Annotated in this window: 44 protein-coding genes (1 of these 44 running past the window's edge); 16 read left to right on the forward strand and 28 right to left on the reverse strand. The window is 67.1% G+C overall.

The window, feature by feature from the left end; genetic code table 11:
• Positions 1-448: 448 nt before the first annotated feature.
• Both DFR29_RS17135 and DFR29_RS17140 read right to left on the reverse strand, forming a co-directional pair.
• The gene (locus DFR29_RS17135; RefSeq protein ID WP_133819849.1) at positions 449-727 is read right to left on the reverse strand and encodes a hypothetical protein; all 279 of its coding nucleotides are present in this window, start codon (positions 725-727) and stop codon (positions 449-451) included.
• 276 nt (positions 728-1,003) lie between these two features.
• A complete protein-coding gene (locus DFR29_RS17140) occupies positions 1,004-1,510 on the reverse strand; it encodes a hypothetical protein (RefSeq protein WP_133819850.1) in 507 nt (168 codons plus the stop codon).
• Between the two features lie 846 nt (positions 1,511-2,356).
• Between DFR29_RS17140 and DFR29_RS17145 the strand changes: the two genes are divergently transcribed.
• Positions 2,357-2,851 carry a hypothetical protein gene (locus DFR29_RS17145; protein WP_133819851.1) on the forward strand — a complete coding sequence of 165 codons (495 nt, stop codon included), beginning with the start codon at positions 2,357-2,359 and terminating at the stop codon, positions 2,849-2,851.
• Between the two features lie 700 nt (positions 2,852-3,551).
• On the opposite strand, the gene DFR29_RS17150 is transcribed toward DFR29_RS17145, so the two are convergent.
• Positions 3,552-3,827, reverse strand: a complete 276-nt coding sequence (locus DFR29_RS17150) for a hypothetical protein (protein ID WP_133819852.1) — start codon at positions 3,825-3,827, stop codon at positions 3,552-3,554.
• Between the two features lie 209 nt (positions 3,828-4,036).
• On the opposite strand from DFR29_RS17150, the gene DFR29_RS17155 reads away from it, so the two are divergent.
• Positions 4,037-4,258: a helix-turn-helix domain-containing protein gene (locus DFR29_RS17155; protein WP_133819853.1), complete on the forward strand. Its 222-nt coding sequence runs from the start codon at positions 4,037-4,039 to the stop codon at positions 4,256-4,258.
• 20 nt (positions 4,259-4,278) lie between these two features.
• On the opposite strand, the gene DFR29_RS17160 is transcribed toward DFR29_RS17155, so the two are convergent.
• A complete protein-coding gene (locus DFR29_RS17160; protein ID WP_133819854.1) occupies positions 4,279-5,301 on the reverse strand; it encodes a hypothetical protein in 1,023 nt (340 codons plus the stop codon).
• A 921-nt stretch (positions 5,302-6,222) separates the two neighbouring features.
• Positions 6,223-6,801, reverse strand: coding sequence for a DUF5675 family protein (locus DFR29_RS17165; RefSeq protein ID WP_279571522.1), 579 nt, complete (start codon positions 6,799-6,801; stop codon positions 6,223-6,225).
• Between the two features lie 351 nt (positions 6,802-7,152).
• On the opposite strand from DFR29_RS17165, the gene DFR29_RS17170 reads away from it, so the two are divergent.
• From DFR29_RS17170 to DFR29_RS17180, 3 genes are all read left to right on the forward strand, one after another.
• On the forward strand, positions 7,153-7,449 hold the full coding sequence (locus tag DFR29_RS17170) for a hypothetical protein (RefSeq protein WP_133819856.1): 297 nt from the start codon (positions 7,153-7,155) through the stop codon (positions 7,447-7,449).
• Positions 7,446-7,706 (forward strand): hypothetical protein, encoded by a 261-nt coding sequence (locus DFR29_RS17175; protein ID WP_133819857.1) that lies wholly within the window; start codon positions 7,446-7,448, stop codon positions 7,704-7,706. The genes DFR29_RS17170 and DFR29_RS17175 overlap by 4 nt, the downstream gene beginning before the upstream one ends.
• Positions 7,707-8,291: 585 nt before the next feature.
• Positions 8,292-10,886, forward strand: coding sequence for a M14 family zinc carboxypeptidase (locus DFR29_RS17180; protein WP_133819858.1), 2,595 nt, complete (start codon positions 8,292-8,294; stop codon positions 10,884-10,886).
• 295 nt (positions 10,887-11,181) lie between these two features.
• On the opposite strand, the gene DFR29_RS17185 is transcribed toward DFR29_RS17180, so the two are convergent.
• The 5 genes from DFR29_RS17185 to DFR29_RS17205 form a co-directional block, all read right to left on the reverse strand.
• A complete protein-coding gene (locus DFR29_RS17185; RefSeq protein ID WP_133819859.1) occupies positions 11,182-13,362 on the reverse strand; it encodes a prolyl oligopeptidase family serine peptidase in 2,181 nt (726 codons plus the stop codon).
• 212 nt (positions 13,363-13,574) lie between these two features.
• Positions 13,575-15,833 carry a M4 family metallopeptidase gene (locus tag DFR29_RS17190; RefSeq protein ID WP_166654162.1) on the reverse strand — a complete coding sequence of 753 codons (2,259 nt, stop codon included), beginning with the start codon at positions 15,831-15,833 and terminating at the stop codon, positions 13,575-13,577.
• A 198-nt stretch (positions 15,834-16,031) separates the two neighbouring features.
• Positions 16,032-18,833 carry a winged helix-turn-helix domain-containing protein gene (locus tag DFR29_RS17195; protein ID WP_166654163.1) on the reverse strand — a complete coding sequence of 934 codons (2,802 nt, stop codon included), beginning with the start codon at positions 18,831-18,833 and terminating at the stop codon, positions 16,032-16,034.
• 411 nt (positions 18,834-19,244) lie between these two features.
• Positions 19,245-19,556, reverse strand: a complete 312-nt coding sequence (locus tag DFR29_RS17200; RefSeq protein WP_133819862.1) for a hypothetical protein — start codon at positions 19,554-19,556, stop codon at positions 19,245-19,247.
• 393 nt (positions 19,557-19,949) lie between these two features.
• Positions 19,950-21,773: a DegV family protein gene (locus DFR29_RS17205; protein WP_133819863.1), complete on the reverse strand. Its 1,824-nt coding sequence runs from the start codon at positions 21,771-21,773 to the stop codon at positions 19,950-19,952.
• Between the two features lie 360 nt (positions 21,774-22,133).
• On the opposite strand from DFR29_RS17205, the gene DFR29_RS17210 reads away from it, so the two are divergent.
• The 4 genes from DFR29_RS17210 (at position 22,134) to DFR29_RS17225 (ending at position 26,989) form a co-directional block, all read left to right on the forward strand.
• Positions 22,134-22,511 (forward strand): hypothetical protein, encoded by a 378-nt coding sequence (locus DFR29_RS17210; protein ID WP_133819864.1) that lies wholly within the window; start codon positions 22,134-22,136, stop codon positions 22,509-22,511.
• A gap of 93 nt (positions 22,512-22,604) precedes the next feature.
• Positions 22,605-23,381: a M90 family metallopeptidase gene (locus DFR29_RS17215; protein ID WP_133819865.1), complete on the forward strand. Its 777-nt coding sequence runs from the start codon at positions 22,605-22,607 to the stop codon at positions 23,379-23,381.
• A 97-nt stretch (positions 23,382-23,478) separates the two neighbouring features.
• Complete coding sequence (locus DFR29_RS17220) at positions 23,479-24,144, forward strand: proprotein convertase P-domain-containing protein (protein WP_166654164.1); 666 nt, start codon at positions 23,479-23,481, stop codon at positions 24,142-24,144.
• A gap of 136 nt (positions 24,145-24,280) precedes the next feature.
• Positions 24,281-26,989, forward strand: a complete 2,709-nt coding sequence (locus DFR29_RS17225; RefSeq protein WP_133819867.1) for a C25 family cysteine peptidase — start codon at positions 24,281-24,283, stop codon at positions 26,987-26,989.
• Positions 26,990-27,008: 19 nt separating this feature from the next.
• On the opposite strand, the gene DFR29_RS17230 is transcribed toward DFR29_RS17225, so the two are convergent.
• From DFR29_RS17230 to DFR29_RS17260, 7 genes are read right to left on the reverse strand one after another with little or no spacing between them, the layout of a single operon-like run.
• Positions 27,009-29,246 (reverse strand): glycosyltransferase, encoded by a 2,238-nt coding sequence (locus DFR29_RS17230; RefSeq protein WP_133819868.1) that lies wholly within the window; start codon positions 29,244-29,246, stop codon positions 27,009-27,011.
• A complete protein-coding gene (locus DFR29_RS17235; protein WP_133819869.1) occupies positions 29,243-30,277 on the reverse strand; it encodes a GDP-mannose 4,6-dehydratase in 1,035 nt (344 codons plus the stop codon). Before DFR29_RS17235 ends, DFR29_RS17230 begins: the two co-directional genes overlap by 4 nt.
• Positions 30,274-31,770: a glycosyltransferase gene (locus DFR29_RS17240; protein ID WP_133819870.1), complete on the reverse strand. Its 1,497-nt coding sequence runs from the start codon at positions 31,768-31,770 to the stop codon at positions 30,274-30,276. Before DFR29_RS17240 ends, DFR29_RS17235 begins: the two co-directional genes overlap by 4 nt.
• Complete coding sequence (locus tag DFR29_RS17245) at positions 31,770-34,445, reverse strand: glycosyltransferase (RefSeq protein ID WP_133819871.1); 2,676 nt, start codon at positions 34,443-34,445, stop codon at positions 31,770-31,772. Before DFR29_RS17245 ends, DFR29_RS17240 begins: the two co-directional genes overlap by 1 nt.
• Positions 34,442-34,819, reverse strand: a complete 378-nt coding sequence (locus tag DFR29_RS17250; RefSeq protein ID WP_133819872.1) for a hypothetical protein — start codon at positions 34,817-34,819, stop codon at positions 34,442-34,444. Before DFR29_RS17250 ends, DFR29_RS17245 begins: the two co-directional genes overlap by 4 nt.
• A complete protein-coding gene (locus DFR29_RS17255) occupies positions 34,816-36,180 on the reverse strand; it encodes a glycosyltransferase family 39 protein (RefSeq protein WP_133819873.1) in 1,365 nt (454 codons plus the stop codon). Before DFR29_RS17255 ends, DFR29_RS17250 begins: the two co-directional genes overlap by 4 nt.
• 3 nt (positions 36,181-36,183) lie before the next feature.
• Positions 36,184-36,726 (reverse strand): hypothetical protein, encoded by a 543-nt coding sequence (locus tag DFR29_RS17260; RefSeq protein ID WP_133819874.1) that lies wholly within the window; start codon positions 36,724-36,726, stop codon positions 36,184-36,186.
• Positions 36,727-36,818: 92 nt separating this feature from the next.
• Between DFR29_RS17260 and DFR29_RS29255 the strand changes: the two genes are divergently transcribed.
• From DFR29_RS29255 to DFR29_RS17275, 4 genes are read left to right on the forward strand one after another with little or no spacing between them, the layout of a single operon-like run.
• Positions 36,819-37,991: a hypothetical protein gene (locus DFR29_RS29255; protein WP_208113626.1), complete on the forward strand. Its 1,173-nt coding sequence runs from the start codon at positions 36,819-36,821 to the stop codon at positions 37,989-37,991.
• A 25-nt stretch (positions 37,992-38,016) separates the two neighbouring features.
• Entirely contained in the window at positions 38,017-38,622 is a 606-nt protein-coding gene (locus DFR29_RS17265; RefSeq protein ID WP_166654166.1) for a DUF4214 domain-containing protein, read from the forward strand.
• 5 nt (positions 38,623-38,627) lie between these two features.
• Positions 38,628-39,710 (forward strand): glycosyltransferase family 4 protein, encoded by a 1,083-nt coding sequence (locus tag DFR29_RS17270; RefSeq protein WP_166654167.1) that lies wholly within the window; start codon positions 38,628-38,630, stop codon positions 39,708-39,710.
• Positions 39,707-40,894: a glycosyltransferase family 4 protein gene (locus tag DFR29_RS17275; protein WP_133819877.1), complete on the forward strand. Its 1,188-nt coding sequence runs from the start codon at positions 39,707-39,709 to the stop codon at positions 40,892-40,894. Before DFR29_RS17270 ends, DFR29_RS17275 begins: the two co-directional genes overlap by 4 nt.
• Positions 40,895-40,915: 21 nt before the next feature.
• Here DFR29_RS17275 and DFR29_RS17280 read toward each other — a convergent pair whose 3' ends face one another.
• The 7 genes from DFR29_RS17280 to soxR form a co-directional block, all read right to left on the reverse strand.
• Entirely contained in the window at positions 40,916-42,298 is a 1,383-nt protein-coding gene (locus DFR29_RS17280; RefSeq protein ID WP_133819878.1) for an ATP-binding protein, read from the reverse strand.
• A 5-nt stretch (positions 42,299-42,303) separates the two neighbouring features.
• Positions 42,304-42,996, reverse strand: a complete 693-nt coding sequence (locus tag DFR29_RS17285) for a response regulator transcription factor (RefSeq protein ID WP_133819879.1) — start codon at positions 42,994-42,996, stop codon at positions 42,304-42,306.
• Positions 42,996-43,250 (reverse strand): PepSY domain-containing protein, encoded by a 255-nt coding sequence (locus DFR29_RS17290; RefSeq protein ID WP_133819880.1) that lies wholly within the window; start codon positions 43,248-43,250, stop codon positions 42,996-42,998. Before DFR29_RS17290 ends, DFR29_RS17285 begins: the two co-directional genes overlap by 1 nt.
• 303 nt (positions 43,251-43,553) lie before the next feature.
• Positions 43,554-44,462, reverse strand: a complete 909-nt coding sequence (locus tag DFR29_RS17295; RefSeq protein WP_133819881.1) for an arginine deiminase-related protein — start codon at positions 44,460-44,462, stop codon at positions 43,554-43,556.
• Between the two features lie 34 nt (positions 44,463-44,496).
• Positions 44,497-47,523 carry a ligand-binding sensor domain-containing diguanylate cyclase gene (locus DFR29_RS17300; protein ID WP_166654168.1) on the reverse strand — a complete coding sequence of 1,009 codons (3,027 nt, stop codon included), beginning with the start codon at positions 47,521-47,523 and terminating at the stop codon, positions 44,497-44,499.
• Positions 47,524-47,551: 28 nt separating this feature from the next.
• Positions 47,552-48,532, reverse strand: coding sequence for a tRNA dihydrouridine(20/20a) synthase DusA (dusA, locus tag DFR29_RS17305; protein WP_133819883.1), 981 nt, complete (start codon positions 48,530-48,532; stop codon positions 47,552-47,554).
• A 436-nt stretch (positions 48,533-48,968) separates the two neighbouring features.
• Positions 48,969-49,403, reverse strand: coding sequence for a redox-sensitive transcriptional activator SoxR (soxR, locus tag DFR29_RS17310; RefSeq protein ID WP_133820049.1), 435 nt, complete (start codon positions 49,401-49,403; stop codon positions 48,969-48,971).
• 187 nt (positions 49,404-49,590) lie between these two features.
• Here soxR and DFR29_RS17315 point away from each other — a divergent pair, with 187 nt between their 5' ends.
• Entirely contained in the window at positions 49,591-51,009 is a 1,419-nt protein-coding gene (locus DFR29_RS17315) for an MFS transporter (protein ID WP_133819884.1), read from the forward strand.
• Positions 51,010-51,024: 15 nt separating this feature from the next.
• On the opposite strand, the gene DFR29_RS17320 is transcribed toward DFR29_RS17315, so the two are convergent.
• On the reverse strand, positions 51,025-51,609 hold the full coding sequence (locus DFR29_RS17320; protein WP_133819885.1) for a hypothetical protein: 585 nt from the start codon (positions 51,607-51,609) through the stop codon (positions 51,025-51,027).
• A gap of 274 nt (positions 51,610-51,883) precedes the next feature.
• Here DFR29_RS17320 and DFR29_RS17325 point away from each other — a divergent pair, with 274 nt between their 5' ends.
• Both DFR29_RS17325 and DFR29_RS17330 read left to right on the forward strand, forming a co-directional pair.
• Positions 51,884-53,377 carry a serine hydrolase domain-containing protein gene (locus tag DFR29_RS17325; RefSeq protein ID WP_133819886.1) on the forward strand — a complete coding sequence of 498 codons (1,494 nt, stop codon included), beginning with the start codon at positions 51,884-51,886 and terminating at the stop codon, positions 53,375-53,377.
• A gap of 122 nt (positions 53,378-53,499) precedes the next feature.
• Positions 53,500-54,912 (forward strand): NHL repeat-containing protein, encoded by a 1,413-nt coding sequence (locus tag DFR29_RS17330; protein WP_133819887.1) that lies wholly within the window; start codon positions 53,500-53,502, stop codon positions 54,910-54,912.
• A gap of 39 nt (positions 54,913-54,951) precedes the next feature.
• Here DFR29_RS17330 and DFR29_RS17335 read toward each other — a convergent pair whose 3' ends face one another.
• The 3 genes from DFR29_RS17335 to DFR29_RS17345 form a co-directional block, all read right to left on the reverse strand.
• Complete coding sequence (locus DFR29_RS17335) at positions 54,952-56,043, reverse strand: S41 family peptidase (protein ID WP_166654169.1); 1,092 nt, start codon at positions 56,041-56,043, stop codon at positions 54,952-54,954.
• Positions 56,044-56,149: 106 nt separating this feature from the next.
• Positions 56,150-56,815, reverse strand: a complete 666-nt coding sequence (locus DFR29_RS17340) for a response regulator (protein ID WP_133819889.1) — start codon at positions 56,813-56,815, stop codon at positions 56,150-56,152.
• Positions 56,812-57,671, reverse strand: partial view of an ATP-binding protein gene (locus DFR29_RS17345; protein ID WP_133819890.1) — the 3' portion only. The gene runs 538 nt beyond the window's last position; 860 of the gene's 1,398 nt are visible here — the last part of the coding sequence; its start codon lies off the right edge, out of view; its stop codon occupies positions 56,812-56,814. Before DFR29_RS17345 ends, DFR29_RS17340 begins: the two co-directional genes overlap by 4 nt.

Consider the following 57,671-nt stretch of genomic DNA (forward strand, 5'->3'; position numbering starts at 1 on the left):
TAGCAAGCCGCTACAGCGACGAGAACACAAGCAGCGGTGCGATTGATCGGCTCAATCGGGGCTGAGAGAAAGAGGTGATTCTCAACAGCCTGCTAGACGTGGCGGTTTCTCTTCGCCTAGGACGTAACTCTTTTCACTTAACGCTCGCGTCTGAAATTCCGCCATGGCAGACGAACTCGCGAGCAGAAGCACTGCGAACAGCCGGATCAGCATGTCTCCCCCTGGAGTGCTGGTTGCGCGACAAAAGTATAGAACACAACAGACGCTGTGCAGGTAGTGAAAAGGGCCCTAATTTGAGGGCGCAAGTCGATGCTGCACCGCGGAATGAGCAGGCCTCGATCCGGCACGATAGCCGAGCGGAGTAACTCGCGCTTCGCTATAGATTCGAAGGTTGATCCCGGACCGGTCGACGGATCACCGCAACCGGTCCGGGGATCCATGCAGCTAACTAGCCCAGCGCTCTTCCCGTCGCCTCAATCAACCCCTTCACATCCCGCGACAGAATGGCTATCGCCTCGATCACCCGCGTATGCGAGCGCCGGTCGGGGTCTTCGACTTGCATGCTGAGCAGGGCGTCGCTCAAAGACGTGACGGCGGCCAGGCGAGCCATGGCTTCGTCGTGAAGGGCGCGTCTTTGTTCGGGGGTGTCTACGGCGTAGGCGAACAGTACGACAGGGGCCGTGGTGTCTTCACCGGCCAGGGGATAGAACGAGCCGATAGGCTTCATGGTTTGGCGCTCCTCGCGGAGTGAGTCAGATGGCGCCAAACTAGGCATGGCGCCGATGTGCCCTCATTATTTTTCGAGCCGCCAAACTCGGCTGCCACATGAGTGGCAACGGGCGCAGTTTTATATCTGCGCATTCCGGCGCGTCAAGGGTATCTGCACAAAATAAGTGGCCAGGTATACATCCGGCGCGACCATTCCGAACCGGATGCAGGGATAGACGAAACTGTCCCGTCGGGCAATTCACCACTGGGAGCTGGCTGTCCGCGGTTCTGCGACTCAACGCAACCGGCTACGCCGCCTTCCCTGCTCGACCGCCGCGACGACCGCGCATAGCGCAGCCAGCAGTGCCGCGGCGAATGCTGTCAGGGACGGTATTGGAACAGCACTGGCGTCGCCGTAGGGCGCGACGGTGACTGGACGTTGCCCCATCAAACGGGGTGGTCCGCCGCCCGACAAGGGGTGTGGAAGATAGAAGGCCTTCAAGGTGTAGACGCCTGGCGGAAATCTCCCGACGACATACGAGCGGGTGGTAGTGGGGAAGTTGCAGAAGGCGTTGACCCTCGCCGGAACGACGATGGTGATCGTGGTCCCGGCTGTCGTTACAACGGCATCGTTTGGGCCACCGTCGAAGAGGTAACAGCCACTCGCACGCGTCTCCATCGAAATGACATCGGCCGACGTCGGAGCCGCAGGTGACAGCACGGGTGGACCGAAAATGGCAAACAGCGCGCCACTTCTGGCGGCCAGCGTCAGAAAGCCCACGGTCTGCAGCAATCGCGTCATCAATGGCTCGATCCCGTTGCGCGCAGCGCCCATCACCGTAGTGACCTGGCTGCGAAATTCGCCAGTGGCTGTTTCTATACGACGGTCGTTGCTGGCGGGTTAATCGTTGGTTATTGCAGGCTGCGGATTGCACGAGGCGCACAGTGATGGCGGGGGGCGTGTGCCCTGCACTGCGCAAGGTTTCCGGGCGATTCGGGGGCGCCGAAGCGCTGGAGAACGGGCGGTTGCCGCGGTAGTTTGTCGGCAAACTGGGATGGCGCGCTCGTCCCATGCACGCACACACTCCTTCGTGTCGTAGCCCTTGTCGGCGCCGAGCGTGCCACCGTTTCCTGGCTGAATGCGTGCCGGATGAACAGATCCGCCTGCCGCACCGGCACACCCCAAGGGTCTTGTTGGGGAAAAGATCGGCCAGCACCGGCCACCGTGCCGTCCGCGCCGCGCACGACCACAACAGCGACCACGCCTACCGCGTCCGTGATCCTCCGTCGAGGGCAAACGCCGTTTCCCAAGTGTCGGCGACGGTGATCGTCGCGAGGGGCGCTTGCGCCAGGAACGTTCCCTTCAGCAACTCGCGCAACGCGTGTTCTGGATCGATCACTCCGTCCTTCGACCGTTGCACGGCAATGCGTTGATTGGCCCGTGACGAATAGTCTGCGCGAAGCCTCGGCTTCACACACGGCCCCGTATCCAAATTCACTCTTCCAATGAATTGCGTACGTTTGCATCGACTGCATAAAGTTTTCGCGACGCGAAAGCGGAGGGATCCCCACCGCCGCCACGCTCACACGCCATCGTCAGGGGTCGATGGACCATCGCAAGGAACAACGCACGCGTACGGAGACCGTTGTGGCCCAAAACCTCTTGTCCATCACCTATACCGACGAACAGATGGCCGCCGCCGAAGCCGCCATCACCCAGCTCGAAACCATCTTCGGGAATTTCCTTTCCCTCACCCCCGACGAACGCCGCCGCCTCAACCGCATGGGCCAGCAATCGCAGCCGTTCTGCGAGAAGACGTTGATGATGATGGAGCAGAACCGCCACCTGATTCCGCCCGTACTCGACATGGCGGAAGCCCGGCGCGACCAGAAAGCCCTGCAACTGCTGGAACCCCTGCTCAACCGCCTGGAACGCCTGGCCGAACGCGGCGCCGACACCGAAGCCGCCCTGGGCAGCGACCTGATGATGCTGTGCCTGGACGGCTACGCCGCCCTCGACCGCGGCGGCGTGGGCGAGGGCCTGGACAGCCTGCGCAAGGAACTGGCCAAGCGCTTCGCGCGCAAGCGCCGCGCTACGGTGGCCGAAAGCGCCGGAGCCGACGACCACGGCGACAAGAAGTAAGCCACCCGGCCCTCCTGACCGCCGCCGCGGCGTTCTGCCAAACGCGGCGGCCGGGAGGGCTACCAGATACCTTACGCACCCGGTCCGGCACCTTGCGCGCAAGGTTCAAAGCCTTGCAGACCTGGTGCCCCGCCGGGTGCGCAAGGTCGAAAGTCCCGAGTGCAAGGTCAAGAGTCCTGAATCCGGGCGCCAAAACGCCGGCTGCGCGCCGAAAACGCCCTGCCGCAAGCGCGGGCGGCTGAAATCACCGAAAAACCGGTCAAACCGCAAGGCCGACACCCTTGCGCGCAAGGTCCGGACCGCGGAACGCAAGCCTCCAAGCGCGGCCTGCAAGCATCAAAACCTTGAGCGCAAGGTCAAAACCGCGGCGGTTTGGAATTTCGACCTTGCGGGTAGCGGTTCAGACCTTGCGGACCCGGTCCGGCACCTTGGGCGCAAGGTAAAAAGCCTTGCGGACCCGGTCTGTAACCTTGCAGACCCAGTCAATGATCGTGCTCACAACGGAAGAATGCAGTCGTCAGAACTCGATACGCGCGCGAACGGCGGCTACAGCGCGCTCCCTCTGCCCCGACTGCGTCGGGGGAGAGGGTTGGGGTGAGGGGGCGACGCGAAGGTCGATGAGTCCCAGATGCTATCGCCGGAGCCACCCAGCGCCCCTAACAAATCGCAACGCCTGACCCACCTCAGCGCCACAACCGCCCTATCCCACCTCCCCCATCGCCACCAACAAGCCCCGCGCATCCCGCGACAAAATCGCAATCGCCTCCAACAAAGGCACATGACTGCGATCGTCATGCGCCTCGACCCGCACAGTCGTCAACGCATCGCTAAGCGCATTGGCCGCGGAGAGGCGGGCCAGCGCTTCCTGATGGAGGGCGCGGCGTTGGGCGGGGGTATCGACCGCGAAAGCGAACAATACGCCGGCGTCATCGCCTGTTTCGCATGGCAGCGGATGGAACGATCCGATGGATTTCATGGCGCGCCTCCATTCGAATCGCCATCGCCGCGCCGCAGCCACGTTGGCCACATCCCTACCCGGCAGCAAACAAGTTCCTTGCTCATGAACCCACCTCCCGCCGTCTGAGAATCGACGGCCGATCTCTTCCGTTCCAGCTCCAAGCCGCCGAACTAATACCATAGTACTAGCCGTAGGACGGTAGCAGGGTCTCGTTGTGGAGCCCTGCAATGCCTACATTTGAACAAGCGCTTGGCCAGGTAATTGCGACTGAAAGGAAGCGACTGGGACTCACACAAGAAGCTCTCGCTGAAGCGTGTGGCGTTCATACGACTTACGTAAGCCAATTAGAGCGAGGTCTGAAGTCACCAACAGTACGTGTCGTAAGATCTCTCGCCTCAGTACTAAAATCAACCGCCGCTTCTCGAATCGCGAAAGCAGAAAAAGCCTGAACTGGCGTGCCGACCGCCAACTACGACGCTAGATAAAATAGAAGAGCGGCGGCGAATTTCGCCAGAATTGAGCTGGACATAGCTCCGACGAACTTCAGTATAGCGACTAGAACGGATTTACTATTCTCGGCTCTAGCTGAGCGAATTGCTGCCTTGTCGCCCGCGGTTAAGCTCAAGTATGAAAGCTCTGACCACCTATCCAGCGAGCTTTCTGCGGCTCTTCCAATGTGAAAAGCGAGCCTATAGAAAGCAAATATACCGACTAGTGAAGCAACGACAAAGCTAGCTCCATCACGAATTGTTGCATCGCTTTTTACGAAAAGCCCTGAATACTCAATGGCAATCAGCGCAGCTACAATTCCGACAAAATATCTCGAAATCAACGGAATATAATGTGATTTTCTTACTACAGATTTCCACAGTCTCGAAGCACTCTCTTTGGGGACACTATCCAACCAGGAGTCCACCGTATCGAGTAGATTTCTCGCAACGATATAATCCACGTATTTTACTGAAACTATTGCCGTTCTTGCGCCAAACGTGCGAAACATTCTTGGAACATCGATCAGCATCCCCTTCGCCATTTGGCCCTCAACTGCAATTCGAGAACTCAACCGAACCGATAAATTATAGTTCTGGATAGTTCCCACCTTAGGCAACAAAATCATGAAATCATACGCTATCAACACACTTTCCACTGAACTAGAGTTTCCCGCATTGAAAGCACGAAATCGGTCGAAGGAACTAAAAGTTTCCTTGCTGTCTTTCACATAAAAAATTGTTGCTGAGCAGCTACTTGCACGAACATTGTACTGCTCACAGCATTGAGTTACCCGGTAATTCAATTGCTCAAGATCTGAAAACTCAATTTGAAATGGGTCTGAATACGCCTTCGAAACGTCTTCGGATTTCCCTGTTAGCTCATAGTAGATATTCTGCAAGACCTGAATACTAACCTTGCTTTCATGTGGTGTACCTTGCCCTACGACAGCGAGATCACCAACCCCCCCATCTCCCGAAGCATCACCCTGACTAGATATCACGAGACCCCCTATCGGCAACATCAACAGAATGTAGTATTGGCCTAATCTTTAACCCATCACTGATCAGCCAGATCAGGAACCGAAGCATTCGGCGCCCGAAAGCCATTCTTCCACTAATTATAAATTCAATCGCGACTAAATCTCGCGCCGTCGAGCGATGCCCAGTTCATCGGCCCACTTTTCGGCTGGTGGATAAGCACCTTACCGCTACTTGCTTTGGTGGCGAGCTGAAAGCGGAATACGGATTCGCTGATAGATCTGTTCAAGGGCATTGTGTTGCTTCCACCCCTCGAATGATCAGGAAAACCAATAGTCCTTGAGAAATGTCCCCAGAAGGCACGCCAGTGCACCGACCAAGGCAGCGACTACCGCGACCCCGAAGAATTTTTCGCTGCCCATTCTCGCCTCCGTTTTGCGGACTAGGGCTTACTTTCTTTCCTTGAACTGGTCTCTTCGGAATGTGCGAACAGAGCCAAACTCACTTAGCCCATTGAAACGAAGCGCAATCAGCTCACATAACCCATCAGAACCACGCAAACCGCCGCGATCCCCGAGACCTCCAGCCCATCCCCCGACGGATCCGCCACGGCCTCAGAAATACATCTGCAACTCTTGATGCCTTTTCCCGAAGGTCGTCCATGGAGCTGGGCTTGGCGACCTTGGCCACGAAGTCGGCGGCAGTGGCCAACCTGTTCTGAGTCGACAACTAACGGGGTCAGGTTTACTTCTTCGAGGACCAACGTCCGCGAAGCCCCTCCACCTGAACACCCCACCAGCCCTCACTATTCCGCCCCCTCCGCCGCCTTTCCATGCCTGATCGTTATTCGAATCGCCGCCTTCGACAACTAACGGGGTCAGGTTTACTTCTTCGAGGACCAACGCCCGCGAAGCCCCTCCACCTGAACACCCCACCAGCCCTCACTATTCCGCCCCCTCCGCCGCCTTCCCATGCCTGATCGTTATTCGAATCCCCGCCTTCGCGTCCGAATAGGGTTTGAGCAGGGCCATGAGCTCCTTCACCGCCTTGTGTGTGTTGCCGCTAACGTAGTCCTTGCTTTTTACGCTGCCGACCAAGATGCAACCCTCGGTATCCCCAGCGGCGTTCCCCCAGTGGATTCGTATATTCGTGAAGTTCGGAACATTAAGTAGCTCCGGCAGAACCGTCCCGAATTTGGGCGATTCTGTGAGCCTTATCTCGTAGGTACCCGTCGGAATAGCTGTCTCATTGGCTATCTTTTTGACGCGCTCCACGTCCTCCAGTGTGTAGAAGAGGTGGCGCCCGCGGAGGCTCAGCTCGCCCATCGTGCTTTTTTTCGTGAATGTCGTTCTGACCAGAAGCAACTCGCAGGGTCCGAGCACCTTCTTCGTCGAGCCTGCCGTTGAATCCCCCGCGCCTACCGTTCCGGGTATCGGCGAGGCCGCGGGGATCCGGGTGCCCGGGTCAATCGTTGTCGTGCCTTGGTCTCCGCATGTTGGTCCTGGCGTTCGTCCGCAAGCCATGGCTGACCACCTCCGTTTGCCGTGTTCGTGTGCCGACTGGTGTTTGCAACAGCGGGTTCGGCTTTACTGCTGGAACGGCCTCACGGGTTGAGCTGCCGGCCGTGGGTCGACCTGACTGCGCTGGCTCAACGCCGTACTGCGCCGCAACATTGCGCCACGGCAGCCGTCGGCCCGCTTCGCCCGGATGACGCCCATGGGACACGCTGTCGCCTCACGGCGCGTTCTCTCACCCGCCGGGGTATACCGCTGCAGAAAACGCGGCAGACGCGCCCGGTCGACACGGGTCGGCCACTCCCCCGCCCTTCCCGGAATGCCCGTGGCGCGTCGGACCACCCATTTCTGTCTCACCCGGTGATACAGGGCGCCCTGACCCTCCGCGCCATGATCTCGAACCACACTTGGCACCGCGCCGGCCTCACCCTCACGCTGCAATCGCCGGACGGGCATCGGGTCGGCAGCATTTCTGCCGTGGAGAACGGCCGCTGGCGCGTGGAGACGCGATTCAGGACGGGGCATGCGGATGTGCGCACTTACGACTCGCTGGCCGAGGCGCAGCGCTATCTGGCGGATCCGCTGGATGCGGCGCTGGTGCGGCTGTTGTCGCCGGCGGCGATCAATGCGTTGCGGCGCGCGGGGTTGATGCCGTGATCATTGCGGCGCAGTGGCGCGACGACGGCTATGGCCAGCATGTGCTGTTTGCTGGCCCCGAGCCCATGGCCCAGGTGCAGCGCGTGCCGGGGCGAACGCAGTTTCGCTGCGGCATCCGCAGCCCTACGGGGCTGCGCTACACGCTGTTTCCTACGCTGGAGCAGGCCAAGGCACAGGCGGAGCTGGCGGTGGATGCGATGGTGCGTGCGCGGCTGGGGGATGCGGCGAATCGGGTGCTGAGCGAGGCGGGGTTGTAGCCGTGCGCGCGTGCCAGCCCCGGCGCCCGTGAGGACACGGCGTTCTCGCAACGTTGCACCGCTTCAGCGCGCTAGGCCTGCTTGAGAACAATCACGCGCGGAAGCGCAATCACGTTCTGTGTCATACGCAGTACGTCCTTGTCCGGGTGAGGAATGGCCAGGCGGCCAGCACCGTTCGCGTGTTGGGATACGGTGCCGTTTCCTGATGCGGCGGGGCGAACGCAGGAAGTGTCTACGATGACAGCGCTTTCAGCGGCCGCAGCTTTGTATTGAGGGGCGTTGACCCTGCCGGGACGCCCGGCGTTCCGACTGCCCGCCCCGACTGTGGCCGGAGCCGGTCATTCCGGCGCCGGCCTCGGCTTGGGCAATGTGCACACGTTCGCACATGCGGCAACTGCCGCGTGCTATCTAACGGCGTTGCCGCGCGCCGGCGACAGCGGCTGCGGGGGCAGCCTCGCCGGGCGCGGCATACGCGCGGACCCTGGTCCGCACTCGCACGGCCGTTTCCGGCGCCATCATCCGCCGGCACGGCCGACTATCACGCCGGCCGTCGGGGAGGATGGCCGGCTGACCCTGGAGAGTCCCATGCTGTCCAAACTGGCCGTATTGCCGCTGGTGTTAGCCGGCGCCCTCAGCGCGCCCGCGCAGGCGGAAGAAACCTGGTTCGTCACTGCAAGCTACGAAAAACCCGGGCAGCTGCAGGCCATTGCCTCGCAGTTCCAGCATCTGATCGTGGACAAGAACAAGCGCACGGTCAGCGTAGAGGCCGACGCCTCGACGCTGAGTGCACTGCGCGCGGCCGGCTTCGATGTGCGCATCGACGAGGAGAAGACGGCCAAGCTGCGCGCCTATGAGTCGGCCCTGGCGGCCGGCGGCGGCCTGCGCAGCATTCCCGGCTACAGCTGCTACCGCACCGTGGAAGAAACCCAGACCACGATGAACCAGCTCGCCACGCAGAAGCCGAACCTGGCCGAGGTGCTCGACATAGGCCCGAGCTGGGAAAAGACCCGCAACGCCAATAACGGCTATACGGTGAAAGTGCTGCGCCTGGGCAACAAGGCCACCGACGCGGCACTGCCGGACAAGCCGGCCCTGGTCGTGATGAGCGGCCTGCATGCGCGCGAATACACGCCGGCCGAGACCATGACGCGCTTCGGCGAGTGGCTGGTGAACGGCTACGGCACCGATGCCGAGGCCACCTGGCTGATGGACAATTTTAAATTTCACCTGATCCTGCAGGCCAATCCGGATGGGCGCAAGAAAGCCGAAGCCGGTTCGTCCTGGCGCAAGAACACCAACAACACCAACGGCAGCTGCTCGGCATCGAGCTATGGCACCGACCTGAATCGCAATTTCCCGTTCCACTGGAACAGTGCGCCCGGCGGTTCCAGCGGCGATGCCTGCGCCGAGACCTATCGCGGCCCGGTGCGCGGCTCGGAACCGGAAACGCAGAACATCGTGCGCTATGTCGCCGGCACCCTGGGCAGCAACGGCAGCTATAGCGGCGGCGTTTTCGCCGACCGCCGCAGCGATGCCGTCAGCAGCGCCGCGCCCGACGATTACAAGGGCGTGTTCATGGACATCCACAGCTATGCGCAGCTGGTGCTGTGGCCCTGGGGCGATACCCCCACGGCGGCGCCGAACGGCACAGCCCTGCGCACCTTCGGCCGGCGCCTGGCCTGGTTCAATAATTACACTCCGCAACAATCTGACGAGTTATACGCCACCGACGGCGCCAGCGACGACAACATGTACGGCCTGCTCGGCGTACCCGCGTTCACCATCGAGCTGGGCGTGGCGTTCTTCGAAAGCTGCACCACGTTCCAGAACACGACGCTGCCGCAGAACCTCGGCGCCCTGCGCTATGTCGCGCGCAACCTGCAGGCGCCGTACAAGCTGCCGGCGGGGCCGGATACCACGGCGGTGAGTGTGTCGCCGACGAGCGTCGCCGCGGGCGGCCAGATCACCGTGACGGCAACCGTCGACGACAGCCGCTTCAACCAGAGCAACGGCAGCGAAACCGTGCAGAACATCGCCTCGGCCGCGGCCTATGTCGATGCCACGCCGTGGCAGGCCGGCGCCGTGCCGGTGGCGATGGCGGCCAGCGACGGCAGCTTCAATGCCAGCAGCGAAGGTGTGCGCGCCACCATCAGCACCAGCGGCCTTGCGCCGGGTGTGCACACCGTGTTCGTGCAGGGCACCGACGCCGCCGGCAAGCCCGGCACGCCGAATGCGGTGCGCTTCACGGTGACCGGCGGCGCCAACCAGGCGCCGGTGGCGAACTTCAGCGCCGTCGCCAACGGCCTGACCGCGAGCTTCACCGATACCTCGACCGACAGCGACGGCAGCATCGCCTCGCGGGCCTGGAATTTCGGCGACGGCAGCACGTCGACCGCGACCAATCCCAGCAAGACCTACGCCGCCGCCGGCACCTACACCGTCACGTTGACCGTTACCGACAACGCCGGCGCCAGCAACACCAAGAGCAGTTCGGTCACGGTGAGCAGCGGCGGTGGCAATGTGCTGCAGAACGGCGTTGCCGTCAGCGGCCTTGCCGGTGCGGCCGGCGCCAGCCTGAGCTACACGCTGGTGGTGCCGGCCGGTGCGAGCAATCTCAAGTTCGTGACCAGCGGCGGCAGCGGCGACGCAGACCTGTACGCCAGGTTCGGTTCCGCGCCGACGACAACCAGCTACGACTGCCGCTCGGAAGGGTCCAGCAACGCGGAGACCTGCACCATCGCCACGGCGCAGGCTGGCACTTACTACGTGCTGGTGAAGGGCTATGCGGCTTTTTCCGGTCTGAGCCTGACCGGCAGTTACAGCACCGGTGGCAGTGGCGGGGGCACCTTCGAGAACACGACCGATTTCGTCATCACCGACAACGCCACCATCGAAAGCCCGGTCACAGTCAGCGGCATTGCCGGCAATGCGCCGGCAACGCTGAAGGTCGACGTGGCGATCAACCACAGCTACCAGGGCGATCTGAAAGTCGATCTCGTCGCGCCGAACGGCACGGTCTTCAATCTGTGGAACCGCACGGGCGGCGGCACCGACAACATCATCCAGACGTTTACCGTGAACGCCTCGGCCGTGACGGCCAACGGCGTGTGGAAATTGCGCGTGAACGACAATGGCAATGGGGATACAGGAACGCTGGACCGGTGGGCGTTGCGGTTCTAGAGGGGTTTAGGCCCGGCGAAAACTCCCGCTCCCCCGAGTGCTTGGGGGAGCGGGCCAGGGTGAAGCAGCGGTGTTGGACGCTGCCTCGGCGCGTTGAATTTCGCGCCACGCTTTCAGACGCGGAATTTTGGCGATAGACGTGAGCCGAGGTTCGCAGCCATGGCTGCCGCCTCACCCAACCCTCTCCCCCAAACACGTTTGGCGGAGAGGGCTTTATGCGCCACGCATCACGCATCAAAGCGGCACACTGACCGCTTGCACATCACCTTGCCCGGGCGCCCAAGCAGCCGTAGTGCTACCGCACTTCACTCGGCGCCAGATTGCGCAGCAAAAACGTGTACTCGTCCGCCAGCAATTCCGCGACCTGCAATTTATTGTTGCCCAGGCCATGGCCGGCGTCGTAGTCCACGCGCAACAGCACCGGTTTGCCGGAACCTGAAAGCGCCTGCAGGCGCGCCGCCATCTTGCCCAGCTGCCAGGGCGGTACGCGCGGATCGTTGATGCCGGTTTCCAGCAGCACCGCCGGATACGCGCCGCCCGGGCGCAAATTGGCATAGCCGCTCAGCGCGCGCATGGCGCGGAAATCGTCTTCGATGTTTACGCTGCCGAATTCGTTGATGTTTGCCTCGCCGCCCTCGGTCACTTCGGTGCGCAATACGTCGGTGACGCCGACGCGGATCAGCACGGCACCGAACAACTCCGGCGCCTGGGCAATCGCCGCGCTCATGATCACGCCGCCGGCGCTCTTGCCGGCAATGCCCAGGCGCTGGGGCGTGGTATAGCCCTGGGCGATCAGCCAGCGCGCCGTGGCGAGGAAATCGTCGACGGCATGCTGCTTGTTGTTGCGCCGGCCGCCTTCGCGCCATTCCGCACCTTTCTCGCCACCACCGCGCACATGGGCGAAGGCGATGATGCCGCCGCGTTCGTACCAGGCCAGGTCGGCGGCGGAAAACCACATCGGCGAGATGGCGCCGTAGGAACCGTAGGTGACCAGCAGTACCGGGTTGCTGCCGTCGAGCTTCAGATCCTTGCGCGCGGTCAGGGTCAATGGCACGCGCAGATCGCCATTGGGCACTTCCAGCCGGCGCGTGACGATGCTGGAAAAATCGGCCGGATCGGCGGCGCGAACGCCCGTGTCGGTGAGATCGCCGCGGTCCGGGTCGTAGCGGAATACGCGTGGCGACAAGGTCGGTCCCTGCAGCGCCAGCAGCGCGCCTTTGCGCCGCGGGCTGCTGTCGAATTCGATCAGTTCGCCGTCGGCGCCCAGCGGTATTTCCCTGGCCCGGTTCGGCGTGTCGTAGGACAGCGTGCGCAGCACGCTGCGCCCCTGGCGCAGACCGGCGACATACAGCGCATCGCCGGCAACCGCAAGGCCGCCGCTTTCGTCGGCGATGCTGATGTCGCCTGCGGCCAGCCATTCCTGCGCATCGGCCAGTTTCTGCGTGCGCGCATCGAAGCGCAGCACGCGGCCGGTACGCTGCGGTTTTTCTGCAATGACGTAGATCCAGTCCTTGTGCGCCAGCGCAATGCTGACGCCGTCGTCGAAGCCGGCGATGGCGCGCCAGGGCGCATCGGCTTTGCGCGCATCGCGCAGCCACAGGGCGGGATCGTTGTCGGTGCCGCGATATACCGAGGCGATCAGCCAGCGGCCGTCGCCGCTGACCTGCACGCCGGGAAACCAGGATTTGCTTTCCAGCGCGATCGCCGCATGCACGCCGTAGCCGAAGACGGCGGTGTCCCGCGCCGTATCGCTACCCAGCGCGTGGTAGTAGACCCGCTGCTTGTCGTACTTGGCGGTGGCAGGGTCTTGCGCCGTCAATGCCTGCAACTGGGTGTAGTAGAAGCCGCGCCCCCTGGCGTCCCAGGACGGTATCGGCGCAGCCACGCGCTCGATGCGTTCCGGCAGCAGTTTGCCGCTGGCCGCATCGACGATGTGCAATACCCAGTCTTCGCCCCCGCCGTGGGAGACGATGAATGCGACGTGGCGTCCGTCCGGCGCGACGCTGATGAAGTCGACGCTGGCGCGGCGCTCGGACGTGGACAGGCTGGCTGGGTCGAACAGCACGCGGCGCTCGCCCCCCTTGCGCGGCCAGCTGACCAGGCGTGCGGCATTGCCGTCGGCGGGGGTTTCCAGGAAGAAATAATGGCCGCCGGCCTCGGCGACGAAACGTGTGCTGGCCGTGCCTTTCTGCAGTACGCGGATGCGATCGAACACGTGCTGCCGCAGCGGCGCATCCTGTGCGTACCAGCGCCGCGTGTAGTCGTTCTGGGCGCGCAGCCAGGCGACCAGCTCGGGATTGTCGCGGGCTTCCATCCAGCGATACGGATCGCTTACCTCGCTGCCGAAATAGCGGTCGCGCACCTCGGCTACGCGGGCAGGCGGCGGTGGATCGGTGGCGGGGCTCGCCAGCGCAGGCAACAGGCTGGCGGCGAGAACGACTACGCGGACGAGGTGTGGCCGATAGGGTATGCGCATCGGCCGATACTACGAATCGCTACGTAGATTGACTAGATGCGCTGCAGCACGCCGCCGTGCCGGTGCCGGACCACCGGACAGTACGGCAATACCGACACCGCCCGGCATGACCGGATGGCATCGCGCAGAACCGCCATGAAGACCCGGCCGCCGGATGCGGCGGCCGGGCCTGTCTCGGGCCAGGCAGGCAAGGCGCCTGCCTGGCCCGGCGCTTACGGCTTTTGCAGGCTCAGGGTATAGCTGCCGGTGCCGGCAAAGTTCACAACGCGCACAACGTAATACCCGGCGGTGCCGGTATAGGCGATGCGCTCCGACGAGGTTGCCGATTCGCTCTTGGCCACCTGGGCCCAGGCGCTGCCGTTCCACTTGTCCAGGTAGATGTCGAAGTCGGTGCCGGCCGGTCCGGTCAGGCAGACGGTATGCGCGCCGCTGACCGTGGTCTGGTAGTAGTTGCCGTTGGGCTGGACCTGGGTCTGGCCGGCGGCGCCGCTGAAGGTGCCGCTATAGCTGGTGCCCGGACAGGTACCGCCGCCACCCGTGCTTACCGTGACCTGCTGGCTCTTGCTGTTGCTCGCGCCCTGGTTGTCGGTGACGGTCAGGGTGACGGTATAGGTGCCGGCCGTCGTATAGGTCTTGCTGGTCGTTGCACCGCTGCCGCTGGTGTTGTCGCCGAAGTTCCAGCTGTAGCTGGCGACGGAACCGTCCGGATCGCTGGAACCGCTGCCGTTGAGCGCCACCGTAAGGCCGCTCGGCGCTGCGGTGAACGAAGCCACCGGCGGCTGGTTGCCGCCACTGCCGCCGCAGGCATTCGGATTGGCCGGCGCGGTGCCGGTGACGCCGACGGCATCCCAGGCCTGGCCGACGCGCACTTCGTCGCAGGCACCGACCGTGCCGTTGGCGCGGGCGCGCGTCATCATCGCGTTGCGCAGGCGCGCGAAGGTGTCGTTGGCCTGCAGGATGCTGGTATGCGATTCGTACAGGTACTTGATCGCGCGATCGAACGGAATCGCCGTCACCTGCACGCTGCTGGCGCCGCGCGGGTGCGTGCCGCCGGTGGTGAGCAGGTAGAACGCGAGATTGACGATGCCGCTGGACAGGTGCACGCCGCACTGGTCGTTCTGCTGCGACGGCGTGCAGCTGCCGTATTGCTGGGTGTACTGGGTGTAGTGGTCCAGGCTGCGGCCGTCGGCCTTGGGATCGTTCATGAAACGCAGCGCGGCGGTGCCGTTGCGCATCAGGCCTTCGCCGAGTTTCCAGGTGTTGGCATCGGGCGTATAGCTCACCGCCGTGCCGGCGCCGGGCTCGCCCGAGACTGTATTCATCCACGCCTCGACCGCAGCGGCGTAGATGTCGGACGAGGCTTCGTTCATGCCGCCCGACTGCTTCTGGTAGACCAGATTGGAGGTGGACTGGGTCACGGCGTGGCCGAGTTCGTGATAGATCACGTCCGGCTCGCTGTTCATGTCGTAGAAGGTGCTGCCGCCGTTGCCCATGGCGATCTGCGAACCGCTCCAATAGGCATTGTCGCCGCTGCAGCCGCTGTTGCCCTGGAAGGTGGCCTTGACCGAGACCGTGATCTTGGCGCCGGCGCCGTTGTACGAATCGCGGCCGAATGCATCGCGGAACCACCAGTAGACACGGCCGGCGTTGCGATAGGCCTGGTTGACCACGCTGTCGGCGCTGCTGCCGCCTTCGCTCATGGCGAGCGGGCCGGGCAGGCCCGAGCCGCTCGCCGATACACAGGCGTTGTTGAGGTTGTGTACGGCGCGGTTGATCGCGTCTTGTACATAGGTGTAACTGTTTAACAATGCGCCAGTGCGTGCATCGACGAACACGCGTGCGGCCAGCGGCCGGCCGCTGACGCCTTCGTAGGCGATGTCGGCGTCCCAGGCCAGCGTCGGCGCATGGCCGTCGGCGGCATAGACGCTCAGTTCCGGTGCGCGCGTATAGCGGAAGCCGCGCGCGGCGGCCGCGGCGGCGCGCACTTCGGCGCCGTCGTTGAGCGCTACCGTGCGCACGGCCTCGGCGTACAGTTCGCTCGCGGCGCGCGGATTGTCCACGGCCAGGTTACTGACCGGAATGGCGCTGCCGAACACGGCTTCGACCGTGCCGGCGGCATCGGTCTGCACGACCAGGCCGTCGCCCCAGACGGGCACGCCCCGGTATTCCTGGCGGCTGCGGTGGAAGCGGCGTCCGTCGGCGGTCGTGGTGACCGAGTGCACGCGCACGCTGTCGGTGGCAGACAGGCCGACCAGTCTGCCCAGTTCGCCCTGGAACAGGGCGCTGACGGCATCGCTGTCGACGGCACGCAGGGTGGTTTTGCCGGCGAGCAGGTCGGTGCGGCCGTTTTCGCCGCGACTGACGGAGGTGAAGCCCAGCGCCTGCGCGCGGGTTTCGGTGGATTGGGCCTGTACGGCGGGAACGGCCGCGAACGCGGCGGCAAGGGCCAGCGGAAGTACTGCGAAACGCATCGTCGTTTTCCTCATGCTGTTGAACGCAACGGGTGTTGCGCCAGCAAGTCGCGTGACGATGCAGCAGGGCGCCGCCCGGAAAAGGCGGTGCAATGCGGTTGCCCTGGACAACCGCCGCTGTTGCGTAGTTCGACGACCGCACCCCCGACCCGGAGAGACCTGTCATCGCCCCGGCGTTATGGCACGGGGCGGCGCAACCTAAGGCGTGCCGCGCGCGGCTGCAAGCTGCGCTGCAACATCGGCGCCCGCGGCGTCGAGCAGCCAGAGATCGGAAGCGCCGCGTAATCCACTTTTTGCCAATAGCTGGCCATGCCGCGCCGCGCTGCAGTGCGCGGCGCGCGGGTTGGTTTCGGCAATGCTGTGCACCAGCAGTTCGCCGAGCACGTCGGCATGCCGGCGCGCGTCCGCGTCCAGCGCATCCATGAGCTGCGCCGCCAGCGCCGTATCGCCGCGGCGTTGCGCCAGCAGCGCCTGCACCGTGCGCAGGCGGCGGCGGCTTTGCCAGTTGTCCGCCGGCAAGTCCGCGCCGCTGCGCGCGGCTTCGCTCGCGGCCAGGTCGAGCTGGCCGGCGGCCAGGGCGATTTCGGCCAGGGCCAGATGCGCATCGGCGCTCAGCGCCACATAGCCGGCGCGCTGCAGCAGTTCCTGTTGCGCCTGGACCAGCCGGCGTGCGCCGTCGAGATCGCCGCTGCGCGCCAGCAACGGTGCCAGCACGAGTACCAGCTTGCTGCGGTCCGGCGTACTGTCCAGCGTCGCCAGATTGCTGCGCGCGGCGGCGAGCAGGCGCCGGCTTTGCGCCAGGTCGCCAGCCTGCAGGGCGAGTTCCGCTTCGCCGACATCGGCGTAGATCTGGTAGTGCGGCAGCTGCGGCGCGCGGCATTGGCCGAAGGCGTTGCGTGCGCGCATGGATTCGCCCTGGGCCAGCGCAATGGCGCCGCGCAGGCACGACAGGCCCACTACCTGGCCGGTGCGCGTGCTGTCGCCGGCCAGCACCTGTTCGGCGCGATCGAGCAGTTGCCGTGCGCGTGCGTAGTCGCCGCGGTCGTAGGCGACGCTGGCGGCGAAATGGCTGAACCAGAGCGAGGCCATGCCCTGCAGCGGCTGCGTGTCGAGCAGGGCCAGGCGCCGGTCGGCCGCGGCACTGTCGCCCTGCAGCAGCTCCTGGTGCAACAGATCGATGCTGGCGATGGTGCGCGCATGGCGGTCGCCGGCCGCATCGGCCACGGCGACGGCCTGGGCCAGGCGCTCCGCGTAGGCCGGCATTTCTCCCTTGCGGTAAAAATGGAAAGCGCTACGGCGCAGCGCGTCGAATTCGACCGCGACATTGCCCGCGGCGCGCGCCTCGGCCAGTAGCTGGTCCAGCGCCTGGCGCTGGGCCGCGGCATCGTCGCGCAGCAGTTGGGCAAGAAAATGCGCACGCAGGGCGCCGAGGCGATCATCGCTGCGCACATACAGTTCCTGCGCCTGCTGCAGCAGCGCTGTCGCATCGCCTTCGGCACCGCCGCCGGCGGCGTCGGCCAGCAGGCTCAGGGCACGCGCCTGCTCGTGTTCCCAGCCCAGGCGCGCGGCCTGCGCCGCCGCCTGGCTGGCGCTGACGCGGGCACGCAGGGGCTCGCCGCCGACCAGCTCGGCGATGGCCCGCTCCAGCAGCCAGGGCACAGCCTGGCGGGGTTGCGCCGGCACTTCGCCGCCCAGCCGCCGCAGCGCGTCTTCGCTGCGCCCGCCGCGGCGCAGGTTGCGCGCCTGGGCCAGGCGCATCGCCGCCATGTCTGCACTGTTGCTTTGTTGCAAGGTATTGAAGGCGGCCGCAGCCTGGTCGAAATCCTGCGCCAGCGCGAGCAGATCGGCCTGGTGCATCGCGCGCACCGGCGGCGGCAGTGCAGCCACCCATTCGCGCAGGCGCGGCAGTTGCGCCTCGGCCGCGCCCTGCTGGCCGAGTTCGGCCAGGTCCTGCGCCAGGCGCAGGCGTGCATAGCCGAAATCGGGTTCGGCGGCGATCACGGCCTGGTAGTGCTGCGCCGCACTGGCGCGGCGATGGCGCTGTTCGTCGTGCAGGCCGGCGACGAATTCGGCTGCCGCCCTCGCATCCAGCTGCAGCGCCGGCCAGGCCTGCGCGGCGGATTCTGCCGCCAGCACGCGGTGTACATCGCGGCTGAGGCTATCCAGGCCCGGCACCAGACCGGCTGCCGTCACGTTCAGTATCAGGTCGTGCTGGATGCCGTTGCCGCGCAGGCGCGCGCCGAGCTGCCAGCTGCCGGCTTCGCCGTCGCCCGGCGCGGCGCTCAGCAGTACCACGACGTCGTCGCCCTGGCTGGCGGAATCGGCGCTGACCTGGGCCAGTTGCACTTCGCTGCTGGCGCGCAGCTTCCACTCCAGCCAGGCCTGCAGCAGATGCACCGGCCAGGCGGCCGCTTCGGTGCCGCCGGGATCGCTGGCGGCGGCGAGCACGATGCGCCGCGGCGCCTGCGCGCTGACTTTCCACCACAGTGCGCTGGACAGCAGCAAAGCAAGCGCCGCAAGTACCGTCGCGGCGACGGCGCGGCGACGGTCACGCCAGCCTCGCTGCAGCGGCGCCTGCGGCGCCACGACGGCCGGCGCCGGCGGTGCCGCGGCGGGCAGCGACACCGGCGAAGCCGCGGTCGTGGCTTCGTCGGCCCATTGCACCGGCTGCGGCGGATCGAACACATAGCCAAGCTTGGCCACGGTGCGGATCCAGTCCTTGGCGCCGGCGCCCAGCGCGCGGCGCAACAGCCAGATGCTTTGGGTCAGATTGGCGTCCTCGACCACGACGCCGGGCCAGACCTGGCGAAAGATATCGTTGCGGCTTTGCAGTACGCCGGGATGGGCCAGGAACAGCAGCAGCAGATCGAAGATGCGCTGGGCCAGTTCGATTTCGCCGTCGGCGCGGACTACGCGGCGATAGCGCAGGTCGATCTCGATCCCGCCCACGTGCAAGCGCCGCTGCGCCGCCGGCCACGGCAGTCGGAAGTGTTCGCTCACAGGCCCTCCCCGATAGCGATGGATGGCGCGGCTGCAGCCGGTTCCTCGCTGCGGGTCGCACCGGCGCAGCGACCTCCCCGTCATGCGCCAGCGAAATAGTTACTCCAGTAACGATCTCGACTCAAGCGCATGAGCGCGCAATCGCGGTTCAGATCGATATCTATCGCGCCACTCGCGGCACGGAGATGCGCAATTGATGCGGGATTGATGCTGCGCCAGAGGCGGTACCTGCCCGTCATGGCGACGCTGCAAGGGCGCCAGCACACCCCTGACCCGGAGGCGCCGCCCCGCCCTGCCTCCAAAGGGCGGGGCACCTGTATCGAAATAACGCAAGACGGGTTCCGCGCGATGGCGCGGAACCCGGTAGTCGATCAAACGAGGCGCGCGGCCAGCGCGGCGCGCCAGATGGCCTTAGCGGCGGCTCTTGCCGTTGTCGGTGCTGTCGTCGACGCGATTGCCCGAGGCGGAACGCGTGTTGCCGCTATCGTCGTCCCACGAGGAGCGCGAGGGGTTCTGTGTACCGGCCTTGGTCGGGTCCGTCGTGTTCTGGTCCACCGCATGGCCGCGGCCGCTGCTCGGCGAGCTGTCGCCGTGGCGACCGCCGGCCTGCTGCGGTTGCGCCGGCTTGCGGTTGTTGTCGTCCTGCTGGTTCTGCGGCGGCTGGCGCGGCGGATTCGGGTTCTTGTTGGCGTTCGGGTTGGTCGGCATGGTGGGTATCTCCATTGGCTTGACTGCGCGAATGCGCCAATGGAAGTGGCAAGCCGCATGCCAGGGCAGAAATAGCGCTAAACCGCGCATTTGCTGCGCATTCCACACGGCGTTTCGCATGCAATCCGCGCAGGGCCATGCAAGGTAAAGAGCCCGCTTGCGCTGGCGCTACGGCGACAGGAAAAGCGGCGGCGGACGCGACAGAATCGCCAGCAAGACTGCCCCAGCCTGCAGGCAAAGCGGATGTCGCTTTTCCGTTAGCCGCGCAACGGCATCGCCATCGATGCCGCAACCTGAACCAGCATTCTTCTTGTTAGTAGCAATTGCAGCAAAAGCTGCGTCTGCACAGGCCCCGATGGGCGCCGGCCATTGGATGCCGGCAATGCCGCCGCTGCGCCCTGCGACAGCTCAGCCCGGCGGCAGCACGCCGACGACGATGGCCCCCGGCCCCGCATGCGCGGAGATCGCCGCGCCCACCGGCACGATATCGACCGTGCATTGCGCCAGCGCCACACGCAGTGCCGCGGCCAGCTGTTCGGCTTCGTCCGGGTTGTCGCAGTGGCCGACCAGCACCTTGCAACCCGCGGGCACGGCGCCCAGCCGGCGCACGATCCAGCGCGCAAAGCGCTGCGGCAGGCCGGCACGGACACGCAGCACCGAGGTCAGGTGCAGGCGCCCGTCCTTGCCGACGGCGGCAATGGGCGCCAGGCGCAGCCAGCGGGTGATGGGCAGGGTCCAGCGCGGCAGGCGGCCGCCCCGCACGACGTGGCTGAGGTCGCGCACGTAGGCGAACACCTGGGTGCGCGCAACGAGCACCTGCAGGCGCGCAACGATGTCGGCGGCGCTGTAGCCCTGTGCTGCCCACTGCGCCGCCTCCAGCGCCAGCAGCCCCTGGCCGCAGCTGGCGGTGCGCGTATCGACGACGTGTACGCGCCCGGCGGCGCAGCGCGAGGCGGCAGATTCGCCCGCCTGCAAGGTGCCGCTGACCGCGCGCGACAGGCCGATGTAGACCACTTCCTCGTGGTGACTGAGCAGGAATTCGAACAGGCGGCGGAAATCGCCCGGCGGCGGCTGCGAGGTGCGCGGCGGCAGCGGGTTCTCGCGCAGTTCGCGAAAAAATTCACTCGGCGACAAAGACACTTTGTCGAGATAGTCCTGGGCGCCGAAATTCAGCCGCACCGGCACCAGGTGCAGCGGCAGCGACTCCAGCGCCGCATCGGGCAGGTCGGCGGCCGAGTCGGTCACTATCGCGACGCGGCTGCGCGCTTGCGTGGCGCGCTGCTGCGCATGCATGTCGTCGGCCTTGCAGCTGCCGACACGGCCGAAGCGGGCCAGCACGTCGAACAGCTGCTGGGGCTGGTCCAGGTGTACGTGCACACGCAGTTTCTGCCGCGTGCCGGCCAGCACCAGGCTGGAATGCTCCAGCGCGTCGATGGCGGCGCGCACGCGGTCGCGCTCGATCGCCTCGGCGCTGAGTACGCATTCCGTACACCAGCGGTGTTCGGCATCGTGCTCGGCGCTGGCGACGACACCGGCCTCGCCGCCCTGGTAGTCCTGCCGCGCAGCCAGGCTGGCACGGCCACGTGCCAGATAGTCGTCCATGCCTTCGAGCAGATCGACGAAACCCTGAGCACCCGCATCGACGACGCCGGCCTTGCGCAGCACGGCCAGTTGCTCGGGCGTACGCGCGAGCGCGACGCGGCTGGCAGCGACGGCGCGGCGCCAGCCCTGGCGCAGATCGGCCGCGCCGGCCGCGGAGGCGTCGCGCAGCGCGTCGGCAAACGCCGCGATCACCGACAGCATGGTGCCCTCGCGCGGCTGCGCCACCGCACTGCGCGCCTGCGCGGCACCATGGGCCGCGGCCTGGGCCAGGATGGCCAGGTCCAGCCGCGGCTGGTCGGCCAGGCGCTCGCCCAGGCCTTGCAGGAACTGGGCGAGGATGGCGCCGGAATTGCCGCGCGCCCCGTCGATGGCCTCGTCGCCGGCCCGCGCCAGCAACCCGCCGGCACTGCGCAGGCGCAGCGGCCGCAAGGCCTGTTCCACCGCGCTCAGGGTAAAGGCGAGATTCGAGCCGGTATCGCCGTCGGCGACCGGAAAGACATTGATGCGGTTGATCGCATCGCGCCGCGCCAGCACTCGGCCTATGCCGGCGAACAGGCTGCGCTTGAGGGCGAGGCCGCCGGGACGCCAGCGGCGGGGCAGTGCGATCAGGTCGACGGGGAGCGAGCTCATGCCCGAGTCTAGCCAGCGCCACCCCGCCTGGCCCGCTGCATTGCAGCGCAGCCGCCGGCCCGGGACAGGCCGTCGCCGCCGTACGGCACCACGCCGGTGAAAAAAGTTTCATGCGCACGCAACCAGATCTCGCCTGGGCGCATCTGGATGTCTGTCCGGCGCGTGTCCGCGCTCGCTCAAGCGGACACGGCGGACAATAACCATGACTTCAAGCCCTTGTTGCACAAGGCCCGGCAGGGCTGGCATGCGTTGGCACGAAGCCTGCTGTAGCGTAGCGCCCCCGCTGGCTACACCGGTGCAATCGTGCGAGCATTCCGCCCCGCCCGAGCCGTGCCAGCGTTCCGCTATCCGGAGCCACCGATGCTCACTATCACTCGAACACTGCTTCTGCTGATGAGTCTTTCCGCCCTATCCGGCATCGTCCGGGCGGACGATTTCATGCTCGGCGGCGCACCGACCCTGGCCATGGCGCAGGTCCGGCAGGACTGCGACATTCCGCCAAGCAGCACCGCCCAGGCGCGTGTCATCTATCACGACGGCCAGCAGGCGCCGATCAGCGTACCGGTGGATTCGCGCGCCGTGGTCAGCGACGACATAAGCACGCCCGGCGGCGACAGCGCTGAACTGAGCCGCGGCGCGGGTTCGGTCAACCTGCCCTCGGCCGAGCCGGCCGTTCCGCAGAAACCCCGCGGCGGCGGACTGCGCTGGCAGTCGGTGCTGCCGGGCTCGATCAAGTAGACCATCGCGCCAGCGGCCCCTGGCCGCCAACCTGTAAGTCCTACGCTGCAATACGGCTATCGCCGCGCCGCCCCGGCGCGGCATCATCGGCGCATGTTTTCTCTGCTGCGCCGCCTGGGAGACGCCCTGCGTCCCCGCCCCGAACCCATTTCCGATGAGCGCTGGCAGGCCGTCGTCACGGCCTGCGCCCTGCTGCAGCCGCTGGATGCGCCACAGAGCCAGCGCCTGCGCGAGTTCTGCGCGCGCTTTCTCGCCGACAAGCAATTCGTCGCCCTGGCCGGGGCCGAGCTGAGCGCGCAGCGCTGCCTGCTGATCGCCGCCCAGGCCTGCCTGCCGGTGCTGGAGCTGGACTACGACTACCTGCGCGGCTGGTATCAGGTACTGGTCTATCCGGACGAGTTCCACATGCGCAACGAACACCACGACGAGGAAACCGGCGTAGTGACCGACGTGGAAGACAGCCGCATCGGCGAAGCCTGGGACTACGGTCCGCTGGTGCTGTCCTGGGCCGACATCGAGCACGACCTGGCCGATCCGCACTCCGGCTACAACGTGATCATCCACGAGATCGCACACAAGCTGGACATGCGCTGCGGCGCCGCCAACGGCATACCGCCACTGCCGCCCGGCCTGCCGCGCAGCGAATGGAAACGCACCTTCCAGCAGGCCTACGAGGCGCATCAGGCCGCCGTCGATGCAGGCGAAGAGGCCTTGCTGGATGCGGATGCGGCGGAAAGCCCGGACGAATTCTTCGCCCACGCGGCCGAGGCCTGGTTTTCCAATCCGGCCCTGGTCGCCGCGGCCATGCCGGCCGTGGCCGAGCTGCTGCGCCGCCTGTTCCGCCCCGGCCGCGATCCCGCATCAGCCTGAACGGCTGCAGTCTGCGACGCTGACGGGCCGTCCCATCGTCCGTGCAGGTTTCGGCTACACTGCCGCGGTTTTCTCTGTCGCATTTGGAGTGGTTGGCATGCGTATCACCGCAATTCTGGCCGCGCTGGGCCTCGGCCTCGTCGCCTCACCGTACGCCTTCGCCATCGAAGAGTTTGCGGGCACCGGCACCGGCGCTATCCCCGACGCTCCCGCCGGTACGCCCAATTGCGGCGTGAACAACCTCGGCCAGCCGCGCATCGTCAGCTTCGACGTACACGATCTGATCTTCCCGGTCGTTGCGATCGGCGTCAGCATGGACCTCACCCACTCCTGGCGCGGCGACCTCGTCGTCAAGCTCGCCGCCCCGGGCGGCACCCCGTCCAAGATCATCTTCAGCCATACCGGCTCCAACGTACCCAACGGCTGCGGCCACAACGGCAAGCTGGCCGGCGTATACAAATTCGACGACTCCGGCGACCGCGACTGGTGGGGCAGCGCGTTTTCCACGGTCCCTACGGGCAACTACAAGGTCAGCGCACCGGGTGGCGCCAACCCCGGCGGCGGCGCGATCCTGCTCTCGCCTGACTTCAAGGGCCTGACACCGGAACAGGCCAATGGCACCTGGACCCTCACTTTCTGGGACGCCGGCGACCCCGGTCCGGGCCAGCCGGGCATAGGCTCGGTCAATGCGGCCACGCTGTTCATCGATCAGAGCGACCTGATCTTCAAGAACGGCTTCGAGACGCCGCCGACCACGCCCTGAAACGGCCTGCCGCGGCGCAGCGCCACGGCCTGGCGCCGGGGGACAACTCTGTACCTATGGGGGTTTGCATAGGCATTGAGCAGCGGTTAGCCTGCCTGATTCGGTCATAACGACGATTCGCAGGTTCTGCTCGCTCATGCTTCCGTATTCCCGTCGCGTCGCTCTCGCCCTTTTTGCCGCCCTGCCGGGTTCCGCCGCACTCGCCTGCTCCGGCGGACTGCACATCGAAATCGAGTCGCCCGGCGTCTACGCGCTGGACCAGGCCAGCCTGGTCGCCGCCGCGCCGCAACTGGCCGACTGTCCGCGCGACTCCCTCGTACTGACCCAGCGCGGCAAGGAAGTGCCGATCCGCATCAGCGGCAGTGGCGCCACCCTGCAGCCGGGCGACCATATCGAATGGGTAGGCCAGGCGCTGCACGGGCCGCTGTCCTGGTTCGACAGCTACAGCACCGTCAACGTCTATCAGCTCGGCAGCCGCAGCGACGGCGGCGCGCCCGCGCGCATCGTCGACGCCAGCGCCGCGCACGGCGGCGCGAGCGCGCCACTGAGCCGCCGCCTGCACCTGGAGCAGGAAAACCTGATGATCCGGCTCAACCAGGCCCACGTGAAGCAGTGGGCCGAGCCCGACTACTGGCACTGGGCCAAGCTGACCCATGTCGATCCGGACCCGGTGCAGATCGATTTCGACCTGCCCGACCTGGCCGCGCGCAGCGGCAGCGTCACGTTCAAGCTGAAATTCCGCGGCATGTCACAGATCACCCCGCTGGGACAACCGGACAAGCCGCTCGACCACCAGGTCCGCGTGCAGCTGGGCGGCAAGCCGGTGGCCGAGTTCACCTGGGACGGGCGCGCCGAGGTCGAACACGCCCTCAGTGTGCCGGTGGCCAGCCTGCGCGAGCAGGGCAACCGCCTGACCCTGAACGTGCCCAAGCGCCAGGCCAAGCCGGCCGATCCGAATCCCATCGTCGACGTGGTGATGTTCAATTCCCTCGACCTGGACTATCCGGTCAACGGCAATATCGACCGCAGCGCCGAATCGCTCTATCCCAGCGGCGCCGGCAGCGTGGTGCTCGGCCATGGCGGCGGGCAGCTGTCGGCGTACAGCGAGGACGGCCGCCGCTGGCTGGCCCAGGGCGACCAGCTCGGCCGCATCGATGCCGGCGTGGAGCTGTATCCCATCATCGACCAGGGCTTCGCCAAGCCGCAGCGCATCCGCCCGATGGCGGGCAAGGACTGGCGCACGCCCGACGCGCCCATCGACTACATCATCATCAGCCACTCGCGCCTGATCGACGCGATCCAGCCGCTGGCCGAGTTCCACCGCAAGCGGGGCCTTCGCGTGGCCGTGATCGACGTCGACGACGTCTACGACCAGTTCAACCACGGCATCACCCATCCGCAGGCCATCCGCAACCTGATGGAGCAGGCCTACAAGCACTGGCCGGCGCCGCAGCCGCGCTTCGCCCTGCTGGTCGGCGACGCCAGCTTCGATATCCGCCACCAGCGCGTGGACCGGCGCAACCTGGCCAAATGGGCCGACTCGGAACTGCTGATGCCAGGCCAGTTCGGCGACATCAGCAGCACGCCGTACGCCGACACGCCGAGCGAACTCAAGCACCGCGCACTGATACCGACCTGGCAGTTCGTCTCCTACGACGGCCAGTCGGCCAGCGACAACCACTTCGTCAGCGTCGGCGAAGACGGCCTGCACCCGGTCATCGCGATCGGCCGCTTCCCGGTAGTGCGTCCCGACGAGGTCAAGGCCATCGTCGACAAGACCATCGCCTACCTCAGCACGCCGCAGCTGGGTGCCTGGCGCCGCGACGTGATGTTCATCACCGACGAAAGCGACTACTTCAAGAACAGCTCGGACCAGATCGCGAAAAGCCTCGACAGCGAAGGCTTCCTCACCGACAAGGTGTACGCCAGCGCCGACGAGAAAGACAACCTGGCACACCAGTCGTCGATCAAGGACGGCCTCAACGAAGGCCGCCTGCTGGTGCATTTCATCGGCCACGGCGGACGCTATATCTGGCGCACCGGCCCGCCCGACCTGCGCAAGAACCACGACTTGTTCACATTGGAAGATGTTTCGGGCCTGAACAACGGCGCGCGCCTGCCGATGATCCTGTCGATGACCTGCTACTCGGCGCCGTTCGACAACCCGACTGAAGACTCGATCGGCGAACGCTTCCTGCGCGAGCCGGGCAAGGGTGCGGTAGCCGTATTCGCCGCGTCCTGGCGCAACTCGCCGTCGCCGCAGTACAGCAAGGTGATCGTCGAGCAGCTGACCAAGCCCGGCGTCACCATCGGCGAAGCGATCATCGCCGGCAAGAAACCGATCCAGGACGATACCCTGGTGGAAACCTACAACCTGCTGGGCGATCCGGCCGTGGTGCTGGAACGTCCGGCCGGCGAATTCCAGCTGGCGCGCAAGGCGCGGCCGTTCGGTCCCGACGCCATCGAAGCCAGCGTGCAGCGCACCAGCTTCCGCGGCATGGCCGAGGTGAACTGGGTCGACGCCACGGGCAAGTCGCTGTTCGCCAGCCGTTTCGCCGTGCTCGGCCCGCGCTTCACCCTGCCCGAACCGCCTGCCGAGGTGCGCGCCACGGCAACCGAAGTGCGCGGCTATATCGCCGACCCGGCCAACCCCTTCGACGCCATCGCCATGCTCGACCTGAGCAGCGCGGCACCGGCGCAGCCCAAGCTCAACGCCGAAGCACTGTCCAGGCTGAAGAAGACGCCCGACCGGGTCAGCCAGGGCGACGTGATTCTCGGCACCGGCTTCGACCAGGCAGCGCCAGTCGAGACCGGCAAGAACAACGACAAGGTCGCCACGCAGTAACCCGCAACGCCCTGCGCGGCTATTTGCCGCGCAGGGCCGACCACAGGTCGCGCAGCGCGTTGCGTACGTAACCCTTGTCGTAGAAGCGCGCGCTGACATGGCGCGCGAACGCCGCCGGTGCAATGCGCCGGCGCTGCTGCACACGGCGGCGCTTGCGCAGCATGGCCAGGCTGCCGCGCAACGCATCGCGATACAGGCGGAACACCACGCGCGCCTTGCCGCGCAGCGAATGGCGCAGCACGATGCCGCCGTGGATGGCCACTATCCAGGGCAGGCGGCGCAGGATCAGGCTCAGCGGCACGCACTTGAGCAACATCCAGATCGAGTTGCGGATGCCGTGGTACAGCACGAAATCATTGAAGCCGCCGCCACTGGAGGCCTGGCCTTCATGGTGCGCCAGCACCGCATCGGTATAGCGCGGCACGAACCCCAGCAGCAGTGCCCGCGCTGCCACGTCGGTGTCCTCGGCATAGCAGAAGAACGCTTCGTCGAACACGTAGCCATGCTCGGCCTGCAAGGCCTCCAGCACGTGCCGCGCATACAGCGCACAGCCACCGGTAGGGCCGAAATACGGTTCGGCGGCATCGAGCCGGTTGGAGGCGAGCAGGCTGCGGTAGATGGCAATGCCGAGCGAATCGATCTCGTCGCTGCCGGCGTGCAGCTTGAGGACGCGGCCACCGGCGAGATCGGAATCGGCGCGTCCCTGCACATGGTCGTCCAGCCAGTGCTGCAGCGCCGGCGTGGCCACCGCGTCGTTGTTCAGCAGCAGCACGTGCGACACGCTGGCCTCTGCCAGGCAGCGCGCGATGGCGCGGTTGCAGCCGGCGGCAAAACCGATATTCAGCGGACTGGCAATCAGCTCTGCGGCAGGCCATGCCTGCACCAGGCCATCGCGCAGCAGGGCCAGGTCGGCCGGCTGCGAACCGCTGTCGACCACGATCAGGCGAATGCGCCCGGCCAGTCCGCGCAGCGATTCGACACAGCGCAGGCTGCGGTCAGCGGTGTTGTAGTTGACCAGTACCACGGCGGCCCGCGGCGGCAGCGCGGCCAGTGGAGGCGGCGACGCGGCAACCGTGCCGGCACCGGCCCGCTGCTGCGCAATGCGATACACCTGCAGGGTCGCCGCGACCGTGCGCTGCCAGGAATAGCCGGCGGCCTGGGCCAGTCCGGCCGTCCTTGCCTGCGCGCGCCAGCCTTCGTCGCCGATCAGCCGACCGAGTCCGCTGCGAATCGCGTCCACGTCGAGCGGGTCTACGCACAGCGCCGCGGTGCCGACCACTTCCGGCATGCAGGCCGCGTTCGACGTCAGCACCGGCACGCCGCTGGCCATGGCCTCCAGCAGCGGCAGGCCGAAGCCCTCGTACAGCGACGGAAAGGCGAAGCCGGCCGCGCCCGCATACAGCGCCGGCAGCTGTGCGTCGGCGACGAAGCCAAGCCGGCGCACTTCGCCGCGCCGCTCCAGCGGTTCCAGCACGCGCGCCAGCGGGGCGTCCAGCCAGCCACGCGCTCCGACCACGACCAGCGGCAGGCGCGCGCGCGTGGCCGCGTCCAGGCCGGCATAGGCCTGCACCAGCCGCTCCAGGTTCTTGCGCGGCTCTTGCGTGGCGACCACCAGCAGATAGCCCTGCCAGCGCAGCCCGTGCGCCGCCAGCACGGCGGCAACCGCTGCCTCGCCCTGCGGCCGGAAGGCTGCATCCACGCCCAGCGGCACGACGTGCAGCTTGGCCGCATCGACGCCGAGCACGCTGACCAGTTCGTCGCGCACATAGGCCGAATCGACGATCAGCGCATCGGCGCGCTGCAGGGTCGGCGGCAGGTGGCGTTCGAGGAAGCGCACGCGTTCGCGCGGGTGGAACTGTGGATAACGCAAATAGGAAATATCGTGCACCGTGGCGACGCAAGGGCCGTCGAACGGCATCAGCACGAAGTTTGGCGCATGCAATACGTGATCGCGCAGGCGCCGCGCGTTGAGCCGGAACAGCTCCGCACGCAAACGCGTATAGCCCTCCAGCGCAGCGCGCTTGAATGGCAGCAGCCGGCGCACGCTCTGGATGGTGCGATTGACCTGGAACGCCTGTTCGCTGTTACCGACCCAGCGATAGGCGGAAAACAGTTTCAGCCCGGCCAGGTCCGGCGAACGTTCCAGCCCCTGGGCCAGTTCCCGCGTATACACGCCGATGCCGGTCAGCGGTGCGCTGATCGCATCGACATTCAGAATCAGCTTGAGCGGCGGCAGGCTTTCCTCGGCGGCGCTCATGCGGCACCGGCCCTGCGCAGGCGGCGCTGTTCGGCCTGCACCAGCAACTGGGCGAGACCGGCCAGGTCCAGGCTGTGGCTCAGGCCCAGTTCCTGCCGCGCGCGGCGGGCGTCGCCGCGCAGCAGCGGCGCGTCGGCACGGCGCAGCAGCGTTTCGTCGACACTGATGCAGACCGTGCCGGTGGCATCCCGCGCAGTTTCGGCGGCGCCGCTGCCCTGCCACTCCAGCGCAATGTCGGCGCTGGCATAGGCCAGCGTGGCGAACTGGCGTATCGAGGCGACCTGGCCACTGGCGAAGACGAAGTCCTCCGGCTGCTCTCGCGCCGCCAGCTGCTGCAGGGCGGCGACATAGTCGGGCGCGTAGCCGAAATCGCGCTGTGCGGCGAGATTGCCCAATTGCAATACCTCGGCGTGGCCGGCACTGCGCCGCGCCACCGCTGCGGCAATCTTGCGCGTGACGAAAGCAGCGTCGCGCAGCGGCGATTCGTGATTGAACAGGATGGCCGCGCTGGCCCGCAGCGCAAAGCTGTCGCGATACGTGCGCACGGCTGCATGCGCCAGCAGCTTGGACAGCGCATACGGATGGCGTGCCTGCAGCGAACTGGATTCGTCCACAATGCCATTCTGCGGCACGAAGATTTCGCCGCTGGAAGCGAGCACGAAGTGCGTATCAGCACTGTGCCGCTGCACCGCCTGCAGCAGATGCAGGGTGCCCATGCCGTTGCTGTTGACGCTGTCGAGCGGGTCTTGCGCGGCGCGGGCGACGCTGCTGACCGCAGCAAGATGGTAGAGCTGCTGCGGTCGCAGGCTGCGCACGGCATCGGCGCAGGCCAGCGCATCGCGCACGTCCAGCGCAATCAGTTCCAGCCGTGGCTGGCCGAGCAGGTCCAGCTCGCGCAGGCGCCACAGCGAGGCTTCGCCGAATCCGGGCCGCAGTGCAGCCTGCACCTGCCAGCCGGCGGCGAGCAGATCGCGGCAGAGGTAGGCGCCATCCTGCCCGCCGGCACCAGTGACCAGGGCGCAGCGCTTCATGCGCGCACACCGAACGGATTCGCCGCCGCCGCACCGTCGCGGTCGAGCTGGAACAGATCGGCCACGGCCGCCAGCTCCGCCGGCAGCGTGCCGACGATGCGGTCTATCGCCTGGCGCTGCAGCAGCTGGGCAAACGCCGCACGGCGCTGCGCCCGCGCCGCCGCATCGTCGCCGGCGGCGACAGCAATCCGTTCGCACAGCGGCCAGCGCTGCGCATCGGCCGACTGCAGCAGCCAGTGGTCGCGCTGTACGCTGCAGTTGGCCAGCAACTGCCCGTCGCCGGGCGTAGCCGCAGCACCCTCCCAGCACAGTAGCCGCGGCAGCGGCGCCGGCCGGGCATAGGCGCAGCGCACGCGCCAGTCCAGCGCGCGCCGGCGCGGCGAAAACAGCGTGGCACCGACATCGGCTTCGTAGCGCGGCCAGCGCTGGCGCAGCACGGCCATGCCCGCCTCGCCCAGCACGCGGCGGCGCTCGTGGCCGAAGCTCTGGCTGCGGGCATGCCGCACCAGCACCGGGCCGGCGATCGCATGCTGCCAGCCGGCGGCCTCGGCGCGCTGGCACCAGTCGTTTTCCTCGCCGTAGCCCTGGGCGAAGGCGTGTGCGTCGAACAGGCCGACCGCGTCCAGCGCGGCGCGCTTGAGATAGATGCAGAAACCGTTGCCGGTGGGCAGGCGCGGATAGGCCAGCCCGGCGCACTGGCGCAGGGCCAGCGCCGCTTGTGCAAATGTCCACCCTTGCGGAAAGGGATTTTCCTGCTCCAGCTCGGGCACCGAGAACGCGCCGGCATTGTCCGACACCGCCGTGGCACTGGCCGTGTCGCTGCGCGCCCAGGCGGCGGCACGCAGGCCGTCCAGCCAATGCGCGGCGACTTCGGTATCGGCGTTCAGCAGTACCACGTCAGCGCGGCCGGCCAGCTGCATGCCGCGGTTGACCGTGCCGGTGAAGCCGAGGTTGCTGTCGTTGCGCAGGATTTCCACACCGGCGATGCCGCGGTAGCTGGCCAGCAGCGGCGCGATCGCCGCCTCGCTGCTGGCATCGTCGATCACGATCAGGCGCGCGGCACCGCGCGTATGCGCCAGCACGCTGTCCAGGCAGCTGCGCACCGCCTCGGCCGCGTTGTATACCGGCACGATGATCGCCACTTCGCGCGCCAGGGCCACGGCGGCAGTCGTCGGATCGAGCAATTCCTCGCCCTGCAACGGCTGCAGCGGCAGCAGCGTGTCGGCGCGCGCCAGGCCGGCCTGTCCCTGGCACAGCTGCACCGGTGACGACAGTTCGCCGCCGCAGCGCAATTGCAGCTGTATACTTTTCTGCCCGTTGGGCAGGTCGGGCAGGGCCAGCACTATGCGACTGGCGGCGTCGGCCGGCAGGCAGGCGTAGATGACCTGGTCCAGCCACACTTCAACAGCCTGGCCCGGAGCCGATTCCAGCGCGAGCGCATGGCCGTCCCAGTCCAGCCGCCGCGGCAATCGCGAATGTGCTTGCGTATCCATCAGCTTCGTTCCCGTTCCGCCGCCAGCACAGCGCGATGCTCACGGCCAATCTGTTGCAGCAGCGCGACCGCCGTGTCGTCGGCGGCTGGCGGCGCCGCGTCGCCGATCGCATCTGCTGCACGCTGCTGCAGCCATTGCCACAAGGCGGTCTGCGCCGCACTGGCCTGCGGTTCCCGCGCCAGCCGCTGGCGGGCCAGCTGCGGCCCGACCCAGGCGGCCACCTCTTCCGCCGCAGGCTCGCGCAGCCCGCGCAGGCCAAAGTCCTGCAAAGCCCGGCGCAGCCGCTGCAGTTGCAGCAGCGGCTCGCGCAACAGGCAATGGTAATCCAGCACGATGCTGCGCCGCTGATGCGTCAGTGCCAGTGCGGCGCGGTTGTGGTGCTCCCACAGGGCCAGCGCATGCGGCGCGGTCAGGCCATCACGGCGCAACAGCGAAGCCGCCACGGCGGCCGGCGGGCGTATCACGTGGACGAACACAGCATCGGCCAGGCTGTCGGCGATTTCGTCCAGCAGCAGGCACAGGCGCGGCTCCTTGACGAACCAGGTGCCGGCCGGGCGCAGCTGCGCCTGGATCGCGGCCCAGTCGTCGCGCCAGCGCTGCCGCGATCCACGCAGTGCCGCCGTATCCCAGCCCAGCGGCACCGACCAGTCGCCGCCGCGGCTGCGCAAGGCTTCGACACAGGCCAGATGCAGGTCGCCACGTTCGAGAAAGCCGCGCGGGTTTTCCTGCGGATTGCGCAGGAAACCCTCCGGCTCGCCGCCATAGGCGCCGAGCAGCTGCAGCAGGCCGGCGACGCAGGAGGTGCCCGAACGATGCATGCCCAGCACCACCAGTGGCTGTTGCGGCGCCGCCGCGGCCACCGCGCGCAGGCGTGCCGGCGGACGCTGCTGCAGGCGTTCGCGCACGCGCTGCGCAGTCTGCGCCCAGGCGCCCTGTACTCGCACGGCCGCGCTGATCTGCTCTGCCCGGGCACAGGCCGCCGGCCAATCCGCCAGCCATTCGCGCAGGCGCTGCAGCAGCGCTGTTTCCATTTCCGCGGCGTCGGCGCTGACCGCCTGCCCGCCGTACTGCGCCAGCAACTCGGCGCAGATGCCGTGGTCCGGTGCGAGCAAAGGCTTGCCCACGGCGAGCGCCTGCAGCGCCGCCCAGCTGCGCTGGCGGCTGCGGCTGCTGACGATGACCGCGTCGGCCGCGGCAAACAGGGCCGAATGCTGCTCTTCGTGCAGACGCCGCTGCGGCAGCAGGCTGTAGCGGCCACCGTGCGGATCCAGCGCCAGCGCGCGCGTGGCCGCGGCCAGGTCGATGCCGGGCGCGTCCAGCCACAGCAGCAGGCGCAGCTTGTCCTCGCGTCGAAAAGTCTGCGTCCAGGTTTGCAGCAGTTGCCAGGGCCGGTCGAGTTCGTCCCACTGCGCCACGCACAGCACGACGCGCTCGCCGGCCGGATTGCGCGGCACACGCAGGCGCGGATGCGCATACGCCGGATCGATGCCGAACGGCAGCCAATGCACCGGCGCCTCGACACCCAGTCCCAGCAGCTCGTCGCGCTGCCACTGCGCCGCCACCCAGATCTCGTCCATCGCGCGCAGGCTGGCGATCTCGTCGTCGGCCAAGGTCTCGAACGCGGCCAGTCCGATGCGATACGCGCCGGCCACGCGCGGCCACAGGCGCATATCGCCGGCACACAGCACGACCTCGGGCAGTGCGGCCAGCGTGCGCCGGCGCAGCATGTTCAACAGCACGTCTTGGCTGTCGCCGCTCTCGGCAATCGCTTCGGGCAACACCGCCGCATACAGCGAGCGATACGTCAGGCGCACGCCGGCCAGGTCCAGCGCACGCGCCAGCGGCCGCAGCCAGCGTGCCGTTTCGCGGGGAAAATCCAGCGCACCGGCGATATGCAGATCGAGGTCGTACTGCTGGCGCAATGCGGCGCCCCAGTGCTGCAGCAGGGTGGCGCGGCCCTGCGCCTGCAGCTGCGCGCGCCATTCCTCGCGGCCGGCACTGGAGCCGTGCTGCTCGTGCTGCAAGGTCACGCCGCCGCAAAGCCAGGTCTGCCAGCCCGCGGCCGCCGCGCGCAGGCAGTAGTCGCTGTCCTCGCCGTAGGTCACGTAATCGGTATGCAGCGGCCCTATCGCCTCGATCACCGCACGGCGGATATACACCGCGGCGAAGACCACGCCTTCGACGCGTCGGTCCGCGTCGCTGTACTGGCCCATATCGCGCTCGACCCGGCCCGATGCGGTCTGCACGCCCGCGCCGTCGTCAGGCATCAGCCGCGTGCCCGCATGCAGCAGCCTGCCCTCGCCGTCGACCAGGCGGCAGCCCGCAATGCCGCAGCGCTCGTTATCTTGTACACAACGCCGCAAACGCTGCAGCCAGTCGCGCTGGCCGAACACCAGGTCATTGTTCAGCAGCACCACGTCGCTGTCCGCGGCCACGGCGGCAATGCCGGCGTTGTTGCCGCGCACGAAGCCGAGGTTGTGCGGCAGGCGCAGGCTGCGCACGCGCGGTGCATAGGCCGCCAGGCGCTGCGGTGTCGCATCGCTGGAACCGTTGTCGACGACGAGGATGTCGCAATCGGGCAGCGCGCAGCCGAGCAGGCTGTCCAGCGCGCGCGCCGTCAGTTCCCAGCGGTTCCAGGCCAGCAGGATCAGGCTGGTACGCGCCGCCAGGCTCATGCCTGGGCGTCGTCGCGCACCGGGTTTTCCTGCGCCACGCCCTGCCACAGCTGCTGCAACAGCGGATCGAGATCGCGCGCCGCAGCGGCGTCGTCGCAGAGCGCGTCCAGCAGCACGCGGCGGCGCGCCAGGCCGTCGTCATGGGCGGCGACGATGCGGCGCCAGTGCTGCGTGTCCTGTGCCACCGCCGTGCTGCGCCCGCCGCGGCGCAGCAGCCAGTCCACGGGCGCCAGCAGCGCGCGGCCCAGGCGCCAGCTGCGGCTGTGGAATACCGCCTCGCCCTGCTGCAGCAGAATGTCGATGACATGGCGCAGTTCGGCTTCGACCTGGCGCGATTCGGCCAGGCGCAGTTCCAGTTCCTGTTCGCGATTCATGCCACGCCTCCGGCGCAAGCGCCGTCCAGCCACGGGCCGAGCAGCGCCAGGCCCAGCAGCAACGCCGCCAGCAGGCTTGCCAGCAGCCAGCGCCAGGTTCCGCCGAATACCACGGCCGCGCCGGGTTCGTTGCGGCGCAGGCTGACCAGGGCGCTGCCGGCAAACGCGCACAGGAAGGGCATCATCGGCAGCAGGAAGCGCGCTTTCACGTGCAGCAGCAGGTACAGGCCCAGCTGGTAGGCGAAGAACAGGCCTATCCACCACACCAGCACGTCACGCCAGCGCCGCCAGAACACCAGGCCGAGCGCAAAGCCAGCCAGAATGGACAAGTGGAAAATATCGCCCAGCAGGGCCAGGCCCTGCCCCAGCAGCGGCGGTACGGCACGATAGGTGCCGACATGGCCGCTGCAGGCCGGGCCGGGCAGCTGGCTCAGCAGCAGGGTCTTGCTGCTGAACAGGCGGAAATACTGCTTCTGCAGCTGCTGCGACAGGGTTTGCAGCAGGCCACGTTCGCGCACGATGCCTTCGGCCCTGGCCATGAACAGCGCATTGCGCTGCGCCGCGCCGCCGGGCAGGCTGAAATACTCGCCCGCCAAGGGAGCGACGCTGTCGGCTACGTAGTCGCTGCGCCAGCGGTCTTCCAGGCCGCCGACCAGGTTGAACGCGGAACTGTCGGCGATCATCGGCTTGCCCGTGAGCTTCCAGCCGTTCCACAGCGGCACGGCGATCACCGCGGCCACGGCCAGCAGCAGCGCTGCGCTCGCGCGCCAGTTCCAGCGCCAGCCCTGCACGATCAGCAAGGCCGGCCAGAACAGGCTGAGCAGGCTCTTGGCCAGCAGCGCGCCACCCAGGGCCAGGCCGGCCGCCACGCCGCGCCAGGCCGTGGTCAGGCGCTGCACCAGGCGCAGCGCCGCCAGCAGCAGCAGCAGGTGCAACGGCTCAGGCCAGAGCCACTGCGCATAGGCCATGGTGGAAGGATTCAACAGCAGCAGCGCCGCCGCCGCGTTGGCCGCGCGCACGCGGCCGTCCACGTCGCGCCAGATCGCGCGCAGCAGCGCGGCCGCGCCGATCAGGAATGCTGTCTGCAGCAGCTGTATCGGCAGCAGGTTTTCGCCGAACAGGCGCAGCATCGCGGCGATCAGCCAGGCCTGCAGCGGCGGCCACCAGCCGGCGTCGACGATCGGCGGCGCCAGACCGGCCAGGCCGCGCGCCCAGTTCAGATAGCTGGCTTCGTCGCCAAGCAGCGTCTTGCCACCGCCCCAGTACAGCCAGTACAGGGCAATTTGCTGCAAAAGGAAAAACGCAATAAATACCAGCAGCAGGATGCGCCGCCGCGACTGCGCATCCTGCCGCGGGTTCACGGCTTACTGCGCCGGCTGGGTCGGCTGCGCAGGCTGTGCCGGCGCGGCGGCCGGCTTGCGCTTGGCAGCGGCCTTGAACACCGGCGTGAACTTCTCGCGGGTGCCGTCGGTGGCAATGGATTCGACGTAGTACCAGTATTCCTTGCAGGGATCGATGGTGTCGTCGCGGAATTCGTATTTCTTGGTTTCGTCGGTAGTGCCGGCGCCGAGCACCGGTTCCGCGCCGAGCTTGGCGAACGGGCCGGCTTCGGCATCGCCGCGGAACACTTCATAACCGAAGTTGTCGACTTCGCTGGCCGTGGTCCAGCGCGGCGTGTTGGCCAGGCGCTGTTCTTTGGGCAACGCGCTCTGGTCGCCGCACGCGCCTTCTGCAATCGCCGGTGGCGGCGCGTCGGCCGGTTTGGCATCGGCAGGCTTGGCATCGACCGCCTTGTTTTCCGCAGCCTTGGCAGGGGCGGCCGGTGCCGCCGGTTTGCTGTCGGTGGACGAATTGCTGCACGCCGTCAGCGACAGCAGCAAGACCAGGGGAACGAACAGATGGCGCATGGGGAACTCCGCAGATGAGGTGGGCTGGAACACGAACCGTATCCCAACGCGGCCTATGGACAAGCACAGGCGGGCGCAACGATAGTCGGCACATGCTTTCCGTGCAAACCCCAAATCGGCTCAGGTCGCCGCGATTGGCCCTGGCCAGCTTGCTGCTGTGGCTGCCTTTTGCCATTGCCCAGGCCGCCGGCTGGCAGGCCAGCATCAGCCCCGGCGACGCGCTGTATCCCGTACTCGATCTGTCCCAGGGCGTGAGCAAGCCCGGCGAAGGCCGCTACGGCGACGGCAGCGGCATGATCTCGGTCGATATTGTCGCCAGCCAGGACAACGAACGCGTCGACCTGCGCGTCAGCGCACCGGCGCTGGCGCAGGCAGCGACGGTACAGGCCGTACTGCCGCGCGCCGGCCAGCACTACACCTTGAAACCGCGCCTGCGCTGGGACCGCGGCGCACTGGCGCGCGTGGACAAGCCGCAGGACATCGCCGTCGACTTCCGCCTGCAGCGCAACGGCGGCGACGTGCAGACGCGGCGCCAGGCTGCGCGCCTGCACCCGCTGTCCGAAGCGCTGTACTACGTGCGCGACGGCAAGGACCATGTCGATCTCGGCTGGATCTTCGCCGCCTACGCCGATCCCAACTCGCCCGTGATCGATCGCATCCTCGACGAGGTGGCCGAGCGCCATCCCTTCGTCTCGCTGCAGCCCGGCCCGCGCAGCAGCGCGCAGACCCTGGCGGCAGCCTATGCCGTGTGGGAAGTGCTGCAACTGCACGGCGTGCGTTACGCGGACGAAGACCCGGGCCTGGCCCGCGGCCCGCTGGTCTGGAGCCAGCACGTGCGCCTGCACGACGATGTGTGGAACGAACGCCGCGCCAACTGCATCGACGGCAGCCTGCTGCTGGCGGCGGCGCTGGAACGCCTGGGCATACGCAGCGTGCTGCTGCTGGTGCCGCGGCATGCCTTGCTGGCGTTCTATACCGACGCACGCCAGTCGGCGCCGACCTTCGTCGAAACCACCTTGCTCGGTGCGCGCCAGCTGGCCGTGCGCCCCCGGCCCGGCTTCGTCGGCGAACTCAGCCTGATCGACAGCGATGCACTGGACAGTTTCTCTGCCGCCCTGGTCGCCGGCCAGGCGCGCTATGCACGCGAAGCGGCCGGCTTCGGCCAGCGCAAGCCCGACTTCCAATGGATCGACCTGGCTACCGCGCGCAGCTACGGCATCGTGCCGCTGGCCGCACCCGCTGCCGCGGCACCGCCGCGCCGCTGAAGCAGCACGCAGCCGCCCCTTGCCCATGAGCCCTACCGACGCATCCCGCCGCAGCGACGAACTGCAGCAGCTGCACGCACGGATCCGCAGCGAGGCGCTGGCCCTGCCCGCGCCACCGGCCAGCGACGTGCTGCCGCGCGCTGCCGTCACGGCGGAACTACCGGCCGATCATCCGCAGCGGCTGAACTATGCGCTGGATGATTTTCTCCATGTGCACAACGAGGAATTTGTCGAACTCGCCTACCGCTGCCTGCTCAAGCGTGCGCCCGATGCACAAGGCCATCTGGAACTGTTGCAGCGCCTGGCCGCCGGCGACAGCAAGATCGCCATCCTCGGCGATATGCGCGAATCGGTCGAAGGCCGCGGCTTTGGCGTGGAAATACGTGGCCTGGCCGCGCGCTACCGGTTCTGGCGGCTGACGCGACTGCCGCTGGTCGGCAGCCTGATCGAACGCGCGGCACTGCTGTGGAACCTGCCCGAGATCGCCCGCGAACAACGCCGCCTGGGCCAGGCCCTGGCGCGGGAAAGCCATAGCGGCGAACTGGTCGAGCTGGCGGCCGAACTCGCACGCCTGCGCCGGGAAATGCAACGCCTGCGCCGCGACACCGAGCGTTCCGGCAAAGGCGATTGATGCGCATGAAGATCGCCCTGCTCGCCCCTTCGCTGACCGCACACGACGCCGTCGGCACCGACGTGCTGGAAATGGCCGCGGCACTGCGCCAGGCCGGCCACGACGTGCGCCTGTACGCCGACCATAGCCAGGGCATTCACGACAGCGTGCATGCCCCGGCCGGGCTGGAGCGCTGGCTGGGGCCGCGGGATCTGGTCATCTACCACTATTCCATTGGCTGGCCGCGCGTCGAACAGCAGCTGGCGACGCTGCGCTGCCGCCGCGTGCTGCGCTACCACAACATCACGCCGCCGGAATTCTTCCAGGGCTGGTCGCGCGAGCATGTGCGCAGCTGCGCTGCCGGCCGCGCCGGCCTGGCCACGGTCGCCACGCTCGGTTTCGATCTCGCCTGGGCCTGCTCGGCCTACAACCGCGACGAGCTGGTACAGGCCGGCCTGCCGCCGGAACGGAGCCTGGTGCTGGCGCCGTTCCACCGCTGCGAGGCGCTGCTGGACCAGGCCGCCGACAGCGCCCTGCTCGACCGCTACGACGACGGCCGCCGCAATATCCTGATGCTGGGCCGGGTCGCGCCGAACAAGGGGCATATCGCCCTGTTCGACGCCTTCGCCTGCTACCGGCGCGAATACGATGCCGAGGCGCGCCTGCTTGTGGTCGGCAAGCACGACCGCCGCCTGGGACGCTATTCGCGCCATCTGCGCGAGCGCTGTGCCACACTGGATATTTCTGCACAGGTTCACTTTCTCGACAATGTCGACGATGCCCGGCTGAAGGCCTGCTGGCTGGTCGCCGATGCGCTGCTGATGCTGTCCGAACACGAAGGATTCTGCGTGCCCCTGGTCGAGGCGATGGCCCTGGGCGTGCCCATCGTCGCGCGCGACAGCAGTGCCATAGGCCAGACCCTGGGCGAAGCCGGCCTGCTCTGGCAGGAATCCGATCCGCGCCTGTACGCCGCCAGCCTGGCCCGCCTGGTGCGCGACGCGGACAGCGCCGAACTGCTGCGCCTGTGCGGACGCGCGCGCTACCGTGAGCAGTTCGCTCCGGCAGTGCTGCGCACCCAGCTGCTCGCGGCGATGGAGGCTTTCGCATGAAGCGTCTTGCCATCGTGGTACAGCGCTGCCATGCGCAGATTGCCGGCGGCTCCGAGGCGCTGGCCTGGCATTACGCCCAGCTGCTCGGCACGCAATTCCAGGTCGATATTCTGACCAGCTGCGCGCTGGACTACCGCAGCTGGGACAACACCCTGCCCGCCGGCGAAGAATGGCGCGACGGCATCCGCATCCTGCGTTTTGCCAGCGCCTGGCCGCGGGGCAGCTGGTTCAACGAACTGCACCGGCGCCTGCTGCACAGCTACGCCCAGGATGTGGAACGCGGCGGTGCCGGTGCCATCGCCTGGCGTGCGCCGCTGGCGGAACAGTTCGTACGCGCGCAGGGGCCATGGTGCCCTGGCCTGATTGATCATCTGGCGCAACATCACGCCGACTACCAGGCTGTGCTGTTCTGCACCTACCTCTATCCGACCAGCTATTTCGGCCTGGAAACCGTGCCGCAGCACAAGCGCTTTCTGATACCGACCCTGCACGACGAACCGCCGGCCTACCTGCCCATCTACGCCCAGGCCGCGCGCCGGGCGCGGCTGATCTGGCTGACCGCGGCAGAACGCCGCCTCGGTGCACGCTTGTGGAAAGTGGAACATGGCGAGGTAATCGGCATGGCCGTCGACACCGCGCCAGCGGCACCCGCCGCGGCACAACGCCCCTACCTGCTGTACTGCGGCCGCATCGACGAAAGCAAAGGCTGCCGCGAGCTGATCGCCGCATTCCGCCAGCTGCGCCGCCAGCGCCTGGACACGGCAGACCTGGTGCTGACCGGCGCCGATCACCTGCAGGTGCGCGAAGGCGACGGCGTGCGCTACCTCGGCTTCGTCGACGAAGCGCACAAGCACGCGCTGATGGCCGGTGCCCGCGCCTTCGTCATGCCGTCGCGCTGGGAAAGCTTCAGCATCGTCACCCTGGAAGCGCTGGCCCAGGGCACGCCGGTCATCGTCAACGGCGATTGCGACGTACTGGCCGACCATGTCGCCCATTCCCAGGCGGGCTGGAGCTTCCACGACACGGCCGGGCTGGTGCGCTGCATGAACCTGGCGCTGGACCTGCCCGCCGCGGCACGGGAAACCATGGCGCGGCAGGCACGCCGCTACGTCGCCGGCAATTTCGCCCGGCACACGATTGCCGAAAAACTGACCGCCTGCGTGGAAGGTGTCGCAGCCGGCTGAGTCCGGGCCGGCGAGTGCACTTCAGCTGACGGCTTCGAACCGCACCACGAACAAGGCACCGCCCAGCGCCTCGGAACGCTGCACCGACAGCGTGCCGCGGTAGCCCTTGACGATGTCCTGCACGATGGCCAGGCCGATGCCGTGGCCTTGCACGCGCTCGTCGCCGCGCACGCCGCGCTGCAGCAGGTGCTCGACCTTCTCCGGAGGAATGCCCGGACCGTCATCTTCCACGCGCAGCTCCAGGCCGGACCTGCGCATGCGCGGCGTCTTGATCACATGCGCCGTCAGCAGTACGCGGCGGTCGGTCCATTTGAAGGCGTTTTCCAGCAGATTGCCGAGCAACTCCATCAGGTCGCCCTGGGCGCCGAAGAAGCGCGCATCCGGGTCCAGCTCGAATTCGCACAGCACGCGCTTGGCCGCGTAGACCTTTTCCAGGCTGGCCACGATGCCTTCGGCCGCGTTCTCGATCGCCAGCGGCGTGGAGAACACCTGGTGTCGCGACGCCGTGGCGCGGGACAGCTGGTAGGAAACGATGTCGTGCATGCGCTGCGACTGGGCGCTGACGCTGCGGCGCAGGTTCTGGTAACCCGAATCGCTGTCGATCTCGCTGCGCAGTACCGCCAGCGGCGTCTTCAGGCTGTGCGCCAGGTCGGACATGGTATTACGGTAGCGGTCCAGCTGTTCGCGGCCGAAGTCGATCAGCTCGTTCAGGCTGCCGGTCAGCGGTTCGATCTCGGCCGGGTACTGGCCGGGCAGCCGATCGGCATCGCCATTCATAACATTGTCCACATCACGCACCATGCGGCGTAGTGGACTCAAGCCCCAGCGCAGCAGGGCAATCTGCAGCAGCAGCAGAACGATGGCCAGCGCGCCCAGCCAGCGCACCAGGGTGCGGCGGTAGGCGTCGATCTGGCGCAGGAACGGCTGGTCGCTCTGCGCCACGTGCACGGTCAGGGCAACGGGCTTGCGTTCGTCCACTTCCCAGCTGACGCCCTGGGAAAACACGAATACGCGGCCGACCGCGTTGTCGACCGGCCCTTCGAAGCGCGTTTCGCCCACTGGCAGGCGTGTATCGAAAGCCAGCTCGCGTCCCAGCGCCGAGGGCGATTCCCAGCGCAGCGACTCGCTGTCGCCGACAACCACGGCGTAAAGGCCGGAACCAGGCCGGTTGAATTCGGGGTCGGGCAGGGTTTCCGGCGGCAGCAGCTTGGTGCCGCGCAGCACGTCGGAACCGGCCAGGTAGGCGTAGACATAGCCTTGCAGGCGGTCGCGCATGGCTGCGACCGTCGCGTCGTAATACGCCTTGTCCAGGGCAAACCCGGTCACGCCGAGAAAAGCCGCCAGCGCAAGGCCGGCGGCTACGGTGGAACGCGCCTGCAGCGACAGCGGCCGCCGCTGTGACATCAAAACTACTCCGCTGCGGAATCGCTGCGCGGAATGGCGAAGCGGTAGCCACGCCCGCGCACGGTCTCGATCGGCTTGAGATGGCCGTCCGGATCGAGCTTGCGCCGCAGACGGCCGATAAAGACTTCGAGCACGTTGGAATCGCGGTCGAAATCCTGCTGGTAGATGTGCTCGGTGAGATCGGCCTTGGACACCAGCTCGCCCGCATGCAGCATCAGGTATTCCAGCACCTTGTATTCGTAGCTGGTGAGGTCGACCGGCTTGCCGTCGACGGTGATGCTCTGCGCGGTGGTATCGAGCTGCACCGGGCCGCATTCGAGCACCGGCTTGGTCCAGCCGGTGGCGCGGCGCACCAGGGCATTGAGGCGGGCCAGCAGTTCTTCCACGTGGAAGGGCTTGACCAGGTAATCGTCGGCGCCGGCCTTGAGGCCTTCGACCTTGTCCTGCCAGCTGGACCGCGCCGTCAGGATGAGAATGGGGTAGCGCTGGCCCTCGTCGCGCAGTGCCTTGACCAGGTCCATGCCCGGACGCTTGGGCAGGCCCAGGTCGATCACGGCCACGTCGAAAGGCATTTCGCGGCCGAGGTAAAGGCCTTCGTCACCATCGGCTGCACTGTCAACCGCATAGCCTTCGCGCTTCAGGCGCGCGGCCAGGGTTTCCCGCAGCGGGGCCTCGTCTTCGACCAGCAGGACTCGCATTATCGGTTCTCCTTAACGTCTTCCGCGGGAATCTTCACGACCTGGACTCGCCCGTCGCGGGTCAGCAGTTTGATCCGGTAGAGCTTCTTCTTGCCGATCGTGACTTCTTCGGCCTTCAGCACCCGTCCCTGAATTTCCTGCTGCACCTGCTCCACTGCATCTTCCAGCGTGCGCTGTGCAAACGCCGTGGACCCGAACGCGGTCAGCGCGATCAGGGTCAAGGGACGCAGCAGAGAGACCACCGATCGGTGCATGTGTTCATCTTAGCGAGGGCGTCCGAGTCTCGATAGCAGGGATTGAATTGCACCTGAACTGGGCGAATGGACAGTCTTGCGCCCAGCACGCCCGGCCCGGGCCAGCTGCCATGTTGGACATGCGGCGCAATTCGCTGCGCTCATCGACGCCCTACGAACGCACGCCGGGGCACTCGCAGGGTGCGATGAGCGAACGCGAATTGCAGCGCCAAGTACCGCCAGCCGCGTCCATCCCAGGTCATGCGGCGCCATTCGCCGCGCTCATCGGCGCCCGGCGAAATTCGGCGCCGCCGGCACAAAGCCCTAGTACATCTCGCCGACGCAGCAGCGCAGGCTGCCGCCGGCCTTCTCGATCTCGGGCAAGGCCACGGCTTCGATGCGGAATCCCCAGCTGGCCAGATCCTGGCGCTGGTCCGGGCCCAGCGACACCGCTGCGCGTTCGCTCATCCAGACGCTATCGTCGCTCAATGCGATGCAGTTGCCCGCATAGTCGGCCTTCTGCGCGGCACTGAGCAGCAGGGTCCGCGGTGCGTAGGCCTGCGCCAGCGCCTGGGCCACGGCCGCATCGGCAAAGCCGCCGGGTGCAATGACCAGCGCGCGCCCGGCCAGCACCGACATCACCACATTGGTGTGGTATTCGCCGTCAGCCAGCTCGAAACAGAAGGTGAGGCGCAGCCCGAACGCCGCATGCATCGCCGCCGCACCGGCCTCGTCGCAGCGCTCGCTCAGGCCGCAATAGCCGATGCCGCGGGCGCGGTCGATCACCAGGCAGCCGGTCAGCTCGGCCACGCCATCCAGTGTGGACAAGTCAATTTCTTGATAAGCGGCAATATCGCGAAAGAAACCGCGGATGTCCGGGCGCTCGGCCTCGCGCTGGCGTACCGGATGCCGCATGCGGCCGATGATGCTGCGCCCGGGCGCAGTGGCAAACACATTGTTCGGAAACACCGCGTCCGGCGTCTGCGCATCACCGGGAAAACACACCGTCGGCAGCAGCGCACTGACGCGCCGCGCCAGCTGCGCATGCTCGGCCAGCGCGGCGTTCGCATCCACGCCGGCGTGCATGGCCATGTAGCGGTTGTCGCTGGCCGACTGCTCGGCCAGGTGGAAACCCAGCGGCGTAACCAGGAATGCGCCTCGTGCACAGCCGGGCGCAGTGGCCGGCAGCTGGGCGAACTGGCGCTGGAAATCGGCAATCGAGCGTGTGATCACGACAGGCTCCAACAGGGGAAAAAGCGACCGGCGCCTACGGCGCGCCACGCGGCACGTCCAGCCAGGCCGGTTCGTGTTCGTGGCCGCGGCTTTGCGCCAGCACGGCGCGGTCGCGGCCCTGGTGCTTGGCGCGGTACAGGGCCGCATCGGCAATGCGCAGGCAGGCGTCCAGGCTCAGCACGCCGGGTGCGGCGCTATCGAACGGAAACGCGCAGACACCGAGCGAACAGGTCACGGCCAATGGCTCCACGCCGAACACGAACGGCCGCCCGCCGATGCCGTCGAGCACGCGCCGCGCCGCGGCGGCCAGGCTGTCGCGATCGGTATCGCGCAGCACCAGCAGGAATTCCTCGCCGCCCCAGCGCAGCAATACATCGCCTTCCCGCGCCTGGCTGCGCAGGCGTGCGGCAATTTCCACCAGTACCGCATCACCGACGGCATGGCCGTGGCGGTCGTTGATCTGCTTGAAGTGATCGCAGTCGATCAGCACCAGGCCCAGCACCGTGCGCGTATCGCCTTCCTCGGCGCGGCGCAGCGCGCGGGCGCATTCGGCCGGCATTTCCAGGCTGAAATGGCGCCGGTTCCACAAGCCGGTCAGCGGATCGGTCAGCGAGGCATGCTCCAGGCGGCGGTTGGCATCGGCCAGTTCGCGCGTACGCAGTGCCACTTCGCGCTGCAGCTGTCCCGCGCGGCGGGCCAGGTGGCGGTTGCGCCAGCGCCCGGCGAGCAAGCCGGCCAGCAGCAAGGCAATGCCGAAACCGATCAGGGCCGGCACGGTCTGCCACCACGGCGCCTTGAGCTGGAACGCAATCTCGATCGGCGCAGCTTCGACGCCGTAGGCATCCTGCGCGCGCAGGCGCAAGCGGTAGGCGCCCGGCGGCAGGCGGCTGAACTGGAATTGCGGATCGACCACCCAGGCCGGACTGTCGCCGCGCAGGCCGACCAGTTCGGCGCGATAGCGAATCTGCTGCGGCCGCTCGTAGGCGAGCAGGGAAACTTCCGCACGCACGCTGTTATCGCCAGCGGCCAGGCGCGTGCCCGGTTCCAGCAGCGTGCCGCGCTCGGTACTGGCCTCGCGCAGGCGCAAGGGCGCCGCCGGGCCGGCCGTGGCTTCCTGGGCCGGGTCGTACAAGGCCAGTCCGTCGACGCTGCCGGCCCAGACCCGGCCGCGCGCGTCCACGTACGAGGCGCGGTTGAATTCCAGCCCGGGCAGGCCGTCTTCCATGCCGAAATGCGTGACCTGCTGCAGCAGCAGCGAATCGGCCAGTGGATCGGCAAAGGTATAGCGCGTGACGCCGTCGGAACCGAACACGTACAGGCGGCCGGCCTGATCCACCGCCTGCTGATAGACCTGCCCCGCCGGCCGCGCCGCCGCCGGCAAGCCGACACAGCGCAGCGGGCCACCCAGATCGACGCGCACGACGCCGGCGCGGCTGGCTACCCACAATGCCTGGCGGCCGTCGGCGCTGCGCTGCAATTGCATGTCGAGCAATTCCGGACTGGGCAGGCAGCCGTCCGGCACGGCGTGCCAGCCCGCTTCGTCGCGCCAGAGCAGGCCCGACGCGGTCGCTGCCCACAGACGCTCGCGCCCATCCGTCGCCGGGGCAAGCAGCAGCTTGCGCACCATTGGCGCGCCGTCGGCCAGGGGCAGATGCTCGCGCTGTATGACGCCCTTGCTCAGGCGCGCCAGGCCATGCCGCGTGGCAATCCACAGGTGATGGCCGTCGAACGCGTCCTGGGCAATCACGTCGAGCACGGTCAGGCCGGGCAGGTCGCTGTTATCGGCGCTGTACTGGCGCACGCTGCCTTTTTCGAGGCCGATCACCCCTTGGTCGGTGGCCAGCCAGACGGTCGCGCCGTCGCGCACCAGGGCAAACACCGTGCTGCGTTCGTACGGCGGCGGCAGGAAGCGCTGCCAGCTGCCGCCCATCCAGCGCGCCGGCCCTTCCACCGTGCCTATCCAGGGCGAATCCACGCCATCGGGAAATACTGCCCGGCCAATGCCGAACACCACGCGATGCGGCAGGCCGTGGCGCTCGTCCAGCGCCGCCCAGCGGCCGGGTTCGCGCCGCACCACGCCGGACGAGGTCGTGCCCAGCCACAGGATCCGATGCGTCGCCGATTCGCCGGTTTCCAGCAGGCTGCGCACGCCATCCTCGGGCAGGCCTTCGGCGCGCGTGACCAGCTGCACACTGCCGTCTTCACCCAGTTCCGCCAGCCCGGCCCGTGCCAGGCCGACCCGCAGCAGCGGCCGGCCGTCGCGATCGACGCCGGGCAGCAGCGGCGCCGCCGTGCCTTCGGGAAATCCCGTTGTAGCGTCGTATACAACCAGCCTGCCCTGCGCCAGCCGGGCCAGGCCGCGGCCGGTGCCTATCCACAGATCGCGCCCGTCCGCGCCGCCCCACAGCACGAGCGAACGCACGGCATCGTTGGGCAGGCCGTCACGCTTGCCCAGATGCCAGTCGGCCAGCTGCGGTGCCGCGCCGTCGGGATCGTCCAGGCGGAACAGGCCCGCTTCATTGGTACCTATCCACAAGGCCGCGCCGTTCGGACCCTGGCCTTGCAGCAGCGCCGCCACTTCGAGCTTCTGCGTGGCCTGCAGCAGCGTGCAGCCCGCCGCATCGCAGCGATACACGCCGCGCGGCGTACCGGCAAACACCGAAGACTCGTTGCGCAGCAGCAGCGCTTCCAGCGCCAGCTCCGCCGGCAGGCCCGGCACGCTGTGCACGCGGCCGCTGCCGTCGCGCCGCCACAGGCCGACGCTGTCGCTGCCTATCCAGAGCGAGCCGTCGCCGCTGGCCACCAGATGCATCACATACGGCCGCACGCCGGCGCGTTCCGGCAGGGCAATGCGCCGCCATTGACGCCCGTCGAACTGGGCCAGGCCGTCTTCGGTGCCGGCATAGACATAGCCGGCACTGTCCTGCGCCAGCGCATGCACCGTGTTCTGCGGCAAGCCGTCGGCCGTGCTGTAGCGGCGCAGCGCCGCCCATTCCAGCTCGCCGCGTCCGCGCGGCGCCGGACCGTCGACCACCACCGGCGCCGCCATCGACGGCAGCACCGCCACAATCAATAAAAGTACAAAAAGGCTAAGCCGCCGCACGCAGCGCATCGCGTTGCTCCAGCGCTGCCAGAATCACCTCGATGCCGGCCTTTTCCCGGTGCGCCTGCTCGCTCAGCACGCGGCGGAAGCCCCGCGCACCCGGCAAGCCCTGGTACAGGCCCAGCAGATGCCGCGTGATGTGCTTGAGCGCCGTGCCGCGCTCCAGCTCGTTTTCGATATACGGCAGCATGCGGCGCAAAATGTCGTCGCGGTCGGGCAGCGGCTCGCCGTAGACCGCATGCTCGACCCGCGCCAGCACGTAGGGATCGTGATACGCCGCACGCCCGATCATCACACCGTCGACCTGCTGCAGATGCTCCAGCGTCGTCTGCTCGCAGACGATGCCGCCGTTGATCACGATGCACAGCTGCGGAAAATCCTTTTTCAACTGGTATACCCGCGCATAGTTCAGCGGCGGAATCTCGCGATTTTCCCTCGGCGACAGCCCCTGCAGCCAGGCCTTGCGCGCATGCACCACCAGCGTGCCCACGCCAGCGCCGACCATGTGCTCGGTAAAGCGCTGCAGATCGGCATAGTCGTCCTGCTCGTCCACGCCGATACGGCATTTCACCGTCACCGGCAGCGGCACCGCCTCGCGCATGGCCGATACACAATCCGCCACCAGCGCCGGCTCGCGCATCAGGCAGGCACCGAAACGCCCCATCTGCACCCGGTCGGAAGGGCAGCCCACGTTGAGATTGATTTCCGCATAGCCCGCCTCGGCACCATAACGCGCCGCCTGCGCCAGTTCCTCCGGTTCTGCCCCGCCCAGTTGCAAGGCAACCGGCCGCTCGAACGCGCTATGCCGCAACAGATAGCCGCGCTTGCCATGCAGCAGCGCCGCGGCAGTAACCATCTCGGTATACAGGCGGGCATGCGGCGACAGCATGCGATGGAAGTAGCGGCAGTGCCGGTCTGTCCATTCCATCATCGGCGCAACGGAAATCCGCCAGTCGGCGCAATTCATTGATTGGACTTTATTTTTTTCTTCGGCAAGGCTCATGAGCACGCAATCTGGCAGCTTCGGCTCCGTCGTGCGGCGCCAAAGCAGGCAATCGGGGGAATGAAACAGCCCGCCGGAAAATCGGCGGGCAATGCGCCGTATCATCGCATGCGGCAAATCGCGGCTGTAGAGCGGCGTACGGAACGGCTTCAGCAGACGCCAAGCGTGCTGCCGCCTTGTCTCCCTCAAGCTGCCTCAGTCCGGCAGCTCGCGATCCAGCGGCCGCCGCACAGGTGGCGGAACCTGGCACCGGCTTGCGCCGAATTCCCGGTAGTTGGCTCGGCCCCGGGTCAGGCTCAGGTCGCCGTTCGGGCCGAACAGCGCCCATGGCAAGCCTATGGCGCAGCAGATGGACGACCAGCTTGTCGACTGGTACGTCCGCGAAATCCGGCGCAGCCGATCAATCGGCCAGCAAACGCCGCGGCCCGGCTCCGCCTTGACCCAATCGATCGGCCGGATTGCTCAACCGGCAACGCTGCAGCGACAGGCAGCCGCAGCCTATGCAGCCGCTCAACTCGTCGCGCAGGCGCGTGAGTTCGCCGATGCGTGCATCGAGTTCATCGCGCCAGACGGCGGAAAGACGCAGCCAGTCTGCCCGTGTCGGTGTGCGCGCCGCAGGCAGGCGGGCCAGTGCCTGGCCTATCGCCTCCAGCGAAATGCCGACCCGCTGCGCCACCCGGATCACCGCAATGCGCCGCAGCACATCGCGTGCATAGCGCCGCTGGTTGCCGGCGCTGCGGCGGCTGTGGATCAGCCCCTTGCTTTCGTAGAAATGCAGCGCGGATACCGCCACGCCGCTGCGCGCCGCCACTTCGCCGACACTGAGTTCGCCCATGTCGCTTGACCTCAAGTTCACTTGAGATTCTATGCTCGGCGCCTCCTGTCTGGAGGTCAAGCATGGGCATCGCGGCAAGCAGCGAAGGATCGCGTGTGGAACTTCAAACAAAAGTAATCCTTGGATATTTATCCAGCCGCGGAGAAACCCTTCCCCAAGGCAGCGATCTGCCCGCAGGAATCCGCGCATGAATACGCCGCAGCCGCCGCGCCTGCTCGGCGCCGGCTATCGCGCAGTCACTCTGGGCATCGTCACCCTGGTGTCGCTGATCGCCTTCGAGTCGCTGGCCATCGCGACCGTGATGCCGTCCGTCGCCCTGGCGCTGGACGGCATGGCCTGGTACGCCCTCGCCTTCGGCGCCGCACTCGCCGCCAGCGTGATCGGCATGGTGGTCGCCGCCGGCTGGAACGACCGCCGCGGTCCACAGGCGCCGCTGTGGACCGGCGTCGCCTGCTTCGTCGCCGGACTGCTGATGGCCGGCCTGGCACCGGACATGCCACTGCTGCTCGCAGGCCGGCTGCTGCAGGGACTCGGCGACGGCCTGCTGTCGGTGTCGCTGTACGTGCTGATCGGGCGCATCTACCCGGTGCCGCTGCGGCCGCGCGTGTTCGCGGCCATCTCCGCGGCGTGGGTGCTGCCTTCGCTGATCGGCCCCAGCATCAGCGCCCTGATCCTGCACGGCCTGGGCTGGCGCTGGGTGTTTCTCGGCGTACCACTGCTGGCGGTGCCGGCCGCGCTGATGCTGCGTCCTGGCCTGCGTGCACTGCCGCCGCAGGCGCCGGATACGCAGCAGGGCGGCGGCGCACGCCGCATCGCCTGGGCGATCGGCGCTGCCGCCTGCGCCTGCCTGCTTGCACTGGCCGGCCGGCATCCGGCCGCAGCGGCGCCGCTGCTGATCGTCGCCCTGGCCATCAGCCTCGCCCTGTGCGCGCGGCAGCTGCTGCCGGCAGGCACGCTCGCCGCGCAAGCAGGCATACCGGCCGTGATCGCCCTGCGCGGTCTCGCCGCAGCGTCGTTCTTCACCGCTGAAGTTTTCGTACCGCTGATGCTGGCCCGCGAGCGCGGCCTGGCGCCGCTCTGGGTGGGCGGCGTACTCACCGCCGGCGCGCTGAGCTACTCGGCCGGTTCCTGGTGCCAGGGCAACATGGCCGGCCATGCAGACCACAGTCGCCGGCTGCGCAGCGGCCTCGTCCTGATCGGTGTCGGCACCAGCATCGTTGCCTTGCTGCTGTGGCCGCGGGTCGCCCTGGTCGTTGGCATCGCTGGCTGGATCATCGCCGGTTTCGGCATGGGCATGGTCTATCCCATCCTGGCGACACGCCTGCTGCAACTCTCGCCGTCGCAGCAGCAAGGCAGCAACAGCGCAGCCCTGCAGCTGGCCAATGCGCTGTCGATTGCCGCCATGCTGGCGCTGAGCGGCAGTCTGTTCGCGCATCTGTTGCCGCAGTCCGGCGCGCTCGCCTTCCTCGCCACGTTTGTCGTCAGCGTGCTGCCGGCCTGGCTGGGGGCGACGCTCGCCGGCCGCTGTTTTGCGACACAGCCAGCGCGGCTCGCACTGCCGGCACCGCTGCAGCCACAAGCCATTTCTCGCCAAGCGCAGGGATGATCATTGTGGACAACGCTATTCCTTGATGCGCGTATCCGTCGCTACCCAGTTCAGCTCCCAGCTTTTGCCGCCGTCGGCAGAAAACGCCTGCTCGAAGCGGCATTCGTCCGCCGTGGCGCAGGCGATCACAAAACGCACGGCGACGGGTTTTCCGTCCAGCGTCTCGTTGCCGTAGAACTCGCCGCGTCCGTTGCTGAAATGACCGATGGTCGGCGGCGACAATGTTCCCGCGGCCAGGCTGGCGAAATTCAGGCTCCACTGGCGCGAGCCGGCCTCGTACAGGCGCAGCGATACGCCCTGGATGCGGCCCGATGCACCGGCGATGTCCAGCTCGGCCACATTGGCGCGGCCATCCAGCAGCTTGCGCACGACGGTAGTGCCTTCCAGTTCGACCCAGCTGGTCGAGCCGGTCAACGGACGCTGCAGACGCGACACCGTCGTCTTCCAGCGGCCGATCTCAAAATCGAAATCGTGCTGGCCGTCGCGTGCGGTATCTTTCGCCGCCGGCTTGCCGGGCACGGCATCGGCCATGGTGGGAAACGGCGCCAGCACGGCTGCAGCAACCACCAACGAAGCACTACGGATCTTCAGCACATTCATGCTCTGCTCCTCACTGATGTTTGCGGTTCTGGCGAAAAACGCGGTGACCGACGGCGCAGCGTGTCGACGACTATCCGGCGCATCCGGCGCGTTGGTAAGAACCACTTTGCACCCGCCGCGCAGCGCCACCGCAGCGCGGCGGCGCCGTGCTGCCGCGCCCTGTACCCGCTGCGCCAGGCAGGCTCGCAGGCAGCAATAGCCTCGCCACTGTCTCAACCAATTCCTGCAGTCATGCATCCGAACCGAACCCGCTTGCCACAAGGACCGACCATTCATGAAAAAACCCGCGCTGCTGCCTTTCGCGACGCTATTGCTGTGCAGCCTGGCTGCCCAGGCTGAATCGGCATCGACACCGGCTTCGGTCGAACACACGCCGCCGGCGCTGCAGGCGCGCATCGCACGGGTCGAGCAAGGTCTTTCCACCCGCGTCGTGGTCAAGGGCTCGGCGCAACGCAAGATGGCATTGACCCAACGCATGGCTTTCCACCAGGTGCCCGCCGTCAGCATTGCCCTGATCAACGACGGCCGCGTCGAATGGGCGCGCGCCTATGGCATGGCCGACAGTGCCAGCCAGCGGCCGGCAACGGCGTCAACGCTGTTCCAGGCCGCATCGGTCAGCAAGCCGGTCAGCGCCCTGGGCGCCTTGCGCCTGGTCGAGCAGGGCAAGCTCGCGTTGGACGGAGACGCGAATCGCCAGCTCGACGCCTGGAAAATTCCACAAAACGAATTTACCCGGCAGACACCGGTCAGTCTGCGCATGCTGCTCAACCACAGCGCCGGCACCACGGTACATGGCTATATGGGCTATGCACAGGGGCAGAAACTGCCGACGCTGCTGCAGATACTCGACGGCGTCGCACCGGCGAATTCCGCGCCAGTCCGCGTCGACATCGCGCCGCACAGTGCGTGGCGTTACTCCGGCGGCGGCTACAGCATCGTCCAGCTGATGATGAGCGAGGCCAGTGCGCAGCCATTTGATGTTTACATGAAGTCCGCGGTGCTGGACCCGCTGGGCATGGTCCACAGCACCTTCGCCGTACCCCTGCCGCAGAACTTGCGCAAACAAGCGGCCACGGCTTACGACGGCAGCGGCAGAGCCATCGCCGGGCAATGGCACGACTATCCGGAATCCGCCGCGGCCGGCCTGTGGACTACGCCCGGCGACCTCGCAAACGTCGTGCTCGATGTTCAGCGCAGCGAAGCAGGCAAGCCGTCCGGAATCCTCTCGCGCAATATGACCACGGCCATGCTCACGCGTGGCCTGGGCGAGTACGGCCTGGGCTTCTTCGTCGAAAGACTCGGCGACCGCACCAGCTTCGGCCACAGCGGTGGTACCGCAGGATTCCGCGCCCAGCTCTATGGCTATACGCGCACCGGCCAGGGCGTGGTGGTGATGACCAACAGCGACAACGGCACTGCGCTGATCGACGAGATCCTCTGCAGCATTGCCGCCGAATACGGCTGGCCCGAGTTCGGCGTGGTGGAGAAAGCCGCCATTGCCGGCGATGCCGCCGTCAATCAACAGCTCGCCGGCGACTACCAGCTGGCCAACCAGCCCGCCCATATCGTCGCTGACGGCGAACGCCTGTACTTCCAGGGCGACATGTTCGGCGCCCAGCGCATGGAACTGTTCGCCGAGTCGAAGAACGCGTTCTTCATGACGGCGCAGGATATGGCGATCCGCTTCGAACGCGACGGCGACGGCGCTGTCGTCGGATTCGCCCTGACGCGCGGGGCCAACACCTATCCGGCCGCGAAGACCCGCTAGGCGAGCCGCCGCAGCACCAGCGCCAGGCAATCCGGCAACGGTGGTGCCAGCGCCACCGCGCGCCATGATCCCTGGCCACATCGCACTGCGTACGTGAGGACAATCCCCACGGAGTGCCTCCCATGCGCCGCCTCATGCTTGCCGCCGTCCTGGCTTCTGCTGCCATCACCGGCACTACCCTGGCAGCCGATGGAGCACTGGACCCGATCTTCGGCACCGATGCCGAATTTCCCGGCTACGGCTTCTACGCCAACCCCAATGGCAGCACGACCAACTCGCTCGACTACGTAGGCGCGACCGTAAAAGCGCAAGACGGCAAGATCTGGGTCGTCGGCCGCATGAAGGCGCCCGGTGCGTATCGGCTGAGCCTGTATCGCGTCGGAGCCGACGGTTATCCCGATGTGGATTTTGGCGACCTGGGCCTGCGCACCGTGGTAGCGCCCTGCGCAGATTTCAGCGTCGCCGATGCCACGCTCGACGCCCAGGGCCGGCTGGTTGTCGCGATCGACCGCTGCCCCGACTTCACCGTGTATCGCTTCCTGCCCAATGGTGACCTCGATGCCAGCCTGGCCGGCAGCGGCGTGCTCAGCGTGCCGTTCAACCAGGGCGGCGACAACGAAGACTTCAGCCAGCGAGTGGTCACTACCGCGAACGGCGGCATCATCGTCGCCGGCACCGTCACCACCGCGACCACGAACAATCTCGGCATTGCCTGGTACACGGCTGCCGGACTGCCGCTGCCGGGCTTCGGCAACGCGGGCAAGGTGCAGGTGCCGTTCGAGTGGTCGGTGTCGGAGATTCCCGGCGTCAACGGCCTGCACCTGATGGCGGACGGCCGCATCGTCGTCGCGGGCCAGATTTCGCAGACCACCCAGGCGGTTTCGGATAAAAAGCAATTTGTGGTGCGCCTGCTCGGCAACGGCGGCATGGACCCGGCGTTCGGCAACGTCTCCGCCGGTCTGTCCAAGATCAACCTGAAATCGCCCCTGGGCGTGGCGGAATCGCCGCGCACCTACCGTTCGATGATGGAATCGAACGGCGCCGTGATCCAGGTCGGCCACGTGCTGTCCAACCAGGTCAATTCCGACGGCGACATTTTCCTGCTGCGCTGGCGCCCGGACGGCCAGCTCGATACCAGCATCGGCCCGAGCGGCGTGCGCCAGTACGCGCTGGATTTCGCCGGCCCCAACCCGGCGCAACCCGGCGACAACTGGGAATCGGCCAACAGCATCGCGCGCCAGGCCAACGGCCAGTACCTCATCACCGCATCGAGCTACAGCGGCGAATTTCCGGCCACTGCAGTGCTGCGCCTGAACCGCAATTTCAGCCTCGACACCCGCTTCGGCACGGGCGGCAAAATCCAGCACGTGGTGCAGGTTTCCACCACCGGCGATCACGGCCAGATCGGCAGCACGCTGCTGCTGCAACCTGGCCGTATCGTGGTTGCCGGCTCGGTCTTCACCGGATTCAACGCCCGCACACAGATGATGTTCGGCATGCAGCACGACGAGGTGTTTGCCGATACCTTCGATTGAACGGCATGCCCGCACCGGGTGCACTGGCCAATGCTTCGCTCAATCCAGTTCGGCAATCCGCTGGCGCATCAGATCCTGCCGATGCGCATCGGCCTCGGCGGCCAGCATTTCCCTGAGGATGGCGACCTGCGCCACGTCGAGGGCGCGTTTCGCTGATACGGCTAGCTGCGGTGTTACGCCGCTGCCTTCCCAGTCCGTATGCGTGACCGGACTGATGGGCAAACCCGACGGCACGAACAGCATGAAATGCGCGCTGAGCCGGCGCGGACTGCCGGCATGCGCGCCACCGCCGGTGTTTTCGCCGACCAGGGTCGCACGGCCGGCATTCTTCAACGCATAGGCGAAGTCCTCGCAGGCGGAGAACGTGTCGGCGCTGGTGAGCAGATAGACGCGGCGGGTCTCGCCGAATTTCGGACCGCTCACGCCTTGAGTGGTCCAGCGCACTTCGGTGTGGTTCTCGTCGCGGAAATAGATGTCGTTGAGATGCGTGGGCTGGTCGAACAGGTAGCTCGCCAGCAGCATGACGGTTTCCGGATCGCCGCCACCGCAGCGGCGCAGATCGATCACGAGGGCATCGGTATCGCGCAGCAGGGTCATTGCCGCGGCGATGCGCGGCGCCGCGGGCTCGGGCCGGCCGAAGGCGTGCAGGTCGATATAGCCGATATTGAACTGCAGGCGGTCGACATTGTGGAAACCGTGGTTCAGGCGCCGCGCGTTCTGCTGCTCGGCGGCTTCCTGCTCCGGCGAACGGCCGGAGGCGTCTTCGCTCAGCACCTGGGCGAAATAGCGCAGGTCGAGATGACGGTCGCCGGTCTGCGCCTGCAGCCATTCGCTCAATCTGTCGGCGAAGGCTTGCGCGCTGGAGAGCTGGTCGAACTCGCCACGCAGCAGGGCAGCGCGCAGCTGCGTGCCCAGCGCGGCGGCTTTTTCCGGGAACACGTACGCGTGCTCCAGCTGCGCAATCGCATTGCCGATCACTTCCTGGCGCACGGTCGCATCGATCGTCATGTCCGCCTGCGGCGGCGCCGATGCGCCATTGCCAGGCACACCAAACACCTTCAGCGCCATCGCGCCCGTCACTGCACAGAGCAGAACTGCGGCCGCACCAAACACCCATTTCTTTCGCTGCATCGCACATTCCTCGCCAGTTCGCAGGGCTGAAACCAAACCGGCCACAGCTTTGCGCGGGAATGTGAGGACATTGTGGGCAAGCCGCCGCGCCGCCGAACGCGACGCACTACAGTTCGACGCGATAGCCCAGGCCGTAGACCGATTCGATGACATCGACACCGGGCAGCACCGCAGCGAACTTGCGCCGCAGGTTCTTGATATGCGTGTCGATGGCACGGTCGGTGACATCGAGGCTGTCGCTGCTCGCTATATCGAGCAGCTGCGCACGCGAGTAGATCGTGCCCGGCCGCTGCGCCATCGCGGCGAACAGCTTGTACTCGCTCGCCGTCAGGCGCAGCACCTGCGCGCCGACGCACACCTGCCGTGCCGCCGCGTCCACCTGGATGCGCGCCGGTGCGCTTGCCACCTGCCGCTGCCGGCGCAGGATCGCCTTGACGCGCGCCATCAGCTCGCGCGGACTGAACGGCTTGCACACATAGTCGTCGGCGCCGGATTCCAGGCCGAGCAGGCGATCGATTTCCTCGACCTTCGCCGTCAGCATGACGATCGGCACGTCGGAAAAAACGCGCACCGCCCTGCAAAGCGCCAGCCCGTCGAGACCCGGCAGCATCAGGTCGAGCACGATCAGATCGGGCATCGCCTGCCGGATGCGAGCCAGCGCCGTGGCACCGTCGGCGATCACCTGCGTGGCGTAGCCCTCGGCGATGGCGTAGTCGGCCACGATGGCCGCGAGGTCGCTTTCGTCTTCGACGATCAGGATCGACGCACTCATGGCGCGACCAGGCCGAGTACGACACGCGCGCGCAATCCGCCCAGCGGCGAGGCGGAAAATTCCAGGCGGCCGCCATGCGCTTCGACAATCTGCCGGCATAGCGCAAGCCCCAGCCCGCTGCCGCCGGTCTGGCGATTGCGCGACGGATCAGGCCGGAAAAAGCGTTCGCCCAGACGCGCCAGCGCGGCCTGCGCCACGCCGGGCGCAGTATCGTCGACGACGATGTGCAGTTCCTTGCCGGCGACCACCCATTGCACATCGACCGCCCCGCCCGGATCGGTATAGCGCACACAGTTCTCCAGCAGATTGCTCAGGACGCGGCGCAATGGCTCGGCATCACACCGCACAGTCGACTGTGCCGGCGCGGCACCAAGCGACGCGTGCAGGCCGGCCCGGCGAAACTTGTCCGCAAAATCCGTAAATACCTGGTCCACCAGCGGCCACGCATCGGTCGCCACCGGTTCGCCATCGCGTCGCTCCACGTCCCCGCGCGCCAGCGCAGACAGATCGTCGACCAGCAGGCCTAGTGCGCCGACCTGGCGCAGCATCGAGGCGATGTTGTCCGGTGTCGCGCGGCGTATGCCGTCCTGCAGGCTTTCCAGTTGCGCGCGCAACACCGACAGCGGCGTGCGCAGTTCGTGCGAGGTATCGGCAACCCAGCGCCGGCGCAGCGCCTCCGCGTCTGCCAGCCGCGCCGCGAGCCGGTCGAACGCCTGCGCCAGCTCGCCGAGTTCGTCGCCGCGGCGCAGAGCCAGGCGCGTATCGAACTGCCCCTCTTCCAGCCGCCGGCTGGCATCGCGCAGACGGCGTATCGGCCGGCGGAAATGTGCTGCCAGCAGCGCCGCCACGAGCGCGC

Origin of the sequence: Tahibacter aquaticus, assembly GCF_004363655.1 — a bacterium.
In the GTDB taxonomy this organism is placed as follows: domain Bacteria; phylum Pseudomonadota; class Gammaproteobacteria; order Xanthomonadales; family Rhodanobacteraceae; genus Tahibacter; species Tahibacter aquaticus.

Excerpts from the sequence above, each read along its gene's own strand:
- DFR29_RS17135 (WP_133819849.1), bottom strand. The coding sequence starts at position 727 with ATGAAGCCTATCGGCTCGTTCTATCCCCTGGCCGGTGAAGACACCACG.
- DFR29_RS17140 (WP_133819850.1), bottom strand. The coding sequence starts at position 1,510 with ATGACGCGATTGCTGCAGACCGTGGGCTTTCTGACGCTGGCCGCCAGA.
- DFR29_RS17150 (WP_133819852.1), bottom strand. The coding sequence starts at position 3,827 with ATGAAATCCATCGGATCGTTCCATCCGCTGCCATGCGAAACAGGCGAT.
- DFR29_RS17155 (WP_133819853.1), top strand. The coding sequence starts at position 4,037 with ATGCCTACATTTGAACAAGCGCTTGGCCAGGTAATTGCGACTGAAAGG.
- DFR29_RS17165 (WP_279571522.1), bottom strand. The coding sequence starts at position 6,801 with ATGGCTTGCGGACGAACGCCAGGACCAACATGCGGAGACCAAGGCACG.
- DFR29_RS17180 (WP_133819858.1), top strand. The coding sequence starts at position 8,292 with ATGCTGTCCAAACTGGCCGTATTGCCGCTGGTGTTAGCCGGCGCCCTC.
- DFR29_RS17185 (WP_133819859.1), bottom strand. The coding sequence starts at position 13,362 with ATGCGCATACCCTATCGGCCACACCTCGTCCGCGTAGTCGTTCTCGCC.
- DFR29_RS17190 (WP_166654162.1), bottom strand. The coding sequence starts at position 15,833 with ATGCGTTTCGCAGTACTTCCGCTGGCCCTTGCCGCCGCGTTCGCGGCC.
- DFR29_RS17200 (WP_133819862.1), bottom strand. The coding sequence starts at position 19,556 with ATGGAGATACCCACCATGCCGACCAACCCGAACGCCAACAAGAACCCG.
- DFR29_RS17205 (WP_133819863.1), bottom strand. The coding sequence starts at position 21,773 with ATGAGCTCGCTCCCCGTCGACCTGATCGCACTGCCCCGCCGCTGGCGT.
- DFR29_RS17210 (WP_133819864.1), top strand. The coding sequence starts at position 22,134 with ATGCTCACTATCACTCGAACACTGCTTCTGCTGATGAGTCTTTCCGCC.
- DFR29_RS17215 (WP_133819865.1), top strand. The coding sequence starts at position 22,605 with ATGTTTTCTCTGCTGCGCCGCCTGGGAGACGCCCTGCGTCCCCGCCCC.
- DFR29_RS17220 (WP_166654164.1), top strand. The coding sequence starts at position 23,479 with ATGCGTATCACCGCAATTCTGGCCGCGCTGGGCCTCGGCCTCGTCGCC.
- DFR29_RS17225 (WP_133819867.1), top strand. The coding sequence starts at position 24,281 with ATGCTTCCGTATTCCCGTCGCGTCGCTCTCGCCCTTTTTGCCGCCCTG.
- DFR29_RS17230 (WP_133819868.1), bottom strand. The coding sequence starts at position 29,246 with ATGAGCGCCGCCGAGGAAAGCCTGCCGCCGCTCAAGCTGATTCTGAAT.
- DFR29_RS17235 (WP_133819869.1), bottom strand. The coding sequence starts at position 30,277 with ATGAAGCGCTGCGCCCTGGTCACTGGTGCCGGCGGGCAGGATGGCGCC.
- DFR29_RS17240 (WP_133819870.1), bottom strand. The coding sequence starts at position 31,770 with ATGGATACGCAAGCACATTCGCGATTGCCGCGGCGGCTGGACTGGGAC.
- DFR29_RS17245 (WP_133819871.1), bottom strand. The coding sequence starts at position 34,445 with ATGAGCCTGGCGGCGCGTACCAGCCTGATCCTGCTGGCCTGGAACCGC.
- DFR29_RS17250 (WP_133819872.1), bottom strand. The coding sequence starts at position 34,819 with ATGAATCGCGAACAGGAACTGGAACTGCGCCTGGCCGAATCGCGCCAG.
- DFR29_RS17260 (WP_133819874.1), bottom strand. The coding sequence starts at position 36,726 with ATGCGCCATCTGTTCGTTCCCCTGGTCTTGCTGCTGTCGCTGACGGCG.
- DFR29_RS29255 (WP_208113626.1), top strand. The coding sequence starts at position 36,819 with ATGCTTTCCGTGCAAACCCCAAATCGGCTCAGGTCGCCGCGATTGGCC.
- DFR29_RS17265 (WP_166654166.1), top strand. The coding sequence starts at position 38,017 with ATGAGCCCTACCGACGCATCCCGCCGCAGCGACGAACTGCAGCAGCTG.
- DFR29_RS17270 (WP_166654167.1), top strand. The coding sequence starts at position 38,628 with ATGAAGATCGCCCTGCTCGCCCCTTCGCTGACCGCACACGACGCCGTC.
- DFR29_RS17275 (WP_133819877.1), top strand. The coding sequence starts at position 39,707 with ATGAAGCGTCTTGCCATCGTGGTACAGCGCTGCCATGCGCAGATTGCC.
- DFR29_RS17280 (WP_133819878.1), bottom strand. The coding sequence starts at position 42,298 with ATGTCACAGCGGCGGCCGCTGTCGCTGCAGGCGCGTTCCACCGTAGCC.
- DFR29_RS17285 (WP_133819879.1), bottom strand. The coding sequence starts at position 42,996 with ATGCGAGTCCTGCTGGTCGAAGACGAGGCCCCGCTGCGGGAAACCCTG.
- DFR29_RS17290 (WP_133819880.1), bottom strand. The coding sequence starts at position 43,250 with ATGCACCGATCGGTGGTCTCTCTGCTGCGTCCCTTGACCCTGATCGCG.
- dusA (WP_133819883.1), bottom strand. The coding sequence starts at position 48,532 with ATGAATTGCGCCGACTGGCGGATTTCCGTTGCGCCGATGATGGAATGG.
- soxR (WP_133820049.1), bottom strand. The coding sequence starts at position 49,403 with ATGGGCGAACTCAGTGTCGGCGAAGTGGCGGCGCGCAGCGGCGTGGCG.
- DFR29_RS17315 (WP_133819884.1), top strand. The coding sequence starts at position 49,591 with ATGAATACGCCGCAGCCGCCGCGCCTGCTCGGCGCCGGCTATCGCGCA.
- DFR29_RS17320 (WP_133819885.1), bottom strand. The coding sequence starts at position 51,609 with ATGAATGTGCTGAAGATCCGTAGTGCTTCGTTGGTGGTTGCTGCAGCC.
- DFR29_RS17325 (WP_133819886.1), top strand. The coding sequence starts at position 51,884 with ATGAAAAAACCCGCGCTGCTGCCTTTCGCGACGCTATTGCTGTGCAGC.
- DFR29_RS17330 (WP_133819887.1), top strand. The coding sequence starts at position 53,500 with ATGCGCCGCCTCATGCTTGCCGCCGTCCTGGCTTCTGCTGCCATCACC.
- DFR29_RS17335 (WP_166654169.1), bottom strand. The coding sequence starts at position 56,043 with ATGCAGCGAAAGAAATGGGTGTTTGGTGCGGCCGCAGTTCTGCTCTGT.
- DFR29_RS17340 (WP_133819889.1), bottom strand. The coding sequence starts at position 56,815 with ATGAGTGCGTCGATCCTGATCGTCGAAGACGAAAGCGACCTCGCGGCC.